General features: G+C 69.5%; 40 protein-coding genes and 1 pseudogene. 22 read left to right on the forward strand and 19 right to left on the reverse strand.

Annotated elements, in window-relative coordinates; translation table 11 throughout:
* Window positions 1–83: 83 nt before the first annotated feature.
* A complete protein-coding gene (fgd, locus tag GD1_RS12310) occupies window positions 84–1,106 on the reverse strand; it encodes a glucose-6-phosphate dehydrogenase (coenzyme-F420) (protein WP_059037237.1) in 1,023 nt (340 codons plus the stop codon).
* Between the two features lie 169 nt (window positions 1,107–1,275).
* On the opposite strand from fgd, the gene GD1_RS12315 reads away from it, so the two are divergent.
* Window positions 1,276–3,183, forward strand: a complete 1,908-nt coding sequence (locus GD1_RS12315) for an ABC transporter ATP-binding protein (RefSeq protein ID WP_059037238.1) — start codon at window positions 1,276–1,278, stop codon at window positions 3,181–3,183.
* A 56-nt stretch (window positions 3,184–3,239) separates the two neighbouring features.
* Here the strand turns inward: GD1_RS12315 and GD1_RS12320 are convergent, their stop codons facing one another.
* The 3 genes from GD1_RS12320 to GD1_RS12330 are packed head-to-tail and all read right to left on the reverse strand — an operon-like array spanning window position 3,240 to window position 4,874.
* Complete coding sequence (locus tag GD1_RS12320; protein ID WP_059037239.1) at window positions 3,240–3,491, reverse strand: hypothetical protein; 252 nt, start codon at window positions 3,489–3,491, stop codon at window positions 3,240–3,242.
* Window positions 3,492–3,547: 56 nt separating this feature from the next.
* Window positions 3,548–3,928 (reverse strand): YidH family protein, encoded by a 381-nt coding sequence (locus GD1_RS12325; RefSeq protein ID WP_053776355.1) that lies wholly within the window; start codon window positions 3,926–3,928, stop codon window positions 3,548–3,550.
* Window positions 3,900–4,874 carry an alpha/beta hydrolase gene (locus GD1_RS12330; protein ID WP_053776354.1) on the reverse strand — a complete coding sequence of 325 codons (975 nt, stop codon included), beginning with the start codon at window positions 4,872–4,874 and terminating at the stop codon, window positions 3,900–3,902. The genes GD1_RS12325 and GD1_RS12330 overlap by 29 nt, the downstream gene beginning before the upstream one ends.
* A 201-nt stretch (window positions 4,875–5,075) precedes the next feature.
* Here GD1_RS12330 and GD1_RS12335 point away from each other — a divergent pair, with 201 nt between their 5' ends.
* The gene (locus tag GD1_RS12335; protein WP_174519045.1) at window positions 5,076–8,993 is read left to right on the forward strand and encodes a Pls/PosA family non-ribosomal peptide synthetase; all 3,918 of its coding nucleotides are present in this window, start codon (window positions 5,076–5,078) and stop codon (window positions 8,991–8,993) included.
* 33 nt (window positions 8,994–9,026) lie between these two features.
* Here the strand turns inward: GD1_RS12335 and GD1_RS24725 are convergent, their stop codons facing one another.
* Window positions 9,027–9,581 carry a hypothetical protein gene (locus GD1_RS24725; protein WP_157079463.1) on the reverse strand — a complete coding sequence of 185 codons (555 nt, stop codon included), beginning with the start codon at window positions 9,579–9,581 and terminating at the stop codon, window positions 9,027–9,029.
* A gap of 49 nt (window positions 9,582–9,630) precedes the next feature.
* Window positions 9,631–10,203, reverse strand: a complete 573-nt coding sequence (locus tag GD1_RS12345; RefSeq protein WP_059037267.1) for an HdeD family acid-resistance protein — start codon at window positions 10,201–10,203, stop codon at window positions 9,631–9,633.
* Between the two features lie 100 nt (window positions 10,204–10,303).
* On the opposite strand from GD1_RS12345, the gene GD1_RS12350 reads away from it, so the two are divergent.
* On the forward strand, window positions 10,304–11,173 hold the full coding sequence (locus GD1_RS12350; protein WP_059037241.1) for an acyl-CoA thioesterase domain-containing protein: 870 nt from the start codon (window positions 10,304–10,306) through the stop codon (window positions 11,171–11,173).
* A gap of 69 nt (window positions 11,174–11,242) precedes the next feature.
* Window positions 11,243–12,319, forward strand: a complete 1,077-nt coding sequence (locus GD1_RS12355) for a glycoside hydrolase family 183 protein (protein WP_059037242.1) — start codon at window positions 11,243–11,245, stop codon at window positions 12,317–12,319.
* Window positions 12,320–12,394: 75 nt separating this feature from the next.
* On the opposite strand, the gene GD1_RS12360 is transcribed toward GD1_RS12355, so the two are convergent.
* The 3 genes from GD1_RS12360 to GD1_RS12370 all read right to left on the reverse strand — a co-directional run bounded on the left by GD1_RS12360 (window position 12,395) and on the right by GD1_RS12370 (window position 14,818).
* On the reverse strand, window positions 12,395–13,054 hold the full coding sequence (locus tag GD1_RS12360; RefSeq protein WP_238403552.1) for a DUF305 domain-containing protein: 660 nt from the start codon (window positions 13,052–13,054) through the stop codon (window positions 12,395–12,397).
* Window positions 13,055–13,116: 62 nt separating this feature from the next.
* Entirely contained in the window at window positions 13,117–13,524 is a 408-nt protein-coding gene (locus GD1_RS12365) for a DUF6153 family protein (protein WP_059037243.1), read from the reverse strand.
* Window positions 13,525–13,534: 10 nt separating this feature from the next.
* Window positions 13,535–14,818 (reverse strand): phosphatase PAP2 family protein, encoded by a 1,284-nt coding sequence (locus GD1_RS12370; protein ID WP_083534134.1) that lies wholly within the window; start codon window positions 14,816–14,818, stop codon window positions 13,535–13,537.
* A gap of 208 nt (window positions 14,819–15,026) precedes the next feature.
* Here GD1_RS12370 and GD1_RS12375 point away from each other — a divergent pair, with 208 nt between their 5' ends.
* The 5 genes from GD1_RS12375 to GD1_RS12395 all read left to right on the forward strand — a co-directional run bounded on the left by GD1_RS12375 (window position 15,027) and on the right by GD1_RS12395 (window position 19,960).
* Entirely contained in the window at window positions 15,027–15,233 is a 207-nt protein-coding gene (locus GD1_RS12375; protein WP_020791717.1) for a hypothetical protein, read from the forward strand.
* Between the two features lie 17 nt (window positions 15,234–15,250).
* Window positions 15,251–16,021: a deoxyribonuclease IV gene (locus GD1_RS12380; RefSeq protein ID WP_020791713.1), complete on the forward strand. Its 771-nt coding sequence runs from the start codon at window positions 15,251–15,253 to the stop codon at window positions 16,019–16,021.
* Window positions 16,022–16,311: 290 nt separating this feature from the next.
* Complete coding sequence (locus tag GD1_RS12385; protein WP_020791711.1) at window positions 16,312–18,144, forward strand: acyl-CoA dehydrogenase; 1,833 nt, start codon at window positions 16,312–16,314, stop codon at window positions 18,142–18,144.
* A gap of 161 nt (window positions 18,145–18,305) precedes the next feature.
* Complete coding sequence (locus tag GD1_RS12390; protein WP_020791710.1) at window positions 18,306–18,764, forward strand: SRPBCC family protein; 459 nt, start codon at window positions 18,306–18,308, stop codon at window positions 18,762–18,764.
* A gap of 140 nt (window positions 18,765–18,904) precedes the next feature.
* Window positions 18,905–19,960 carry a zinc-dependent alcohol dehydrogenase family protein gene (locus GD1_RS12395; RefSeq protein WP_059037244.1) on the forward strand — a complete coding sequence of 352 codons (1,056 nt, stop codon included), beginning with the start codon at window positions 18,905–18,907 and terminating at the stop codon, window positions 19,958–19,960.
* Between the two features lie 50 nt (window positions 19,961–20,010).
* Here the strand turns inward: GD1_RS12395 and GD1_RS12400 are convergent, their stop codons facing one another.
* Both GD1_RS12400 and GD1_RS12405 read right to left on the reverse strand, forming a co-directional pair.
* A complete protein-coding gene (locus tag GD1_RS12400) occupies window positions 20,011–22,113 on the reverse strand; it encodes a TerD family protein (protein WP_059037245.1) in 2,103 nt (700 codons plus the stop codon).
* A gap of 199 nt (window positions 22,114–22,312) precedes the next feature.
* The gene (locus tag GD1_RS12405) at window positions 22,313–23,089 is read right to left on the reverse strand and encodes an SDR family NAD(P)-dependent oxidoreductase (RefSeq protein WP_053776349.1); all 777 of its coding nucleotides are present in this window, start codon (window positions 23,087–23,089) and stop codon (window positions 22,313–22,315) included.
* A 224-nt stretch (window positions 23,090–23,313) separates the two neighbouring features.
* On the opposite strand from GD1_RS12405, the gene GD1_RS12410 reads away from it, so the two are divergent.
* A complete protein-coding gene (locus tag GD1_RS12410; RefSeq protein ID WP_059037246.1) occupies window positions 23,314–24,678 on the forward strand; it encodes an MFS transporter in 1,365 nt (454 codons plus the stop codon).
* A gap of 98 nt (window positions 24,679–24,776) precedes the next feature.
* On the opposite strand, the gene GD1_RS12415 is transcribed toward GD1_RS12410, so the two are convergent.
* A complete protein-coding gene (locus GD1_RS12415) occupies window positions 24,777–26,474 on the reverse strand; it encodes a VanW family protein (protein ID WP_059037247.1) in 1,698 nt (565 codons plus the stop codon).
* 415 nt (window positions 26,475–26,889) lie between these two features.
* A complete protein-coding gene (locus tag GD1_RS12420; protein WP_020791080.1) occupies window positions 26,890–28,185 on the reverse strand; it encodes an acetyl-CoA C-acetyltransferase in 1,296 nt (431 codons plus the stop codon).
* Between the two features lie 137 nt (window positions 28,186–28,322).
* Between GD1_RS12420 and GD1_RS12425 the strand changes: the two genes are divergently transcribed.
* Together GD1_RS12425 and GD1_RS12430 are read left to right on the forward strand one after the other, a co-directional pair.
* Entirely contained in the window at window positions 28,323–29,687 is a 1,365-nt protein-coding gene (locus tag GD1_RS12425) for a 3-oxoacyl-ACP reductase (RefSeq protein WP_059037248.1), read from the forward strand.
* The gene (locus GD1_RS12430; protein ID WP_059037249.1) at window positions 29,687–30,574 is read left to right on the forward strand and encodes a MaoC family dehydratase; all 888 of its coding nucleotides are present in this window, start codon (window positions 29,687–29,689) and stop codon (window positions 30,572–30,574) included. The genes GD1_RS12425 and GD1_RS12430 overlap by 1 nt, the downstream gene beginning before the upstream one ends.
* Window positions 30,575–30,840: 266 nt before the next feature.
* Here the strand turns inward: GD1_RS12430 and GD1_RS12435 are convergent, their stop codons facing one another.
* Window positions 30,841–31,446, reverse strand: coding sequence for a TetR/AcrR family transcriptional regulator (locus GD1_RS12435; RefSeq protein ID WP_059037250.1), 606 nt, complete (start codon window positions 31,444–31,446; stop codon window positions 30,841–30,843).
* Window positions 31,447–31,548: 102 nt separating this feature from the next.
* Window positions 31,549–32,781: a glycoside hydrolase family 3 N-terminal domain-containing protein gene (locus GD1_RS12440; RefSeq protein ID WP_238403551.1), complete on the reverse strand. Its 1,233-nt coding sequence runs from the start codon at window positions 32,779–32,781 to the stop codon at window positions 31,549–31,551.
* A 29-nt stretch (window positions 32,782–32,810) separates the two neighbouring features.
* On the opposite strand from GD1_RS12440, the gene GD1_RS12445 reads away from it, so the two are divergent.
* The 4 genes and pseudogenes from GD1_RS12445 to GD1_RS12460 all read left to right on the forward strand — a co-directional run.
* A complete protein-coding gene (locus tag GD1_RS12445) occupies window positions 32,811–33,368 on the forward strand; it encodes a universal stress protein (RefSeq protein WP_059037275.1) in 558 nt (185 codons plus the stop codon).
* A gap of 14 nt (window positions 33,369–33,382) precedes the next feature.
* Window positions 33,383–34,207: an FUSC family protein gene (locus GD1_RS12450; RefSeq protein ID WP_059037251.1), complete on the forward strand. Its 825-nt coding sequence runs from the start codon at window positions 33,383–33,385 to the stop codon at window positions 34,205–34,207.
* 40 nt (window positions 34,208–34,247) lie between these two features.
* A complete protein-coding gene (locus GD1_RS12455; RefSeq protein ID WP_059037252.1) occupies window positions 34,248–34,448 on the forward strand; it encodes a DUF2613 family protein in 201 nt (66 codons plus the stop codon).
* A 43-nt stretch (window positions 34,449–34,491) separates the two neighbouring features.
* A pseudogene (locus GD1_RS12460) lies at window positions 34,492–37,755 on the forward strand (alpha-(1->3)-arabinofuranosyltransferase domain-containing protein); the annotation flags it as partial.
* 911 nt (window positions 37,756–38,666) lie between these two features.
* On the opposite strand, the gene GD1_RS24290 reads toward GD1_RS12460, so the two are convergent.
* Window positions 38,667–39,989: an acyltransferase family protein gene (locus tag GD1_RS24290; RefSeq protein ID WP_202926781.1), complete on the reverse strand. Its 1,323-nt coding sequence runs from the start codon at window positions 39,987–39,989 to the stop codon at window positions 38,667–38,669.
* 52 nt (window positions 39,990–40,041) lie between these two features.
* On the opposite strand from GD1_RS24290, the gene pgfA reads away from it, so the two are divergent.
* Entirely contained in the window at window positions 40,042–41,322 is a 1,281-nt protein-coding gene (pgfA, locus tag GD1_RS12470; protein ID WP_083534135.1) for a cell envelope lipid trafficking protein PgfA, read from the forward strand.
* On the opposite strand, the gene GD1_RS12475 is transcribed toward pgfA, so the two are convergent.
* Entirely contained in the window at window positions 41,311–42,576 is a 1,266-nt protein-coding gene (locus GD1_RS12475) for a polysaccharide biosynthesis protein (protein ID WP_059037257.1), read from the reverse strand. The genes pgfA and GD1_RS12475 overlap by 12 nt on opposite strands.
* Window positions 42,577–42,698: 122 nt before the next feature.
* Here GD1_RS12475 and GD1_RS12480 point away from each other — a divergent pair, with 122 nt between their 5' ends.
* Entirely contained in the window at window positions 42,699–43,637 is a 939-nt protein-coding gene (locus GD1_RS12480; protein ID WP_020793533.1) for an HpcH/HpaI aldolase/citrate lyase family protein, read from the forward strand.
* Window positions 43,638–43,675: 38 nt separating this feature from the next.
* A complete protein-coding gene (locus GD1_RS12485) occupies window positions 43,676–45,502 on the forward strand; it encodes an MmpA family trehalose lipid delivery protein (RefSeq protein WP_157079464.1) in 1,827 nt (608 codons plus the stop codon).
* A 14-nt stretch (window positions 45,503–45,516) separates the two neighbouring features.
* Here GD1_RS12485 and GD1_RS12490 read toward each other — a convergent pair whose 3' ends face one another.
* Complete coding sequence (locus GD1_RS12490) at window positions 45,517–46,653, reverse strand: glycosyltransferase family 4 protein (RefSeq protein ID WP_053776342.1); 1,137 nt, start codon at window positions 46,651–46,653, stop codon at window positions 45,517–45,519.
* A gap of 164 nt (window positions 46,654–46,817) precedes the next feature.
* Between GD1_RS12490 and GD1_RS12495 the strand changes: the two genes are divergently transcribed.
* Both GD1_RS12495 and GD1_RS12500 read left to right on the forward strand, forming a co-directional pair.
* Window positions 46,818–47,105, forward strand: a complete 288-nt coding sequence (locus tag GD1_RS12495; protein ID WP_053776341.1) for a DUF1490 family protein — start codon at window positions 46,818–46,820, stop codon at window positions 47,103–47,105.
* Window positions 47,106–47,108: 3 nt separating this feature from the next.
* Window positions 47,109–49,316, forward strand: a complete 2,208-nt coding sequence (locus tag GD1_RS12500; protein WP_280513266.1) for a heavy metal translocating P-type ATPase — start codon at window positions 47,109–47,111, stop codon at window positions 49,314–49,316.
* A gap of 11 nt (window positions 49,317–49,327) precedes the next feature.
* Here GD1_RS12500 and GD1_RS12505 read toward each other — a convergent pair whose 3' ends face one another.
* Window positions 49,328–49,810 carry an Rv1443c family protein gene (locus tag GD1_RS12505; RefSeq protein WP_059037261.1) on the reverse strand — a complete coding sequence of 161 codons (483 nt, stop codon included), beginning with the start codon at window positions 49,808–49,810 and terminating at the stop codon, window positions 49,328–49,330.
* Window positions 49,811–49,928: 118 nt separating this feature from the next.
* Here GD1_RS12505 and GD1_RS12510 point away from each other — a divergent pair, with 118 nt between their 5' ends.
* Window positions 49,929–50,705, forward strand: coding sequence for a class I SAM-dependent methyltransferase (locus GD1_RS12510; RefSeq protein ID WP_059037263.1), 777 nt, complete (start codon window positions 49,929–49,931; stop codon window positions 50,703–50,705).
* Window positions 50,706–50,744 lie beyond the last annotated feature (39 nt).

Raw genomic sequence — 50,744 nt, forward strand, 5'->3', positions numbered from 1 at the left:
CCGGGACCGAGCTCGACACGCCTCGTCGCTACGCTCCTCATCGGCCCAATCATCAACTCATGGTTGATGATTGGGCCGGGAACTCACGAAGCCGGAGTCAGCTTGCGCAGGCGCGGCGCCAGATCCGACTCGAAATTCTCCAAGAACCGACGCTGATCATGCCCCGGCGCATGAAACACCAGATGATTCAAACCCGCATCCGTATAAAACTTCACCTTCTCCACCGCCTCATCCGGATCCGAAGCCACAATCCACCGCTTCGCCACCTGCTCGATCGGCAACTCATCAGCCAACCGCTCCATCTCCACCGAACTGTTCACCGAATGCTTCTGCTCCGGCGTCAACGACAACGGCGCCCAAAACCGCGTATTCTCCAACGCCAACTGCGGATCCGGATCATACGAGATCTTGATCTCGATCATCCGATCGATCGCACCGAAATCACGACCAACCTTCTCCGCACCCTCCTTCACCGCCGGAATCAACTTCTCCTGATACAACTCCGCACCCTTACCCGACGTACAGATGAACCCATCCCCCGCACGACCGGCATACCGCGCCACCACCGGACCACCCGCAGCCACATACACCGGAATCGCCTGCTCCGGAACGTCATACATATACGCACCCTGCGTGCGGTAATACTCACCGTCGAAGTTCACCTCCGCACCCGTCCACAACTCACGCATCAACGCAATCGACTCACGCAACCGCGCAAACCGCTCCTTGAACTCCGGCCACTCCCCCTGAAAACCCGTCGCATACTCGTTGAGCGCCTCACCGGTACCCACACCCAACATCACCCGCCCCGGATACAAACACCCCATCGTCGCGAACGCCTGCGCAATCACCGCCGGGTTGTACCGAAACGTCGGAGTCATCACCGACGTCCCCATCTGCACCCGCGACGTCCGCTCACCCACCGCAGCCATCCACGCCAACGAGAACGGCGCATGCCCACCGTTGTGCCGCCACGGCTGGAAATGATCACTCACCGCCACCGAATCCATGCCACGTTCCTCGGCCGCCACCGCGATCTCCACCAACTCACGCGGATCGAACTGCTCCGCCGACGCCTTGAAACCGAGCTTCAACTGCTGGGACATCTCGCCACCTCACTGCCGGGCCACCGGCCGTCACCGTTCACATTCCTGCTCATTGCATCTGGAAACCAACCTACTCACCGGTGCCGCACACGTCAGGCCCGGGATATGGCGGACGCCACCCCGAATCTCGACTAGACCTCAAGTTCACTTGAAGTCCTACGCTGGTCGCATGAGCATGGAATCGGTGGCCTGGGACGTCATGTACAAGTCGATGACCTCCCCGGATGGCACCGCGCACGGACAGCAGGACCGGCGCGTCACCCTGCGCAGGATCGCCGGATTCGCCCGCCCGCACGTGCGACGGATCGTCGTCTTCCTCGCCTTGTCGGTGACCACCGCGGTTCTCACGGTGGTCACCCCTCTGCTGGCCGGGCATGTGGTCAACCTGATCACCGAGCAGGATTCCGCGGCGGCCGGCGCGATCGCCGGGTTCGCCGCGCTGATCGCGGTGATCGCCGTCGCCGAGGCCGCGGCGTCCATCGTGACCCGATGGTTGTCGGCGAACATCGGCGAGGGCCTGATCCTCGATCTGCGGCGCGCGGTGTTCGACCATGTGCAGCGGATGCCGGTCGCGTTCTTCACCCGCACCCGCACCGGCGCACTGGTGAGCCGGCTCAACAACGACGTGATCGGCGCACAGCGCGCGTTCAGCGACACGTTGTCGGGAGTGGTGTCGAATGCGGTGACCCTGGCCCTGACCCTCGGCGTGATGATCGCGATCAGCTGGCAGATCACCATCCTCGCCCTGGTCCTGCTTCCGGTGTTCGTGCTGCCCGCGCGGCGGCTGGGTCATCGGATGGCCGCGCTGTCCCGGGAGGCCGCCGAACACAATGCGCGGATGTCGACGCAGATGACCGAACGGTTCTCCGCACCCGGCGCCACCCTGGTGAAACTGTTCGGCCGCCCCGAGGTCGAGTCGGCCGAGTTCACCTCGCGTGCGGACCGGGTGCGCGACATCGGCGTCCGCCGGGCGATGCTCGAGACGGTCTTCATGACCGCGCTGACCCTGGTGTCGGCGCTCGCGCTGGCACTGGTCTACGGCCTCGGCGGCTGGCTGGCCGTGCACCAGCATCTGTCCGCCGGCGCTGTCGTCTCGTTGGCCCTGTTGCTGACCCGGATGTATGCGCCGCTGACCGCGCTGGCCAACGCCCGCGTCGAGATCATGAGCGCGCTGGTGTCGTTCGAGCGGGTCTTCGAGGTGCTCGACCTCGAGCCCCTGATCGCCGACGCACCCGACGCCGTCGACGTCCCGAATCCCGAGGCCGGGGTGTCGGTGCGCTTCGACGACGTCGACTTCGCCTACCCGTCGGCCGACAAGGTCTCTCTGGCGTCACTGGAGGAGGTGGCACAGCTGGACAGCCGGGGCGGCCAACAGGTGCTGCACCACATCGACCTCGATGTCCCCGCCGGACACATGGTGGCCCTGGTCGGCAGTTCCGGTGCAGGCAAGTCGACGATCGCCTCGCTCGCCACCCGCCTCTACGACGTCGACTCCGGTGCGGTGCGGCTCAACGGGATCGACGTCCGCGACCTCACGTCGGCATCGGTGCACCGCACCGTCGGTCTGGTCACCCAGGACGGGCACCTCTTCCACGACACCGTGCGCGCCAATCTGGCCCTGGCCGCGCCGGATGCCACCGACGAGCAGGTCTGGGATGCGTTGCGCCGAGCGCGTCTGGCGGACCTGGTCGAATCCCTGCCGGACGGGCTCGACACCGTCGTCGGCGAGCGCGGTTACCGCCTGTCCGGCGGTGAACGCCAGCGCATGACGATCGCCCGCCTGCTGCTGGCCCGCCCGGCGGTGGTGATCCTGGACGAGGCCACCGCACATCTGGACTCGACGTCGGAGGCCGCCGTGCAGGAGGCCCTGGCCGAGGCATTGGCGGGGCGGACGTCGATCGTGATCGCACACCGTCTGTCGACGATCCGGGCGGCCGACGAGATCGCCGTGATCGAGGCCGGTCGCGTCGTCGAACGCGGTGACCACGCCACCCTGCTCGCCCATGGTGGACGGTATGCCCAGCTCTACCGCACCCAGTTCGGGGCCGACGACGATCCGGAGGCACTGACCGCGTGAGACGCCGCCGACGACGGCCACCCGCCCACCTGCCCGATCACCGACCGGACGGCGACCTACCGGTCGTCGTCGTCCTCGTCGTCGTCGAGCGGACGGGGCGGCGTGAGCTTGGCCTTGCGGTAGGTCATCACCAGCATCGCGATGTTGACCACGATGAGCGCGATACCGAGCGCAACCCACAGCCACCGGCCGTCGCGCCACCACGTATAGGTGAGGAATCCGACGCAGACCATCAGGATGATCGCGCCGACGGTCACCATCATCCGGGAGAACCCCTGGGCGGTGCGCTGGAAATCATGGCTGGTCATCGGATCACCTTTCGCCGGGCCCCCGGACCACTCGCCGCAAGCACTTCGCCACCGCCTCAGTTCTGGACAACGATCGAGATCGCCAACGCGATCGACACCATCACTATGGCAGCGACCACGAACAGCACCGGCGACGGCCCCGGCATCGGACCGCCCTCGCGCAGCACCCGGTCGGTCCGGCGCCACCGCACCACACCCAGAACGGCCACCGCACACCCCACCGCCACCATGATCAGGCCGAGGGTGCTCTCCAGCAGGGAACTGGTGATGTCGGGGGCGATGTAGACCACCGCGACGCCACCGGCGATGAAACCCAGAGCGGTACGAATCCAGGCCAGGAAGGTCCGCTCGTTGGCGAGTGTGAAGCGGGCATCCGGGGCGCCGGTCACCGTCGGGACGTGCTCGGGGTCAGCCGGCCCACTGGCTCTTTCGCTCATCGGCGTCCTTGGCCTCTCGTATCGCGCGACCGGCGAAGGCCGCCGACGCCTCGATCGCCTCCATCGTCTCGCGATGATGTGACCCGAAGACGGGGAACGCGTGGACCTGCCAAGAATAACTGTGGGCGACGGCCTCGACCCCCGCCTCGTCGAGTTCCTCGACCAGCGCGATCACGTCCGGTTCGAGCATCTCGTTCTCGGCGGTGATCAGGATGGTTGGCGGGAAGATCGCGGGCTCGAGGTCACCGATCCGGCGTACCCCGGCCAGCTGCAGCGGGCCACGGTCGAAGGCCGGTGCGAGCTCGGCCATCTTGGCCTTGGGCAGGTAGGCGTCGGAGCGGCTGCATCGGTCCGGATGCGATCCCAGGTCGAGATCGAGCAGCGGCGAGAACCCGACGAAGGCGACCGGCGCGGGCAGCCCCTGCGCGACGGCACCCTCGATCACCTTCGCGGCGAGGAACCCGCCGGCCGAATCCCCGGCGACCACCACGCGACGGTATCCGCGCTCGGTGATCAGTTCCCGGTACGCCGACAGCGCATCGGCCACCGAGGTGCCCACACCGGCGGCCGGGAGCTGCCGGTAGACCAGCGAGAACACCGGGACCTCGCACTTCTGCGACATCCGGGCGGCGATCGACCTGTGCGTACCGACCCCACCCACGACGAAGGCTCCGCCGTGCAGGTAGAGGATCGCGGTGTCGGGATCGCGACGCGACGGCCCGGTGGGCAGGATCAACTCGGCCGGACGGTCGCCGAGCTCGATCTGCTCGCGCACCACCCGGCGCGGTTTGGGACCGACCGCGAACATCCGGTCGATCAGGAACAGTCCGGCCATCCCGGACCGGTTGAGCGGCCACAACGACAGCAACGGCTTGAGGAACAGCCGGCTCCCGACCCAGATCGGGTACGAACCGAGGCTGGGCTTGCGGTGGTGAACGACGGGCATGATCGCCCCCTCCCTGATCTCGTCACCTCACACGAGCTTCCGGTGTAAGTGAACCTACACCGGACCCGCGGCCCCGACGGTCGATACCGAGATCGCCGCGCAGGATCTCACCGGACGGCGAAAACTAGACGAGTACGACACCTGACGTTCACCCGTGCCATGGCCGACAGTCGAGTACGGCGGGATATATTTCACGTTCCTATGTTCGAGAAAACGGTGGTGAGTGTGGAAATCCCAGCACAGTTCTTGCTGTCGGCGCACGCCAGTGCGCCACGCACGTTGTGTGACGTTCTCGATGACACTGCCGCCCGACATCCCGATGCCCCGGCCGTCGACGACGGCGAGGTGGTCCTGAGCTATGCGCAGCTGCTCGCGGTGATCCGCCGCGGCGCCGACCGCCTCAACGACATCGGGGTCCGCCGCGGCAGCCGCGTCGGCATCCGCATGCCGTCGGGGACGCGGCATCTCTACACCGCGATCCTGTCGACGATCTACGCCGGCGCCGCCTACGTCCCGGTGGACGCCGACGACCCCGACGAACGCGCCGAGCTGGTCTTCGGCGAGGCCGACATCGATGCCCTGATCGACGCCGACGGCATCCATCCGACCGGGCCGAAACCCACCGATCTCGAGGTATCCCAGGCCTCGTCGGATGAGGCGGCCACGCGTCCGACCATCGCCGAGGACGCGTGGATCATCTTCACCTCCGGGTCCACCGGCACCCCCAAGGGTGTGGCGGTGACCCACCGCAACGCCGCCGCATTCGTCGACGCCGAGGCCCTGCTGTTCCTGCAGGACGATCCGATCGGCCCCGGCGACCGGGTGCTGGCCGGGCTGTCGGTGGCCTTCGACGCCTCCTGTGAGGAGATGTGGCTGGCCTGGCGCAACGGCGCGTGCCTGGTCCCCGCCCCGCGCTCGCTGGTGCGCAGCGGTATGGACCTGGGGCCATGGCTGGTGCAGCGGGACATCTCGGTGGTGTCGACCGTCCCGACGCTGGCGTCGCTGTGGCCGTCGGAGGCCCTGGAGGCGGTCCGGCTGCTCATCTTCGGCGGCGAGGCCTGCCCGCCGGAACTCGCCGACCGTCTGGCCGTCGAGGACCGTGAGGTGTGGAACACCTATGGCCCCACCGAGGCCACCGTCGTCGCCTGTGCCGCCCCGCTGGGTGGTCCCGGACCGGTACGGATCGGTCTGCCGCTCGTCGGCTGGGACCTGGCCGTCGTCGACGGGGAGGGCCGGCCGGTCGCCGAGGGCGAGATCGGTGAACTGATCATCGGCGGCGTCGGCCTGGCGCACTACCTGGATCCGGCCAAGGACGCCGAGAAGTACGCCCCGATGCCCACCCTGGGCTGGGAGCGCGCCTACCGCAGCGGCGACCTGGTGCGGCTGGAGGCCGAGGGTCTGGTCTTCCAGGGTCGCGCCGACGACCAGGTGAAGGTCGGTGGCCGGCGGATCGAGCTCGGCGAGATCGACAACGCCCTGCAGAACCTGCCCGGGGTGTCCGGGGCGGCCGCCGCGGTCCGCAAATCGGCCGCAGGCAACAGTCTGCTGGTCGGCTATCTGGTGTCGGCCGACCCCGCCTTCGACGTCGACGCCGCCCACCGCAGCCTGACCCAGCAGCTGCCCGCACCGATGGTGCCGCGGTTGGCGCTGGTCGATGAGCTGCCCACCCGCACCTCCGGCAAGGTCGACCGCAATGCGCTGCCGTGGCCGCTGCCCGGCTCGGCGGCCACCGTCGAGGCCGCCGACGACCTGACCGGTACCGAGCAGTGGCTGGCGGAGCGCTGGACCGACGTCCTGGGCGTCACCGTCACCAGCGACGAGGCCGACTTCTTCACCGAGGGCGGCGGCTCGCTGGCCGCCGCACAGCTGGTCACCGCCCTGCGCGAGCGGTATCCGCAGATCACCGTCGCCGACCTCTACGACCATCCGCGCCTGGGATCGCTCGCCGAGATGCTCGACGCGGTGGCCCCGACGACGGTCGTCGAGGAACGCATCGTCACCCCCACCCCGGCCCGGACCGGGCTGATCCAGATCCTGCTGTCGGTGCCGCTGACCACGCTCACCGGCCTGCAGTGGGCCACCTGGCTCGGCGTGGCCAACAACGTCGGCGCCTGGATCGCCGACCGCCTCGACGTGTCGGTGCCGTGGCTGATCGAGGTCGACTGGTGGATCGTGCTGGTCGCATTCCTGGTGTTCATCACCCCGCCCGGCCGGATGGCGATCGCCGCGGTCGGCGCCCGCCTGCTGTTGCGTGGCGTGACACCCGGTGACCACCCGCGCGGCGGATCGGTGCATCTGCGGCTGTGGGTTGCCGAGCGTCTGCTCGACGCCTCCGGTGCGGCCAACATCTCCGGCGCACCCTGGATGATCTACCTGGCCCGCGCGCTGGGCGCCTCGATCGGCAAGGGTGTGGACCTGCACACCATCCCGCCGGTCACCGGCATGCTGACCGTCGGCGAGGGCGCCTCGGTGGAACCCGAGGTGGACCTGTCGGGCTGGTGGATCGACGGCGACGTCGTCCACATCGGCGAGGTCGTGATCAAACGTGGCGCGTCGGTGGGTGCCCGCTCGACCCTCGCGCCGGGCGCGGTGATCGGCCGCGACGCCGAGGTCTCCCCCGGATCGGCGGTCTTCGGACACGTCAAGAAGGAACAGCACTGGGCGGGGTCGCCGGCGGTCAAGGTCGGCAAAGCCGAACATCCCTGGCCCCAGCACCGTCCGGCCCGGCACAGCATGTGGGTGCCCATCTACGGACTGTCGTCGCTGCTGCTGGCCGCCATCCCGCTGATCTCGCTGGCCGTGGGCCTGGTGGTGATCGGGTCGTGGGCGTTGCGCGCCGACCGCCTGCGCGATGTCGGTCTGCGTGCGCTGGCCCTGATCCCCCCGGCCGCCATCGCCAGCCTGTTCGTGTTCGCGCTGATCACCGCGGTGCTGGTGCGGCTGCTGTCGTTGGGTCTGACCAAGGGCTATCACCCGGTGCGCTCGCGCGTCGGATGGCAGGTGTGGCTGACCGAACGCCTCCTCGACTCCGCCCGCACCTACCTGTTCCCGCTGTATGCCAGCCTGCTGACGCCGGTCTGGTTCCGCATCCTGGGCGCCAAGGTCGGCAAGGGCACCGAGATCTCCACCGCACTGATCCTGCCGAAGTTCACCACCATCGACGACGGGTCGTTCCTCGCCGACGACACCATGGTGGCCTCCTACGAACTCGGTGGCGGCTGGCTGCACATCGACGACGCCAAGATCGGCAAGCGCTCGTTCCTGGGCAACTCCGGTATCACCGGCCCGGGACGCAAGGTCCCGAAGAACGGTCTGGTGGCAGTGCTGTCGGCGGCCCCGAACCGGGCGAAGTCGGGATCGAGCTGGCTGGGCAGCCCGCCTGTCCGCCTGCGCCGCACCGCCGCCGAGACCGACACCTCCCGCACCTTCGACCCGCCCACCGGGCTGAAGGTGGCGCGCGCGGTCATCGAGACGCTGCGCCTGATCCCGGTGATGGTGTCGTTCGGGCTGGGTATCTTCATGCTGCTGGGCCTGCAGTACATCGCCTCGCAGTCGGACTTCGTCGTCGCCGGGCTGGTCAGTGGCCTGCTGCTGCTGGTCGCCGGTGCTGCCGCCTGCTGTATCGCGGCCGCCGCGAAATGGCTGGTCGTCGGCCCGATCCGGGTCTCCGAGCATCCGCTGTGGAGTTCGTTCGTGTGGCGCAACGAGCTGTCGGATGCGTTCGTGGAGACCGTCGCCGCCCCCTGGTTCGCCAACGCGGCCACCGGTACCCCGATCCTCAACCTGTGGTTGCGCATGTTGGGCGCGACGATCGGCCGCGGTGTCTGGTGTGAGACCTACTGGCTGCCCGAGGCCGACCTGGTGACCCTCGGCGACGGCGCCAACGTACAGCGTGGCTGCGTGGTCCAGACCCACCTGTTCCACGATCGCGTGATGGCCATCGATCGGGTGACCCTCGGCGCCGGTGCCACCCTCGGTCCGCACTGTGTGGCCTTGCCGGCGTCGGGTCTGGGCGAGTCGGCGACCGTCGGGCCGGCCTCGCTGGTGATGCGCGGTGACGTGGTGCCTGCGCACACCCGGTGGCAGGGCAACCCGATCGCCCCCTGGACGAAGCGCTGACGCGACGCGCGCAGGTGACGCCGACCGGGGCGGTCACCGCCGCGCGTCGTCGGTGATCCAGCGGACCGGGTCGCCGAGCGGCGTGTACTCGCACGTCGTGCCGGTGTGTACCGCGGCAGGTGTCTGCCGAGTTCCGGCTGGACCTCGGTGATGTGGGCGAGCGCGCGCACCGTCGACACCGCATCGGGCGCCCACCTCCCACACCTGGTCGCCCACCGGACGCAGCACGAAAGTGGTTGTGGTGAAGCCGGTTTCAGGCCGATCCGACCGTCGCCGATACCACCGGTGCGCCCCGATCCGACGGTAGGTGGCCAGGGCGCCGGCGATCACCGCCGGACAGGCGGTCATCGCTCGCGAGATCGCGAAGGCATCGGCGATGAACACCTCGGTCGCCGCGGCCGCCCGCGCAGGCAGGCGAACCAGGGTGCGGCGTCGACGTCGACCGGAAAGGTCTCGAACGCCACGGTGAGGTGGTCGAGTTCGGCGTAACGCCGCTCGATGATCGGCGGCGTCGACCGAGACGGGCGTGGTGGCCTTGTCGGCGCCGGGAATGATGATCGCCTCCTGGTGTCGGGACGGTCCCGACACCAGGAGGCGTGAGTTCGCAGATCCCGGATGTGACCCCGGACGGAACAGCTCAGACGGCGGGGGTGTCGACCTTCTTCGGCAGGGTGAACAGGGTGGCGATGCTCAGCACGATCAGCATGATGCCGCCGACCCACACGAAGACGGTGAGTGCGAACTGTCCGGCGATGATCATCACGATGCCGGCGAGTACCGAGATGATGCCGGAGAAGACCAGATACCAGGTGGGCACGTGGGCCGACTTGCTGGCCGCGGCGAACAGGTCGTTGACGCCCTGGAAGATCCAGCCGATACCGATGAACAGGGCGAGCAGCCACACCGCGTCACTGGCCGGGCTGAACAGGGCGAACACGCCGACGATGATGGTCAGGACACCGAGCAGACCGAGCAGGGTGCGGATACCGCCGGACAGATACGACGCCGCGAACGCCTGGGAGACACGGAAGATGCCGCCGACGATCAGGGCGATACCGAACAGGACGCCCAGGATCATGACGGTGATGCCGGGCCAGATGACCGCGATCAGGCCCAGGACGATTCCGGCGATCGCGGAGGCGATGAGTGCGGTGCGCACCGCGCCGATGAGCTCATCGGGGAACTGCTTGTTGTACACGGCGAAAGTCATGGTCGAAGCGTATCCCGCCGATCGCCGTTCGGCGCAGGCGTCATGCGGTTTCACCCCTCCCGGATGAGAACACGTCGACCCCGGCCGGTAGACAGGAACGATGACCGAGCTCGCCTTCTTCCGTCCGGAATCCGACGGACGCGTGATGCCGACGCACTTCTCCCGCAGCCTGTGGGCGCCCGGCACGCTCAACGGACCGGCCGTGTGCGCCATCGCGGCCCACCACACCGAGGACGAGTTCGCCGAGACCGGCTTCCGCCCCGCACGATTCACCGTCGACATGTTCAAGGCGGCCCGCGACCTGCCCACGTCGATGCGGTCCCGGCTGGTCCGCTCGGGTGGACGTATCCGCGTCGCCGAGGTGGACGTGTTCCAGCATCCGGCCGACGGCGAGGAGGTACTGGCAGCCCGGGCCACCACCGTGTACCTGCGCGAATCGCAGAATCCTCCGGGGCAGCGGTGGACCCGGCCGGACTCCGCCGTCAGCTTCGTCCCGCCGGCGGAGACGACCGACGATCTGATGCCCTTCTTCGCGACCGATCCCGCCGACGCCCCGTTCGGTGGCGTCCCGGCGGGTGAGTGGACGCGGGAGATCGGCAGCCACCAGACCGCCACCCGCAAGCGGCTGTGGGCCGCGGCCGCACCCGCCGTGGCCGGGGAGCCGCTGACGCCGTTCGTGCAGGCCGCGATCAGCGCGGAATCGACCAGCCTGGTCTGCAATTGGGGTTCCACCGGCATCGGCTTCATCAATTGCGATCTGACCATGGCACTTTCACGCCTGCCGCGTGGAACCCGGATCGGCATCGAGGCCGATTCGCACACCGAACACGACGGGATCTCGGTGTCGACCGCCGGGTTGTACGACGCCGACGGCATGTTCGGCACCGGGATGGTGACCGCGGTCAACAACGCCGCCGCCCAGATCGACTTCACCACCGTCGATTCCGGCGCACGCTACCGCGAGGCGTGACGACCGCCACATCGCGGATATGTGTTCTCGGCCACACGGCGGGTGCCGGGGTTTGCTAGGGTCCACCGCATGCGCCGATCGTTCGCACGATTCCGCACCGCCCTCGCCGTCGCCGCCACCACTGCTGCGCTGACCGCCGGAGTGGTGGTGCAGGCACCGGTGGCCGCGGCCCCGGCCGCATCCGGGATGGGGTCGATCGTGGCCCGCCTCACCGGTCCGGGCGCGATCAACGACACCGTCGGCCGGCACGACATCATCGGCACCGATCTCGGCGTCATGTGGGACAACGGCCGTGGCGAGATCCTCACCGCCTTCGGCGACACGCAGTCGTTCAACGGCTGGTCGTTGCTGTACGGGCAGCTGTTCTACTGGCGCTCGAATGTGCTGTTGCGCAGCACCGATCGCAACCTTGCCGACGGCATGACCTTCACCGGCCACGCCGGTCCGCCGGGGCATGCCAAACGCCTGCTCAAGCCGAATCTGCGACGTGAGGTGACGATCATCCCGACCGCGGGGATCGCTGCCAACGGCAAGCAGTACATGAGCGTCATGTCGGTCAAGCACTGGGGCAATCCGAGCAGTTGGATCACCAACTGGTCGGGGCTGGTGGCCTCCACCGACAACGGTGCGAACTGGCACTCGGTCAACGCATTCCGGCCCAACGGCGGTGGCAACAAGAAGTTCCAGATGTCGGCGTTGCTGAAGGTCGGCGACACCGTCTACACCTACGGCACCCCCGACGGCCGATACGGCGCGGTGTATCTCGCCCGCGTCCCCGAGCACGCGATCGAGAATCTCGGTGCCTACGAGTACTTCTCGTACGGCCGGTGGGTCCGCAACGATCCCGGGGCCGCCACCCCGGTGATGCCCGCCCCGACCGGAGAACTGTCGGTGGCGTGGAATTCCTATCTGGGCAAGTTCATCTCGCTGTCGACCACCGGAGAGGGCGTGAAGCTCCGGACCGCCGACAACCCGGCCGGACCCTGGAGCCGGGGCCAGCTGGTGGTGTCGAAGAACGACCCGTACTCCGGCTACGCGCCGTACATCCATCCGTGGTCGACGTCGGGACCGATGCTGTACTTCACGTATTCGATCTCCTACGGCTATCAGGTGTACCTGATGCGGCTACCCCTGCAACGCAGCTGATCACCGCCGGAACGCGACCGCCGGAGGCCTCCGGGCAACCCAGAAACCTCCGGCGGCACGCGAGTCACCGGCCGGTCACTGCCCGAGCATCGTCTTCATCTGATCGATCTCGGCCTGCTGGCTGGTCTTGATCTGCGTTGCCATGGCCCGGGATTCGGGGTTGACGCCGTCGGCGAGCTCGGGCTCGGCCATGCTGACCGCGCCCTCGTGGTGGGCGATCATCCCGGTGAGCCACAGCTTGTCGAACTCGGCGCCGCTCGCCTGCTCGAGGGCGGTCATCTGCGCCGGTGTCATCATGCCGTCCATCGAGTGGCCCATGTCGCCGTGACCGGAGTGGTCGTCACCGGAGTCGACGTCGACCCCCCACGACTTCAACCGCGCGGTCATCTGATCGATCTCCGGCTGCTGGGCGTCACGGATCTGCGTTGCGAGCGCACGCAATTGCGCGTTCTGGGTCCGCGACGGCACCAGATCGGCCATCTCCACGGCCTGCTCGTGATGCGGGATCATCATCTGGTTGAACATCACGTCGGCCTCGTTGTGCGCCCCCTGGGTCGCGGTCGAGCCGGCCGACGCTGCCGTCGACGACATCGGGACCGTCGTCGTGTGCGTGTGATCGGTGTGTCCGTCACCGGAGGCGGCGGTGTCGTCGGAGGAACATCCGGCGACGAGTGCGGCGGCGGCGACGGCACCGGCGGCGGCAACGAGGGCACGGGTGGCGAGACGGTTCATCATGAACTCCTGTATGTGAGGTGGATTCGGTTGTGCGGATCGAGGGTTCGGTACGAACCGGTCGGTCAGCAGCGAATCACCGCGAGTTCCAGATGGGTGGGCACCGCCCACGGTGGCGGTCGGCCCAGCCGCTGTACGACGGCCGGCCACAGATCCCGGAGCACCAACGGCGCCACCAGGATCCAGATCAGGACCACCAGGATCACCGGCGGCAGCGGCACGTCGTCGCCCCGCACGAAGGTGCAGTGGTGGCCGAGGTCGCAATGGTCCCCGTCACCCATCTGGGTATCGGGATCCTGGGTCTGCGATGCCATCGCCGGGGGCACGGTCTGCCCATCGTGCATCGCGTGCGCGGGCATCGTGGTCGCCGGTCCGGCGACCACCGTGTGCATCAGCGCCACCCCGGCCACCAGCAGCAGGGCTCCGACGACGCGAGCCCACCACGGCAGGTGGTGGGCTCGGCGCAGCTGCATGCCGACCAGGTTAGCGACCCGCCGGCGGCGCGATCGCGGCGCCGGTGCCGCTGCCGGTCTCCGTGCCGCTGTCGGTCTGGGCACCACCGTCGGTCTCGGTGCCGCTGCCGGTCTGGGCACCACCGTCGGTCTCGGTGCCGCCGTCGATCTCGGTGCCGGTGCCGGCCTCGGCGAGCTGTTGCTCCTCCCGACGCCGGTTGCGCGGCTGGATGATCTTGCGGTCGATGATCTGATAGACGACGATCACCGCCGCGGCCAGTCCCCAGCCGAGGATGATGTCGAAGACATAGTGCTCGGCGGTGTAGACGAGGGTGAAGGCCATCGCGACCGCGTACCCCATGAACAGTGTCTTGCCCAGCGCTTTGACGCGTGGCCACATGAACAGGGCCAGCAGCATGGTCAGTCCGGCGTGCAGGGACGGGATCGCGGCGACGAGATTGGACTTGCCCTGCCCGATCTCGATCAGGTTGGACGCGACGTGGATGTGCAGGTACTCCCAGCCGCGGGCGGAGATCCGCTCCACATAGGGTGCGGCGTCGGGATGCACCGGGTCGATCGGACCGAGGATGCCGCCGGGGCTGGAGGCCTCCGGGGTGGTCATGCAGATCGCCTCGCGCGGACCGTCGGCCACCTCGGCCGCCGTGCAGCGCGCCGCCGCCCAGGGCGGGGCGGCCGGCACCAGGGTGTAGCCGACCAGGCCGAGGAACGTGGTGGCCACGAAGCAGGCGGCGAACCGGCGCCAGGCACCACGATCGCGCAGCCACAGCACCGCGGCGACCGCATACGGGACGACGAAGTAGGACATGTAGACCAGGCTGGTGATGACCTCCCACCACGGGGCCTGCGCCTGCTTGAGGTGTTCCTGCAGCCAGGTCGTGGGGACCACCCCGAACATCGCCTGGTCGGCATCGGGGGCGAGATGCCACGCCACCGGGACCTGGATGATCTGGGCGACGTTGCGGGTCCAGTCGTAGAGGATGAGGATCAGCGCGAACGGCGCCCAGTCGAGGAAGACCGTGATCACCTTGCGGCGGCCGATGCTCGCGGCGATCAGGCCCAGACACAGCAGCAGGATCAGGCGGGTGCGGTCGAAGGCGAGTCCGTGCTGCCAGAACTCCAGGCCCATGAAGACGACCCACGCGAGGACCGCCACCCGGCGGACCATGGTGAGATCGCGACGTTTCTCCGGTTCGGCCTCCATCTCGGCGGCCGCCGCGACGTCGTCGAGGATGGGCTCCAGGCCAGGCGGATCCGCCTCGGAGGAGCGGCCGGACGTCGTCTCGTCAACGCTCAACGCTCACCCCTCACCGTGGCTTGCGTCCTGCCGTCAAGCCGCAACCAGAAGTCAGCCTAATGAACATCACTCGTTGGTGTTCCGTTCGGGATGCCTCGCGTGTGTCAGATCATCCCGAACTCCCCCAACTCGGTAGTGCTCTCGGTCACACTGTGGAGGTACCGAGAAACCGGCCGTATGGGCCGGAGTACGGCGCCCGGAGGTCACGATGCCCAACAGATTCCTGCGCTACGGCGATCAGCGCTACATCATCAGCAAGGAGGCCGAGGCACGTCTCGATCGCGCGCTCGACGCCGTCTATGCGAAAGGCGCCGGGCACCAGTGGCTGAACCTCTATCACGGCACCGAGGCGCCGTGCCGCCTGCTGATCGCCTCCGGGGTGCCGATCACCATCGAAACCGAGCCCAACGACTGACCTCTAAGGTGTGAGGCATGCGCATCGGAGCACACCTGCGCGAGGACGCCGATCCCCTCGCCTCCGCCGACGAACTCGGTATCGACGTCTTCCAGATGTTCGTCACCGATCCGCAGAAGTGGACCAAGCCCAAACCCAATCCGCATGCGGCGGCGATCCGCGAGTCGCCGGTCGACGTGGTGGTGCATTCGAGCTATCAGATCAACGTCGCGAGCCTGAACAACCGGTTGCGCATGCCCTCCCGCAAGGCGGTCGTGGAGCAGGCCGACGCGGCCGCCGAACTCGGCGCCTTCGGCCTCGTCGTCCACGGTGGCCATCTGCGCGACGGCGAGGATTCCGCGGAAGGATTCGCCAACTGGCGCAAGCTCTTCGATCGTCAGGCCGACAAGGGCGGATTCGGTGTGCCGATCCTGATCGAGAACACCGCGGGCGGCGATCACGCGATGGCCCGCACCCTCGAGTCGATCGACCGGCTGTGGGAGGCCGTCGGCGACTTCGAGCAGGCCGGGTTCTGCCTCGACACCTGCCATGCCTGGGCCGGCGGCGAGGACCTGGTCGGCCTGGTCGAGCGGGTCAAGGAGATCACCGGACGGATCGATCTGGTGCACCTGAACAACTCGCGCGACGAGTTCGACTCGGGTCGCGATCGCCACGCGAACCTCGCGTCCGGACACATCGACCCCGAGGTGCTGGCCGCGGTGGCCAAGGCCGCCGACGCCCCGGTGATCCTGGAGACCCCGGCCGAGGGAATCCCGGCCGATCTGGAGTACCTGCGCTCGGCGCTCTGAGGTATCGACCCACTCCCGACGTCCGAGAACGGGCGCACCCCGTGCCGCGGGGTGCGCCCGTTCTCCCGTCTGTGTGGGCCGAATCCGTTCCGGGGGAGGTTGCCCGATCTCACATCCCTCCGCGGGTTGTCCGTTACGCGCAGGCACGGTATTCTGGAGGTTACCGGCGAGTAACTTACGCGTACCGAACGTTGCCACCACCGGCCGCCTCGGGCGCACGCCATTCGCCACCGACGTTTTCCGGCGACGCCAACCGCAGGGACCAGCCCGCAGTCAGATAGGAACTCCAGATGGGCCACTACAAGAGCAATATGCGCGACCTCCAGTTCAACCTCTTCGAGGTCTTCGAACTGGACAAGGTTCTCGAGTCGGGCGAGTTCGGCGATCTCGATCACGAGACCGCCGTCGACATGCTCCGTGAGGTCAAGAACCTCGCCGAGGGCGTCATCGCCGATTCCTTCGCCGACGCGGACCGCAATCCCCCGACCTTCGACCCGGACGAGCACAGCGTCACCATCCCGGAGGGCTTCAAGAAGTCCTACAACGCGCTCGTCGAGGGCGGCTGGGACAAGATCGGTGTCGCCGAGGAGCTCGGCGGCCTGCCCGCACCGCGGTCGCTGTACTGGGCCATCGGTGAGATGATCCTCGGTGCCAACCCGCCGGTGTTCATGTATGCCGCAGGCTCCGGCTTCGCGAACATCTTCTACGACAACGGCACCGACGAGCAGAAGAAGTGGGCGGCCCTCTGTTCGGAGCGCGGCTGGGGCGCCACCATGGTGCTCACCGAGCCCGACGCCGGTTCCGACGTCGGCGCCGGCCGCACCAAGGCCACCCTGCAGGAGGACGGCTCCTGGCACATCGACGGCGTGAAGCGCTTCATCACCTCCGCCGACCAGGACATGACCGAGAACATCTTCCACCTGGTGCTGGCCCGCCCCGAGGGCGCAGGCCCCGGCACCAAGGGACTCTCGCTGTTCTTCGTCCCCAAGTTCCACTTCGATCCCGAGACCGGTGAGCTGGGCGAGCGCAACGGCGCCTTCGTCACCAACGTCGAGCACAAGATGGGCATCAAGGCCTCCGCCACCTGTGAGGTCACCTTCGGCCAGCACGGCATCCCGGCCAAGGGCTGGCTCGTCGGCGAGGTCCACAAGGGCATCGCGCAGATGTTCGACGTCATCGAGCACGCCCGGATGATGGTGGGCACCAAGGCCATCTCCACCCTGTCAACCGGTTACCTGAACGCCCTCGAGTACGCCAAGGAGCGTGTGCAGGGTGCGGACATGACCCAGATGACCGACAAGGCCGCACCGCGCGTGACCATCACCCATCACCCGGACGTGCGTCGTTCGCTGCTCACCCAGAAGGCCTATGCCGAGGGTCTGCGTGCGGTGTACCTCTACACCGCCTCGCACCAGGATCCGATCGCCGCCCAGATCGTGTCGGGCGCCGATCCGGCGCTGGCACACCGGGTCAACGACCTGCTGCTCCCGATCGTCAAGGGTGTCGGTTCCGAGCGGGCGTACGCCAACCTCGGTCACGAGTCGCTGCAGACCCTCGGCGGGTCGGGCTTCCTGCAGGACTACCCGATCGAGCAGTACATCCGTGACTCGAAGATCGACTCGCTGTACGAGGGCACCACTGCCATCCAGGCGCAGGACTTCTTCTTCCGCAAGATCATCCGCGACAAGGGCCAGGCCCTCGCACACGTCGCCGGCCAGATCCAGTCGTTCATCGACTCCGAGGCGGGCAACGGTCGCCTCAAGACCGAGCGCGCCCTGCTGCAGACCGCGCTGCAGGACGTCCAGGCCATGGCCGCCGCCCTCACCGGCTTCCTGATGGGTGCGCAGGAGAACCCGAAGGAGCTCTACAAGGTCGGCACCGGCTCGGTGCGGTTCCTGATGTCGGTGGGCGACCTGCTCATCGGCTGGCTGCTGCTGCGTCAGGCCGAGATCGCCATCGCCAAACTCGACGAGGGCGCCGGCGACGACCAGTCGTTCTACGAGGGCAAGGTGGCCGTCGCAAGCTTCTTCGCCAAGAACATGCTGCCGCTGCTCACCTCGGTGCGCACCACCGTCGAGAACGTCGACAACGATCTGATGGAACTCGACGAGGCCGCGTTCTGATCTGACGATCAGCTCCACCTCCAGCACCGCCACCGGCCGGGGCCCCACGGGTCCCGGCCGGTGGTCTGTCTGCAGACCGGCCGGGCCGCTCGGCGCCACTTGCGCACACCCGAGGCGCCGGACGGCGCATACTGGGGTCCGTGGGCTCACGGAGCTTCCAGATGAGCAGTCGATGGCGGATCCCCTTCCGCCACGACGACGTGTTCGCGGTCCTCGCCGACGCCGACGGCTACGAGTCCTGGTGGCCGCAGGTCCACGACGCCCAGCGCATCGACGCCGACTCCGGCCGCGCCCGGTTCCGCTCGCTGTTGCCGGTCTCCCTCTCCGTCCGGTTGCGCCAGGACCTCGTCGACCCGGCTGCCGGGGTGCTGCGTGCCCGGCTCGACGGTGACCTGGTCGGCTGGAGCCAGTGGACCGTCCGCCCCGATGCGGATCCCGAGCGCACCGTCGTGCACTTCCTGCAGCAGGTGGACTTCACCAAACATGTTGCCGTGGCGCCACTCTGGCCGCTTCGTCCTTTTCTTCGCGCCAATCACGCCCACATGATGCGATCCGGGCGGCGCGGATTGATCCGGCGGCTCACCGAGATCGGTGCGCGTGATGCGAGCATGCCCCGCTGATCACCGCCGATGTCTCATGTTGAGACGGCCCGGCAGTGTCCCACCCCTTCCAGGCGACCGCGCCGGCGACGTAGCGTGGGAACGGATCGGCCATCCACCACCCTCTCGACCCACACGATGACGAAGACGTAGGTGTAGCGATGAAAGCTCTTGTATTCCATGGCCCCGGACAGAAGGCCTGGGAGGACGTCCCCGATCCCAAGCTCACCGAACCGACCGACATCATCGTCAAGATGGACACCACGACGATCTGTGGCACCGACCTGCACATCCTCAAGGGCGATGTCCCGGCCGTCACACCGGGGCGCATCCTCGGCCACGAGGGTGTCGGCACCATCACCGAGATCGGTGATGCCGTCACCACTCTCGCCGTCGGCGATCAGGTGATCCTGTCGTGTATCTCGGCGTGCGGCAAATGTGCCTACTGCAAACAGGGTGTGTTCTCCCATTGTCTGGGCAGCGAGGGCAGTTCGGGGATCGGCTGGATCTTCGGCCATCTCATCGACGGCACGCAGGCCGAGTACGTCCGTGTGCCCTATGCGGAGACCTCGGTGTACAAACTCCCGGCGACGGTGAGTCCGGAACAGGGCACCCTGCTGTCGGACATCCTGCCCACCGGCCATGAGATCGGGGTACGCCACGGTGCGGTGAAACCCGGTGATGTGGTGGCCGTGATCGGAACGGGCCCAGTGGGATTGGCGGCCATCGCAACCGCCGGCCTGTACGGCCCCAGTCGTGTCGTCGCCATCGACCTCGACGCCAACCGCGTCGAGCAGGCACGCCTCTTCGGCGCCACCGACGGCGTGGTGTCGTCGGCGAAGGACTGGCGCGACCAGGTGCTGGCGATGACCGACGGCCTCGGCGTGGACGTCGCCATCGAGGCGGTGGGCATCCCCGCGACCTTCCAGATGTGTCTCGACATCGTCCGCCCCGCAGGACATGTCGCGAATGTCGGGGTGCACGGCTCGTCGGTCGATCTACCACTACAGGATCTGTGGATCTCCAACATCGTGATGACGATGGGACTGGTCAACACCAACACCCTCGACACCCTGCTCAAGCTGGTCGCGCAGCGGCGGATCGACCCGGACCCGTTCATCAGTCATCGCTTCGCCCTCGGCGACATCATCGACGCCTACGATGTGTTCGGCCGGGCCGCAGAGACCAAGGCGCTCAAGGTGATCCTGAACTCCTGATCACCGGGCCGACAACACCCGGAGTACCCGAAAACGGTCGGGCCGCGACATCACACGTCGCGTCCCGACCGCACCCGCTCGACCACCTCGGCATAGAAGGCGGTGGCCAGTGCGACCATCGCCGTGACGAATCCGCCCTCGCTGCCGGACCGCTTGGACCCCATCGACGACTCCATCGTCACGGTGAACTCCCGGATGTCCCGACCGTCCGGTGGAACCAGCACACCGGAGTCCTCACGAACGTCCTTGAGCAGAGCCGACGTCGACTCGACGCGGCTGCCGGCATGGTGCGCGGTGATCCGCACGTCGTCCGGGGCGGTTGCGAGTTGCCGTACCAGCCAGTTGATCTTGGTCTGGGTCCTCCCGCTTCGGGGTGCCGCCGTCTTCATCGAGCAGCCGATGCGGCCGCGACCCAGATCGGCGTTGATGGCCACCGGCCCCGCGGCACCCGAGACCCGTAGGAGCGCGAACAGCTCTCCGGAATCGGCCAGCTGCCGGGCGCGACTGACCGCGTCCACCCGGCTGGCCGGCGCCTGCGCCGTCACCTTCTGACCGGTCAGAGCACTCAGGTTCAGCGACACGTGGCGGGCCAACCGGTCGAATCGATCGCATACCTCCGACGTCGATGCGTCCGAGGCCCCGACGGTCCGGTTCTTGACCGCTTCGCGGATCGTGACCCACTGCTTCCCCATGTCGTCGAACGGCCACATCCCGGACTGGTTGTCGGCACCGTAGAGGAGCATCTCTTCGAGAACCCGTGCGCGCACGGGGTCGTCGATGCCGACGTGCTCGTGCACGATGGTCGCCTCCGCGACGATCTCCTCCCACGAAAGGTGCTTGAGGGACACGCTTTTCAGCGACCGTGCATCGACCTTGCAAGGATGCTGATCCGGTGATGCCATCAGGTCCCGACTGACGGTGAGCACGGCGTCGATCGACTTGGCCCGGGCGAGCTTGAGATAGGTGGCGATCTGCTCATCGCTCAGCTCGGCACGGCCGGTCTTCACCTCGACCAGGGCCTGCCAGATGCGTGAGCCACGGCTGACCCTGATCAGCCCGTCGGGCCGGACCTCCTCTCCGGACACGGTGAATCGGACCTCGGTGAAGGTCTCGATCCGTCCGCGTGGCGCACCGATCTGGCTCACGATCGCCCGGCCGAACTCCGGGACCGTCTCCATCGTCGCCAGCAGGATCGAGGTGGTCCGCATCTCCTGCTCCGCATTCGACCTGACGCCCACCGACGGGAACAATCTGGCCCGTCTCCATTCCGATTCGCCGAGGCGGGGCAGATACGCGGCCGTCCGTTGCGCCCAGTCCTTGGGCAGCGGTGCGGGACGCCGTTTCCGGGCGATCGACACCTTGGTCTCCGGGGCGGGGGTGTCGCCGGTCGCGGATGCCCCCGCACCGGACACCTCTGCCTCGGGCGCCGGGGGAGGCGGGTCACCGGCCTCCTCGGCCGGCGGCGCCGGGTCGCCCGCGGAAGCGAGATGCACATCATCCGGGGCGAGATCCCCGATATCGGCCGGGTCGTCCTCAGATGAGCCGTCACCGGCGGTGTCGTCGTCGACCTCGATGCCGTGATCGGACACCAGCGCCTCGAGTCCGCCGTCATAGCCCTGGCCCACCGCCCGGATCTTCCAGGCATCACCACGCCGGTAGATCTCGCCGAAGATCACTGCCCGCTCGGTGACCAGGCCGTCGATGACATGGACGACCAAGGGCTCTTCGGGTCGCTCGGCGCACCCCACCGACATCCTGACCAGGGAGGTGTCGCCGAAACTCGCCTCGCTCCGGGGATCGGTGCTGGCCGTGATCACGATGCGCGACACCGAATCCGGAATACGTGCCAGATCGACCTCGACGGCATCACGGTGACCGGGCGAATCCGCGGTCGACTCGGCAGCATCCGGCGCCACCTGCCCCGACACCAACTGCACCGCCCCACCCACGCCGCTCGGCTGGTTGTAGAAGATCAGGTCGTCATTGGAGCGGACCCGTCCGTCGTCACCGAGGACCAGGATTCCGGCATCGATGTCGGTGTCGACACCGGCCGTCGACTCGGTCTCGATGACGACGACGAGTCGGGGATCGGATTCGCCTGCGACATCGCCGACGGCGACGTTCCCGCCTTTGGCCAGCACATGGGGCTCCATCCGCCCAAACTATGTGTCACACCACCACCGTGCAGGCAGTGCGGCCGGGATACCCGTCAGGTTCAACCGGTCAGATGACGGACCGGTCGATCGAACGTCAGACCCCCTGCGCCAGAAGAGGATCGACCACAACGCACAGCGGCCCTCCCGGAGATTCCGGGAGGGCCGCTGTGCTCGTCGAGAAGTGTTGGGCCGCCGACTACTTCGGTGGCATCCGGATGCCGCCGTCGACGCGCACGACCTCGGCGTTCATGTACGAGTTGGTGACCAGCTCGACGACCATCGAGGCGAGTTCGTCGGGTTCGCCGAGTCGGTGCGGGAACAGCACCGACTCACCCAGCTTCGCCTTGAACGCCTCGGACGCCTCACCCTCACCGTAGATCGGGGTGTCGATCAGGCCGGGGGCCACGGTGTTGACGCGAATCCCGGCGGCGGCCAGGTCACGTGCGACCGGCAGGGTCATACCGACGACGCCGCCCTTGGACGACGAGTAGGCGGCCTGGCCGATCTGGCCGTCGAATGCGGCGACGCTGGCCATGTTGACGATGGCGCCCTTCTCGCCCGACGCGGCGGCCTCGTTGCGGCTCATCGCGGTGGCGGCCAGGCGGATCGCGTCGAAGGTGCCGACCAGGTTGATCGCGATGACCTTCTTGTACACGTCCAGGTTGTGCGCCGAGGCGAACTCACCGTCGCGGCCGATGGTGCGCTGTGCCGAACCGATACCGGCCGAGTTGACCAGCACGCGCAGCGGGCCGAGTTCACCTGCGGCGTTGACCGCGGCCTCGATCGACGAGGTGTCGGTGACGTCGACCGGCACGAACTCGCCGCCCACCTCCTTGGCCAGCTCCGCACCCTTGTCGGCGTTGAGGTCGGCGATGACGACCTTCGCGCCCTTGGCCGCCAGCTGGCGGACCACCGCGGCGCCGATACCGGACGCCCCACCCGTCACGATTGCACTTGCTCCGTTGATATCCACGTCGACAGACTACGACGGGTGTGTCCTGCACAACACACCCACCCGAACTAGCGGTCGCTCAGTAGCACCGGCACGGGCGGGCGAACCCCTCGCCCCCGGGTCTCAATCACGCGATCCCGCTGATCAATCGCACCCTTGGCCAGAACCGGGCAAAGCTCCGATGTGATGCACGCCACCTCTCGCGAATCATCGTGTTCCACAGCACGTCTATCGAGAGGCAGCCCATGTCAGCCCCACCCACCGCCAGCTGGTCGAGCCCCGAACACCGCCGCAGCGTGATCTGGATCGTCACCCTGGCCACGATCGCGATCGTCTTCGACGGATACGACCTCGTCGTCTACGGCACCGTCCTGCCGACGCTGCTCGACGATCCCACCCAGATCGGGGAGCTGAGTCCGGCCACCGCAGGCGCACTCGGTTCCTATGCCCTGGTCGGCGTCATGATCGGGGCATTCATCGCCGGGGCACTCGGCGACCGGCTCGGCCGTCGGACCATGATGCTGGCCAACATCGTCTGGTTCTCCATCGGCATGGCCGCCACCGCCCTCGCCCACGACCTGGTGACCTTCGGGTTGCTGCGCTGCCTCACCGGCATCGGCATCGGCGGCCTGGTCGCCACCGTCGGCGCGATGGTCGCCGAGTTCGCCCCTCCGGCCAAACGCAACCTGTTCAACGCGATCGTCTACAGCGGCGTCCCGGCCGGCGGCGTACTCGCGGCCGTCCTGGCGATGCTGCTCGCCGACCACATCGGCTGGCGCGGACTGTTCCTGGTCGGTGCCCTGCCGATCGTCACCCTGCTCCCCCTCGCGGTGCTCCGGATGCCGGAGTCGCCGCAGTGGCTGGTCGCCCGCGACCGCACCGAGGACGCACGTCGGATCAGCGTGCGCACCGGCATCCCGGTGGACCTGGCACCGCCCTCCCCGACGCCGACCGAGCGCACCGAACGGATCGGGTTCTCCGCCCTGGCCCGCCGTCCGCTGCTCGCCCCGACCGCGCTGCTCGGCATGACGAGCTTCGCCGGACTGCTGCTGACCTATGGTCTCAACACCTGGCTGCCGCAGATCATGAAGTCGTCCGGCTTCGACACCAAGGGATCGCTGGGATTCCTGCTGGTGCTCAACGGCGGGGCGATCGTCGGCGGACTGATCGCCGCCCGGCTCGCCGACTCCCGCGGACCGCAGCGCATCGTGGCCACGTCGTTCTGCCTGGCCACCTTCGCCCTGATCGGCCTGACGCTGGGGCTGCCGCTGCCCATCCTGCTGATCGCGGTCGCGGTGGCCGGTACCGGCACCATCGGTACCCAGGTGCTGATCTACGGCTACGTGTCGAACTACTACCCGACCCGGGCGCGCGCGGCGGGTGTGGCGTGGTGCGCCGGATTCGGTCGGCTCGGCGGCATCGTCGGCCCGATGATCGGCGGCATGCTGATCGGTGCCGGGGTGTCGGCGGACTCGGCGTTCTACCTGTTCGCCGGGATCGCCCTGCTCGGCGCCGCCGCGACGCTGCTCGTGCCGCGCCGGGGCAGCACGCCCGCACCGGTCGCCGGCGACCACCGCCGTGACGCCGGATCGGCACTCGCCACCGGATGACCGATCCCGGCCGGTCATCGGTGCCGGTCCGGCGGCGGGCGCACATCCGGTGCACCCGCCGCCGCGGGCGTCGTGCAGCGGAGTCGCACCCGCACGACTCAGACGCAGCGAATCCTCGGTTCCGGCTCGTAGCGGACCGTTCGGGTGTGCCGGCTGATCTCGGCACCGGTCTTCGCATCGGTGATCACCCGGGTGTTCGACGTGGTGAATCCGCGCCCGCCACCACTGGCGATGCAGTCACTGCCGCGCGGGACCTTCTTGAGCTCCGGGGAGGTGTGCGCATAGCGCGCACCGGTGATCGACTCCACCTCGACGGTCTTGGTGCTCCACATCCGCACGGTCACCGCCGACGGGCTCCAGCTGGTCTCGATCAGGACGCCGTGCCGGGTGTCGTTGCCGATCACCAGGTCGATCGCGCCGTCGTACACCGTCGCCTCGCGCGCCTCCGGGTAGCGGGAGATGTAGTAGGAGTGCTCGGTGTGGTCGACGTCGGTGAGCCCGGCGAAGTAGGCGGCGTTGTACAGCGTGGTCGCGAACTGCGAGATGCCGCCGCCGACAGCGTTGGTGGCGCGGCCGTGGTCGATCACCGTGGAGGTCACATATCCCTGTGCCGAGCCGCGCGGGCCGGTGTGCCCGTTCAGGCTGAAGGTGCGTCCGGGCAGGATCAGCGCGCCGTCGACCGCCGCTGCGGTCAGGCGGATGTTCTCCCCCGACGCCGACGAGAAGCCGCCGGTGGTGAACTCCGAGACCAGTTCACGCACACCGAGCCCCCGGGCCTTCGCGGTGGTCAGTGTGGGGAGCAACGGGCGGTACACGGCCTCGGCGGACCGTGGGGCGGTGGCCGTGACGAGTACGTGCTCGATCGCGGCGAAGGTCTTCTCCCAGTCGATCGCCGCACCATCGCGCGACGGCACGACCTTCGGCGACCCGGAGGCGAGCGAGAACCGTGCGTTCACCGGCTTGGACTCCGAGCGCACCAGCCCGGCGAGCACCTTCTTGCCCCGGGTGCGGTCGATGTGCGGGACCAGGCCGCCGCGACCGTCGGGGACGAAGGTGAGAACCATGCCGATCTGTTCGGGGGTCAGCCGCACCGAGACGCGGTCACGGCCGGTGACGACGACGTCGGCGGAGACCGCGCGTTCGGCTGCGCCGTCGACGGTCGCGGCGACCACCGCGGCGCTCACCGTCGGCGAGAACGGTTCCATCGGGAGATCGACGGTGCTGCCGGTCAGCCACTCACGGGCCAGCACCGACGCCGCGGCGTCGCGGTCGACCCGTAGCCCGCCGCGAGGATTGTCGGCGACCGGCTCGGTCCCGTCGTAGTGCACGCCGCCCTCGACCGCGGCGCGTTCGAGATCGCCGCGCCGGGCGTCGATCGCCGACGACAGGGCCGTGGCGTCCACGCCGACCACCGGGTCGACGACGTGGGAACGCCCGAACAGCGCGAGTAACCGGCTGAACGGATTGCGGGGCTGGTCCCGGAGCCGGTCGGCGGTGGCCTCGGCGTCGAAGGTCAGACCCAGTTCATCCGGGCCGATCTGTGCCGAACCGGACGTGGTGCGCACCGAGACCGGCGCCTCGGTCCGGTCGGTCATCGCCGCGATCTGCGGCGACAGCTGCGCGGCCGACAGGTTTCCGGTGTCGCGACCGGCGGTCACCGCGCCGCGCGCGGTGTGTCCGTCGGTGACGAGCAGGTCGGCGGCGAGCAGCAGGGTTATGACGGAGGTCACACAGATCCCAACGCGGAGCACTGCCGTGATGCGGCGTCGCGGCGCGGATCTCACTGTGTCACTCATACCGAACAAATGTGGCAAATGCGACCCGGCCTCCTGATGCCGGATTGCGATCGAGGGCCTGGCGTGCGGACTATCCGCAGGCCAAGCCCTCGATATGGTTTGCGCCCCGGCTGAGCTGTCGGGTCGGGGGTCTGACAGCTCAACCGAAGCTAACCCGTATATCTACCCGCTCCTGCCGGGCGTTACAGCCCCCCACGCCCAACTGTTTGCAAATCGATATCCAACGATTGACGATCCTTCGACGACGACTGCCGGGCATCACGTTTGCGCAGGTCAGAGCGACCATACAGGTGCTGCCGTGTGTATATTGCGATCTACGTCACACCCAGCACCGGCGCCGGCAGACGAAACGGCCCCACCGCCGGAAACACCGGACGGTGGGGCCGCTCGAGCCACTGGTGAGGCCTACCGGAACTCAGCCCTCGATGATCGCGGTGACGCCCTGGCCACCGGCGGCACAGATCGAGATCAGCGCGCGACCGCCGCCGTTCTCCTTGATCTGCTTGGCGGCCTGCGCGACGATCCGGCCGCCGGTCGCGGCAAACGGGTGGCCGGCCGCCAGCGACGAGCCGTTGACGTTGAGCTTGGCGCGATCGATCGAGCCGAGCGCCTTGTCCAGGCCGAGGCGCTCCTTGCAGTACTCCTCGGACTCCCAGGCCTGCAGCGTCGCGAGCACGACCGATGCGAATGCCTCGTGGATCTCGTAGAAGTCGAAATCCTGCAGGGTGAGCCCGTTGCGGGCCAGCAGGCGCGGCACCGCGTAGGTCGGGGCCATCAGCAGACCGTCGGGGCCGTTGACGTAGTCGACGGCGGCGGTCTCGGAGTCGACGAAGTAGGCGAGCACCGGCAGCCCCTTCTCCTGCGCCCACTCGTCGGTCGACAGCAGCACCGTCGACGCGCCGTCGGTGAGCGGGGTGGAGTTGCCCGCGGTCATGGTGGCGTCGCCGAGGGAGACCCCGAAGACCGGCTTGAGCTTGGCCAGCTTCTCGGCGGTGGAGTCGCCGCGCAGGTTCTGGTCGCGGGTCAGCCCGAGGAACGGGGTGATCAGGTCGTCGAAGAAACCGGAATCGTAGGCGGCGGCCATCTTCTGGTGGCTGGCGGCGGCGAGCGCGTCCTGATCGGCCCGCTTGATGCCGAACTCCTTGGCGGTGATCGCGGCGTGGTCACCCATCGACATCCCGGTACGGGGCTCACCGTTGCGCGGGATCTCGATACCGAGCTGCGGCAGCACCTTCAGCACGCCGAGCAGCTGGTCCTTGGTGGAGCGGGCGCGGTTGACCTCGAGGAGCTGACGACGCATTCCCTCCGAGACACCGATCGGGGCGTCGGAGGTGGTGTCCACGCCACCGCCGACGGCGACGTCGTAACGCCCGCGTGCGATGCCGTCGGCGACCGCGGTGATCGCCTGCAGGCCGGTGCCGCAGGCCTGCTGGATGTCGAAGGCCGGGGTGTACGGCGAGAGTGCCGAGCCGAGGACACATTCGCGGATGAGATTGAAATCACGTGCATGCTTGAGCACCGCGCCACCGGCCACCATGCCGAGCTGCTCACCCTGCAGGCCGAAGCGCCCGACCAGCCCGTCGAGGGCCGCGGTGAACATGTCTTGGTTGCTGACCTTGGCGTATGCCTTGTCCTGCCGCGCGAACGGGATGCGGTTGCCGCCGAGGATCGCGACCGGACGCTCGGTACGGGTCTTGGGTGTGTTGGCCACGAGAGAACTCCCAGGGGTGTCGATTGGTGTCTATAGCGTATTCTTACTCCAGAGTAAGTTCGTTGTCGAACGGCGGCCACCCGGGTGGACGCCGACAATCCAGCACGAGACGTGCGAATCAGACAGAGGAGATCCACGTGGCTGCCAACGCCAACCCCGGCCTGTACTCGAGCTTCGTCCACTCCGGACCCGGTGCGTTCATCGCCAAGCAGGCCGGCCTGCCCGTGCCGCCGAGGCTGCGCCGCTACAAGCCGTCCGAGCCGCCGCTGCCCGGCCCCGTGCTGCTCGGCGGACAGGGCCGGCTGGTCGAGCCGTTGCGCGAGATCCTCGCCGACGACGACTACACCCTGATCCAGAACGCCACCACCGGCCGCAGCGCCGACAAGTACGGCGGCCTGGTCTTCGACGCCACCGGCATCACGAAGCCGGCCGAGCTGGAGCAGCTGTTCGAGTTCTTCCAGCCCGTCATGCGCTCCACCGCCGCCTGTGCGCGGTTCGTCGTCATCGGCACCACCCCGGAGCTGATCACCGACCCCGACGAGCACGTCGCCCAGCGCGCCCTCGAGGGCTTCACCCGCTCGCTCGGCAAGGAGCTGCTCAAGGGTTCCACCGTGCAGCTGGTGTACGTCTCCCCCGACGCCAAGACCGGTCTGACCGGCCTGGAGTCGACGCTGCGCTTCGTGCTGTCGGCGAAGTCGGCATTCGTCGACGCCCAGGTGATCCGGGTGGGCGCGGCCGACGCGACCGCCCCCGCGAGCTGGGATCGTCCGCTCGAGGGCAAGGTCGCCGTGGTCACCGGTGCCGCCCGCGGCATCGGCGCGACCATCGCCGAGGTCCTCTCCCGCGACGGCGCGCACGTCATCTGCGCCGACATCCCGGCCGCCGGTGAGGCGCTCGCCGAGACCGCCAACAAGGTCGGCGGCACCGCCTTCCCGCTGGACGTGTCCGCCCCCGACGCCGGGGACAAGCTCGCCGAGCACGCCCTGGAGCGTCACGGCGGCATCGACATCATCGTCAACAACGCCGGCATCACCCGCGACAAGCTGCTCGCGAACATGGACGACGCCCGCTGGAACTCGGTGATCTCGGTCAACCTGATCGCCCCGCAGCAGCTGGTCGGCGCACTCGTCGCCAAGGACGCCCTGCGCGCCGGCGGTGCCGTCGTGGACGTGTCGTCGATCGCCGGTATCGCGGGCAACCGCGGCCAGACCAACTACGGCGCCTCCAAGGCCGGCGTCATCGGTCTGGTGGACGCCTACGCCCCGATCCTCGCCGAGAAGGGCATCACCATCAACGCCGTCGCACCCGGCTTCATCGAGACCAAGATGACCGCGGCCATCCCGCTGGCCACCCGGGAGGCGGGCCGCCTGATGAGCTCGCTGCAGCAGGGCGGCCAGACCGTCGACGTCGCCGAGACCGTCGCCTACTTCGCCAACCCGGCCAGCAATGCGATCACCGGCAACGTGGTGCGCGTGTGCGGCCAGGGCTTCCTGGGGGCGTGATGAGCAAGACCATCGTCCTCGACGGCCCGCCGTCGACCGTCGAGGTCTACGGCAAGGCCGTGGCCGCCATGCTGCCGGTGATCGGCAAGTCGGGTCCGGTACGCCCGGACGCACCGCTGCCCGACACCCGCTACCGCCTCGAGAACGTCCGGGTGGACGCCGACGCCCTGTTGGCCTATACCCGGGCGACCGGTCAGCGGTTCGGCGCGACGCTACCGATCACCTATCCGTTCGTCCTGCAGTTCCCGCTCGCGATGAAGATCATGACCGACGACGACTTCCCTTTCGGTGCAGTCGGTTCGGTGCATCTGGAGAACACCGTCCATCGGCTGCGGCCGATCGGTGTGGACGAGCCGCTGACCATCGAGACACACGCGGAGAACCTGCGTGAGCACCGCAAGGGCATGTTGGTCGACATGATCAGCGAGTTCACCGTCGGCTCCGAGCTGGTGACCCGGCAGGTGGCCACCTTCCTCACCCAGCAGCGCACCAGCCTCTCGGATGCCCCGCGCGGCCCGCAACCGCGCGAGCAGGCCCCGCCGCCGCCGGATTCGGTTCTGGCCGTGGACCTGCACCGCATCCGTGAGTACGCGGCGGCATCGGGTGACCGCAATCCGATCCACATGGGCGACCTGCCGGCCAAGGCATTCGGCTTCCCGAAGGCCATCGCACACGGAATGTGGAGTGCCGCAGCGGCTGTGGCCAACGTCGAGGCCCAGCTGCCCGGCAACGTCGTCTACACCACCCGATGGGGCAAGCCGATCCTGTTGCCCGCCAAGGTGAACGTGTACACCCACCGCACCGGCGGACCCGGCGGCTTCGACATCTCGATCCTCAACCGGCGCAAGGGTTATCCGCACCTGACCGCGACCACCCGCGAGGGCTGAGTCCGGCTCCGCGCGTCACCGCACCACATATCCGCCCCACCACAGATCACCGTGGTGGGGCGGATCTGCGTTTGCGCGGCGAGGAGTGCGTCCGGTGCGGCGGAAGAACCGGTACCGGGGCGAGAGGGACCGGAGATCCCCACGCAGTACTCATCTGCGCGGTGAATCCACCACGCAGATGGGAGATGACCGCGCAGATGGGAGATGACCGCGCAGCGCGGAGATGCGCGCGCAGTTGCCCGGGCCGATGCCGTCGGGGCGCAGGGTCAGGGCGTGTGGACGCCGACACCCTTCAGGCCGCGCCAGGTGATACCGACCAGCAGGTCGGTGGCGGTGTCCAGGTCGACGTCGCCCTCGCTGATCCGGTCGGCGACGGCCTCACCGGCCCCGACCAGCGCGACGGCGGTCAGCTCGAAGTCGATGTCGCGGGCGCTCTCGACGGTGGTACCGCGGCGGATCAACCCGGCGACGGCCTCGACGACACGCTCACGGCTCTCGGTGACGATGCCGGCGAAGTTCGTGGTGCCGACGGCGACGCGGTAGAGCACCCGCCAGGACTCGCGGTGCTCGTGGACATAGCGGAGGAACTCGCGGACCACGGTGCGCGCCTGCTCGCTCTGGCGCAGGCCGGGGTCGAATCCCGTCGCCATCGCATCGATGAACCGGCCGGACTCACGGGCGATGCATGCGCTGAACAGCTCCTCCTTGGAGCCGTAGTACAGGTACAGCATCGGCTTGGAGATCTGCGCCTGCGCGGCGATGGAATCCATGGATGCGTCCCGGAAACCGTTCTCCGCGAACACCGTGACCGCGGCGTCGAGCATCTGCTGCTCGCGCACCGCGCGTGGCAGTCGCTTGGTTCCGCCGACCATCGTCGCCTCCAGACATTCTTGGCAGGGTATCGAGCTACCCTACCCGCAAACTTACCAGGCAGTAAGTTCATGCTTCGTCCGGAGGCCGATCGTCCGACTCTATCAGCAGGTCAGCTGCCCCTTGGCACGCAGGATGCGCACCACCGAGGCGTTGACCTTCTGCTCGCTCAGCTTCCCGGAGCGGACGGCGGCCTCGAGCCGGTCGAGCACCGCGGGCACCGCATCGGTGCTGATCCACAGCGCGATGTCGCCGCCGGCGACCAGGAACCGCTGCACCGCCTCGGGCAGCGGATACCGCTGGGTGATGGCCCCCATCCCGGACAGGTCGTCGGAGAACACGACGCCGTCGAACGCCGGGCCGCCGTAGGGCTGACCGGAGCGCAGCATCCCGATCGCCTTGGCGCTCAGGCTCGCCGGGGTGTCGCCGACGGTCAGCCCCGGCACGATGAGGTGACCGACCATCACCCCGGCGTTGCCCGGATCGCGCAGCAGCGTCTTGTACGGAACCAGGTCGGAACCGATCAGCTGACTCAGCGGCGGCGTGCGCACCACGCCCAGATGAGAGTCGCCCGACCCGTGACCGTGGCCCGGGAAGTGCTTGTACACCGGCATGATTCCGGCCGCCTGCAGCCCCTCGGCGAAGGCCTGCCCGTAGCGGGTGACGGTCTCCGGGTCGTCGGAGAACGAGCGGTCGCCGATCACCTCGTCGTCGGCCTCGTCGCTGACGTCGACGTCGGGGGCGAAGTCGACGGTGATGCCCTTGGCCTTCATCTGTTCGCCCAGCCGGGTGGCCAGGGCCCGCACCTGCTCGGGGGTCTGCGTACGGGCCAGCTCCCGCGCCGACGGGCTGTCGATACCGAGCGAGGACAGCCGCGACACCCGGCCGCCCTCCTGGTCGACGGTGACCATCAGCGGCACCGTCGACTTCGCCTGGACCTTCTTCAGGGCGGCGGGGTCGGTCAGGATCGACTTGTCGGTCCAGCTGCCGATGAAGATGCCGCCGACCGGCTCGGCCGAGACCAGCGAGAGCGCATCGGCGGTCCCGGTCACGCCGACCACGATCGACTGGCCGAGCTTCTGCCGCAGCGTCATCGACTCCAGTTCGTCGGCGCCGCAGCCCACCGGCACCACCGAGGCCGAGGCCGGACTGCTCGACGCGGCGCTCGACGGCGCCGACCGCGACGACGCGGTGGTCGTCGCCGACGAGGTCCCCCCGGCGGCCGGCGACGGGTCGGAGTCACACGCGGTGAAGATCGCCGTCACCGTGCCGAGTGCGGTGACCAGGCACAGCAGGTCGCGGACGGTGCGGGTTCGACGTCGTCGAGTTGAGCCCATGGCACGAGTCTGGCATGTACCCTCGGAACATGGATTCGCGGTCCATTTCCGCAGCTTCCCGGCCCGGCCCCGGTCGCGCCGACCCAGGGCGCGCCCAGGCCCTGATGATCGCCTTCGACGGCAGCCCCAACGCCGAACGTGCCGTCGTGTATGCCGGACAGTTCCTGCGCGCGCCGATCGCCCATGTGGTGACCGCATGGCAGCCCGGTGCCCTCAGCCCCACCCGGATGTCCACCCTCTCCGCCGGGATCCAGCCCTTCGTCGACACCGCGCCACTGGAGATCGAGGTCGACGACTCGCTGCGTGAGGAGGCCGCCGAGATCAACGCCCGCGGCGTGGCGATGGCCCGCGACGCCGGGCTCGAGGCCACCGGCACGCTGGTCGAGGTGGAGTCGACGGTGTGGGGTGCGCTGGTCGCCGCCGCCGACGCCCTCGACGTCGACCTGCTGGTGACCGGTACCCGCGGCGACACCGGCCTCAAGGCACTGCTGCACTCGAGCGTCGCCGAACGCGTCCTCCGGCACTGCCACCGCCCGGTGTTCATCGTCCCGGCCTCCTGCGACCAGCAACCCAGCGTCACGCCGTAGCGACGACGATTCCGGTGGGACCCGACGACGCTCCCGGTGCGACCCGACTCCGGATGATGCGCGGCCACCTCACCCCCCTCTGGCATGCCACCGTCTCGTTCGGTCCGCGCGGACGTCCCCTCGGCGCCGCCACCCGTGCGGCGATCGGCCTGGCCGTACCCCTCACGGTGCTCGTGGCGGCCGACCGGCTCGAGTGGGCGCTGTATGCCGGATTCGGCGCATTCGCCGCGGTCTACGGCCGCTACGACGATCACCGCAAGCGGATGTGGGTCCAGCTCGGCGCGGGGACGGCGATCGTCGTGTCGATGCTGCTGGGCACGCTGCTGTCCTGCCTGGACGCACCCCTGATCGTGCGTGCGGCGGTGATCGGCGTCGTCGCCGCCGTCGTCGCCCATCTCTCGTTCGGGCTCGCCGCGATCGTCGCCCTCTCCGGGCACTGGTACTGGGCATCGGTGGCCGCACTCACCGCCGTGACCGGCCAGAACACCTACTTCCGCCTGGCCCGTGGCGTGCAGCGCCTGGCCGGGACGGTGGTCGGGGTGCTGGTGGTGGGTGTGTTGTTCCTGGTCGGAACACCCACCGCGGTGCTGTTGGTCCTCGCCGTCATGTGCCAGGCCGCCGTGGAACTGTGCATCCAGTGGCATTACGCCATCGCATCGATGTTCATCACCCTGGCCGCCCTGATCATGGTGGATCTCGCCGGCCCCGCAGCCACCCGGCGGCCTGATCACCGACCGGCTGATGGAGACGCTGATCGGCGTCGGCGTGGGGTGTGCGGTCGCCCTCGCCTCGGCCGCCGCCACCCGGCTGCTCGGGCCGACCCACCGGTGATCGCGTGACCTGCCGGCCCTGCCGCGTCGCGATGGTAGTTTCTAGCCCATGCGCAACAACCGCCTGGTCGCCGGAGCCGTCGCCGGAGTCGCCGGCATCGTCGTCGGACTCGGTGCGGTGTTCCTCGGCGGCTTCCTGTCTGCGGAGAACAGCCCGTCCACCGACGTCAACAACATCAACCCCACCAACGGTTTCGTACAGGGTTCGGTCGACTACGGCTCACGGGGCGGCGCCGGCGACACCCAGTGACCGGCCCGACCTCCCCGGCATCACCGCGCCGTCCACTGCCGCGGTGACCCGCCGGTTGGGGCCGCGCGGCGTCGCGACCGCGGCCGTCGTCGCACTGCTGGTCTCCTTCCTGCAGTCACCCGGGCTGATCGCCGCCGACACCAAACTCGATCTCACCGCCGACCCGACCGGCTTCCTGGCCCGCGCGGCACACCTCTGGACACCGCAGGCCCCGCTCGGGCAGGTCCAGAACCAGGCCTACGGCTATTTCTTCCCGCACGGCGCGTTCTTCGCGCTCGGCGACCTCCTCGCGGTGCCGCCCTGGGTGACCCAGCGACTCTGGTGGGCGCTGCTGCTGACCGTCGGCTTCGTCGGTGTGGTGCGGCTGGCCGAGGCGCTGCGGATCGGGTCACCCGGCTCGCGGGTGCTGGCCGGCATCGTGTTCGTGCTCTCCCCGCGCGTCCTGACCACCCTGGGGTCGATCTCGTCGGAGACGCTGCCGATGATGCTCGCACCGTGGGTGCTGGCCCCGGTGGTCCGGGCACTCGACCATCCCGACGACGGCACGCCGCTGTGGCGCCATGCCGCGCGCTCGGGGGTGGCGGTGGCACTGATGGGTGCGGTCAACGCGGTCGCCACCCTCGCCGCGGTCGGGGTGTCGGTGGTGTGGTTCCTGCTGTGTGCGCGCGGCGACCTGCGCCGCTGGTGGCGGTTCGGCCTCGCCTGGACGGGTGTGGCCGTCCTGGCGTGCGCGTGGTGGGTGGTGCCGCTGCTGATCCTGTCGCGGGTGTCCCCGCCCTTCCTGGACTTCATCGAGTCGTCGCGGGTCACCACCCAGTGGGCGTCGCTGACCGAGGTGCTGCGCGGGACGTCGTCGTGGACACCGTTCGTCTCCCCCGAACGGGTCGCCGGTGCGGTGCTCGTCACCCAGCCGGCCGCCGTCCTGGCCACCGGCACCCTCGCCGCGGCCGGGCTGGCCGGACTGTGTATGCGGCACATGCCGTTCCGACGCCGCTGGGTGGTGATCCTCGGGGTCGGCCTGGTGCTCATGTGCAGCGGATACGCCGGCGGGCTGGGTTCGCCCGTCGCCGAACCGGTTCGGGTGTTCCTGGACGGCTCCGGCGCCTTCCTGCGCAACATCCACAAGTTCGAGCCGTTCCTGCGGCTGCCCCTGGTCCTCGGGCTGGCGCATCTGCTGGCGCGGGTCCCGTTCCCGGCCGCCGCGCCCCGACGGGAATGGCTGTCGGCGTTCGCACATCCGCAACGGTCCCGGCCGGTCGCCGCCGCGGTGGTCGTCGTGGTCGCCCTGGTGGGTGCCGGCTCGCTGATGTGGACCGGCCAGCTCACCCCCGACGGTGCCTACAAGGCGCTGCCGGGATACTGGCGGCAGACCGCGCAGTGGCTCGACGAGCATTCCGGCACCGACTCGGGTGCGCCGAGACGTGCTCTGGTGGTTCCCGGTTCGCCGTTCGCCGACCAGCTGTGGGGACTGACCCGCGACGAGGTCCTGCAGCCGTTGTCGTGGACGCCGTGGGCGGTGCGTGACGCGATCCCGCTGACCCCGCCGGGCGCGATCCGCGCGCTGGACGCGGTACAACGCGATCTCGCGAACGGCCGGCCGTCACCCGGCCTGGCTGCGACCCTGAGCGGGCAGGGCATCGGATTCGTGGTGCTGCGTGCCGATCTCGACCCGGAGACGTCACGATCGGCCCGCCCGCTGCTCGCCCAGCAGGCCCTCGACGGCTCGCCGGGCCTGCACCGGGTGGCGACCTTCGGCCCCGAGGTCAGCCAGACATCGGTCGACGGCGTGGTGCGCGACAACGGGTTACGGCCACCGATGCCCGCCGTCCAGATCTATGCGGTGGACGGCGACACCGGCACCGGACCGCGCCTGTCGGCGACCGCTCCGATGACCCGCATCGCCGGCGGACCGGAAGCCGTTGCCGCACTGAACGATGCACGGGCACGCCTGGGTGAGCCCGCGCTGGGTCCGGTACTGCTGGAATCCGATGCCCGGCGGGCCGGGCTGGCCGCCGGGCCGGTCGTGGTGACCGACACCCCCGCCGACCGCGAGGTGGACTTCGGCCGGGTCGACGACCACAGCTCGGCGATCCGCTCCCCCGACGATGCACGGCGAACCCAGAACGCCGCACCGGATTACCCGGTCGAGGACCAGCCGCTCACCGAGGGGCAGTGGCTGCTCGACAACCGGCCCGGCGAGGTGCGGGTGTCGACGTCGGGGTCGGCGGCCGACGCCACCCAGCCGGGCCAGACGTCACCGGCGAGCTCGGCGGCCGCGGCATTCGACGGCGATCCGTCCACGGCCTGGGCGAGCAGTGGCCTTTCCTCCGCCGTCGGCCGGTGGCTTCGACTCGACTTCGATTCTCCGCAAAGGGATCTGGCCCTACAGTTGACCACCGCCAAGGCCCTGGGGCCGGATGTGACGTCGGTGCTGGTGACCACCGAGGCGGGCACCACCGTCGCCTCCGGCCTGGAGCCGGGGAAACCGGTGACCGTCACCGCCCCCAGCGGGCCGACCCGCTGGGTGCAGATCACGGCCATCGCCACCGACGACGGCACGGCGGGAAATCAGTTCGCCCTCGCCGAGGTCGGCGTGGTGGACCTGGCCTCCGGGATGCCGCTGTCCATCCGCCACCGCGTGGTGCTGCCCGAGCTGCCCGCCGACACCCCGGTGTCGGGATGGCTGCTCACCCAGGAACTCTCGGGACGATCGGCATGTGTGACCGAACCGGCCGGCCAGGACCGCCGCGCCCGCGAGCACTGCGCCCCGGGCCTCGGACTGGCACCGGAGAACCCGGGAGTACTGACCCGCGCCTTGTCGGTGCCGTCGGCGACGGCGGTCGAGCCGACGATGGTGCTGCGCCCGACCCCCGGCGACGGACTCGACGCACTGCTGTCGGCGGCGGGCGGCATCCGCGCATCCGGTGCGTCGACGGTCAACGATCCGCGGGCATCGGCGTCGGCCGCGGTGGATGGCGATCCCGGAACCGTGTGGACCGCAGCCGAACCCGAGAAGAAGGGTGCATCACCGACGCTCACGCTGCGGCTGCCCGCACCGCAGACCGTCGAGTCGCTGCGGATCATCACCCCCGAGGGATATCCCGCGGCGCCGACCCGGGTGTCGGTGGACCTCGGCACCGGCCCGCAGAAACACACCCTCGGTGAGGACGGCGTGGTCACTCTGACCCCGGCGGTCACCGACACCATCAAGATCGGTCTGCTCGACCGTACCGACCTGCTCGACGTGAACAGCCTCGGATTCGCCAGTCCCGCACCGGTCGGCATCGCCGAGGTACAGATCACCCCGGCGCCGCCGGCCGCGCCCGCCGCCGACCGGCCGATCGACATCGGCTGCGACGCCGGGATCGGGATCACCGTGTCGGGCCAGGTGATCGGGATGTCGGTGCACACGACGGCCGCCGCGCTGCGCGCCGGCGAACCGGTGGTGGCCCGCCCCTGCTCGGCGGTGCCGGTGGGTCTCGGTGCGGGAGAACAGGAGTTGTCGGCGAACCCGGGATCGGCGTTCACCGTCGACGCCGTGTGGTTGCCCGTCGCCGGAACCGGCGCCGCTACGACCGGTGGCGACGCGGCCGGGACGCAGTATCCCGAGACCGGTACCTGGGCGGCCACCGCCCGCACCGTCACCGTGGATTCCGCTGCCGTGCAACGCATCCTGTCGGTCCCGGAGAGCACCAACCCGGGCTGGGTGGCCGAACTCGGCGGGCACACCCTGGAACCGGTGGTGGTCGACGGCTGGCAGCAGGGCTGGATCGTCGAGGCCGGCGAGTCCGGCACCGTGACCCTGTCGTTCCGCTACGACAGCCTCTACCGCTGGTCGCTGGTCGTCGGATTCGTGCTCCTGGCAGCACTGTTCGCACTCGCCTTCGGCCCCCGTCGATCACGGCACCACAGCGACGATCCCGAACCCGCCGGCGACACGCTCACCGCCGAGCACACCGTCGCGGACGATCAGTCACCCGCACCGGTCCCCGGCACCGCGTCAGCGGTCGTCGGCGCCGTCGGCTGGCTGGGTGCGTGCTGGTTGCTCGGCGGATGGTGGGGGCTCGGGGTCGGAATCGTCACCGGCGTCGGCGTACTCGTGCTCCGGCCGCCCGCGGTGGTGGTGACGGTGTTCGTCGCGATGATGCTCGCCACCGTCGGCCTGGCGTCGGGTCCGTGGCAGTCACCGACCGGCTATCACGGCTTCTCGTGGTGGGTTCAGTTGCCCGCTCTGGTCGCGGTGTCGTCGGTGATGGTCTCGGCACTGCTCGCCCCGGTCGTCGACGCGACGGCATCCGACGGACCCGCAACCGCCTGGCGGGACCGGATTCGCGCACTCTCGCGGCGCCGCAACCGGTCCCGGGCCGGTTCCTCGATGAAGGCATAGCTCGCCGCCGACACCCCGATGCTCAGTGCCAGGGTGAGACACCACACGAGCAGGGTGTCGCCGGCGAACGGGATGATCCCGAACAGCCCGAAGACCACCGCGAGGACGGCGACATGCCAGATGAAGATGCCGTACGACCAACGCCCCAGGGCCAGCATCCACGGCGAGGTGAGCACCCGGAACCGTCGTCGGGCGGCGGTCGAGCGGTGACCGGACGGGGCGTCGCACACCAGCGGGGCCAGCAAGGCGAATCCACACAGGGCGCCGAGCACCATCTTGATCGCGAACTGCCACGGCGCGAGGTCACCCAGGCCGGTCGGCCCGGCGATCGGGGTGCACGCCGCGGCATAGGCGACGACGAACAGCAGCCCCATCGCGCCGCGCCGGGCACCGGCCCGCTCGAGCATCCGGGTCAGGCGTGTCGACCCGCCGAGTTCGGCCGCACCGGACACCTCGGCGAGGAGCAGGCCTGCGATGAACCACGGCAGGTGCCCGAACACCCAGTTGGTGGGTTCGGTCCCGTCGGGCAGCGGCAGTGCGCGCCCCACCCACGCCCAGCCCAGGCTGATCACCCCGAGCCCGAGGAGCACCGGGACCCGCAGACCCACACGGGTGCCGCGCAGCCGGAACAGCCCGATCCCGAGAAACGGGAGCAGCAGATAGAAGCTGATCTCCACCGACAGACTCCACATCTGGGTCAGTCCGGCGGTCAGCGACAGCGGCACGTACACCTGGGTGAGGGTCAGGTTGGCGAGCCAGACGGTGAGGTCGGCGCCCCGCGCCTCCGGCAGCAGGGTGAGCACGGCCACCACCACGACCACATAGGCGGGCCAGATCCGGACCACGCGGTGACGCAGGTAGCGGCGCACCGCCGGACGCCGCGCCTGCCGGTGCGCCGCGGCCACCCAGTTACGCCACAGCAGGAACCCCGACAACGCGAAGAACACCGCCACCGCGAGATCGAGCCGGCCCAGGACGGGGCCGAGCACGGGGATGCCGACCGCCCCGGTCTGGAAGGCGACGTGGGTGGTGAGCACACCGATCGCGGCCACCGCACGCATCCCCTCGAGCTGCGGGAAGAACCTCCGGTACTCGGGGGTCTGCTCCTCGACGGTGTCGGCGGTTGCCGGGCTGGCGGTCTGTTCTGCGGTCATGCTGGGTCACAGGGTAGCGAGTGTCCGATTCACCTGCCGCTACCCTCGCCGTATGCCCGATTCCGGTGACCGCCCCGTTCCCGTGAGCGCACCACCCGCATCGAGCCGGTGGTCGACGCGCGATCTGATCGGCCCCACCCTGGTCTTCGTCGGCGGATTCCTGATCGCCGCCGCCCTCGCGCTGCCGACGCTGCTGGTCGGCCAGATGCGGCTGATCCCGCTGAGCACCGACGTCACGACGGTCGCCACGAGTGTCGGCGATCCCGAGCCGAATGCGACGATCCTCGACCGCTGCTCGCTGAACTCGCCGGCCGCCCGCACCGTGGGTGCCGAACTGGTGCGTCAGCAGCGGGTGGTGGCGGTGCAGCCGTCGGACAAGCGGGTGGTGACCCTGCAGGCGGGGACATCGGTGCAGGCCGAACGCATCTGGCTCGACGGGCGCGGCGTCGACGCCGACACCCCGCGCCCCGGGTCCGAGCAGCCCGCGGCCGACGGCGAGCCGGCGTGTACCGACGCGACGCTGTCGGCGATCAAGGACCGGGTGACCCTGGGCCGTCGGACCGCACTACCCGATCTGGGAGCGAATTCTTCTGGGGTGCGCGGTAATTCGGAGATCCAGTACGACAGCCACGCCGCTCCGGTGCAGGTTCCCGACCGCACCGGGTACACCTATGTGCTGCCGTTCGGCACCGACGCCGACGGCCTGCGGTTCTTCGACCCGGTCAGCAGGCGGTCGGTGCCGCTGGTCCACACCGGCACGACCCAGGTGGACGGACGTACGGCGCTGCGCTTCGTGGCCGACGTCCCCGACACCGACCTCGACGCGGTCGGCGCGGGCGCCGCCGACACCGGGGTGCCGGCCACCCGGATCACCCGGCCCGCGTCGTGGTTCGGCGTCGGCGGCGACCCGGCCCGTCCGCTCACCGCGACACTGCATCAGACCTCGCGCTGGGAGATCGCCGTCGACGAGGCGACCGGTGTGATCGTCGACGAGCGGATCGACGTCGACCAGGCCTATCGGATCGCCGATCCGACGCTGGACGGGTACCGGCTCACCAATCTCACCGCGACCTTCGCCTACGACCGGCAGACCCGTGCCGAACTCGCCGACCAGGCGCAACGGCTCGGGACGCCGCTGGTGATCTGGGGGCGTGTGGTGCCGATCGCCGCCGGGGTGCTGGGCGTGCTGGCCGTCGTCGGCGGGGCGGTGCTGACGGTGCGGGGCCGGGGCGATGCGCCCGACCATCAGACCGACCAGACCGAGACCGACGGGACCGAGACCGGCCAGGCCCGGACCGACGCCGACGGATCCCGGGCCGGATCAGACGTCTGACGTCTCCGGTTCAGACGGCGGTGCCGGTGTCGGGGACATGACCCGCAGGCAGTAGACCCCGGTGCCCACCGCCGCGACGGTCACGGTGATCGCCGCGGTCAGGGCCAGCGTGACGATGGAATGCACCACGGTCACGATGACGACGGCCTCGATCACCACCGCGACCCAGGTCCCGACGGCGACCCGGGTGCGGTCGGCGGCGATCGCCGCGAGCAGCACCACCTGCAGCACCGCCATCGCCGCGCCGGTGTAGGCGAACAGCCACAGGATGCCCACGAGCGGCCGGTACTCCTCCCCGATCACGATCGGCACCAGCGGTGCCGCCACCCCGGCACCCACGGTGACCAGCACCCCGATCACGGCGACCACCGCGACCGCCTGCCGCAGCGATGTGCGCGAGCGGGCCGGGTCGGCGAGCCGCGGATAGAGCACCACGCCGATCGCCTGCGGCAACCAGAACGCCGCCTTGGTGGCCACCGCACCCAGGCCGTAGATCCCGGCGTCGACCTCGTCGAGAGCGGTGCGTGAGAGCAGCAGGTCGATCGACACCGCGACGATCAGCACCAGCTGCACCTGGGACGCCCGCAGCACGCTGAGCGCCGACACCCGATCACGGGCACCGTCGCCGTCGGCGTCGCCATCCCGGCCGACCCGGCCGGGATGGAGCGGGCCGGTGCCGGTGGCCCGGACGGCCACGCCGACGATGCCCGCGGCCACCACCGCACCGAGCGTCCCGGCGGCCAGACCGCCGGCCGGCCCGGCACCCACGGCGAATGCCACCAGCATCGGCACCGAGCGCAGCGCACCGACGACGGCGAGCACCCAGGCGAGTGCCCGGAACTCCTGGCGGCCCTGCAGCACTCCCTGACCGGCCGCGATGATCACCAGCAGGGGTGCGGCGGCGAGCGCGGCGACGGTGGCGGGGATACCGGTGTCGGCGACCGCGGCGACGATCGGGACCGCGATCGCAGCGGTGACGAGAACCCCGAGGGTGGTGGTGATCGACACCCGGCGCAGGTTGCCTGCCCGGCCCCGGACGACCTCGCGCGCGATCACCGCCTGCAGCGCGAGGGCGGGCACGCCGAGGATCAGCATCGCCGACAGCAACCGCGCGAACTGCCCGTAGTCGCCGGGCAGCAGCCAGCGACCGGCCCCGACGTAGACGAGATAGGCCGCGATGTTGGCGACCATCGACCCCACGGCGACCCAGCCGAGGGCGCCGATCACGCCACGCACCCGCCCCGGACCGACCATGTGCTCAAGTCTGCCCGACCGCCGGTGGCGGGCGACCGGGTAGGGATCGTCGTGGGCGATGGGTGTGGAACCATGGAGAGTGGTTCATCGCCGCCAGGCGACGGTACGAGGTAAGGCCAGGGATGTACGACCAGAACGTCACCACTGACACCGATCCATCGGACATCGGATTCCGGATCGATCCGGTACTCGCACGAAGCTGGCTGCTGGTGAACGGCGCGCAGTATGCGCGATTCGCACCGGCTGCACGTTCGCGCGCCGACATCGTCGTCCTCGACATCGAGGACGCCGTCGCCCCCAAGGACAAGGAGGCCGCCCGCGACAACGTGGTGCGGTGGCTCGCCGAGAAGTCCGACGACCATCCCGGCGGCGCCGGGGACTGGGTGCGCGTCAACGGTTTCGGTACCCCGTGGTGGGCCGACGACCTCGAGGCGTTGTCGAAGACGTCGGTCGGCGGGGTCATGCTGGCGATGGTCGAGTCGATGGACCACGTCACCGAGACCGCCAAGCGGCTGCCGAACGTGCCGATCGTCGCACTGGTCGAGACCGCGCGCGGGCTGGAGCGGATCAGCGAGATCGCCACCGCCAAGGGCACCTTCCGGCTGGCATTCGGCATCGGCGACTTCCGCCGCGACACCGGCTTCGGCGACAACCCGATGACCCTGGCCTACGCGCGGTCCCGGTTCACCATCGCGGCCAAGGCGGCACACCTGCCGAGCGCGATCGACGGACCGACGGTCGGATCGGGTGCGCTGAAGCTGTCGGAGGCCACCGCGGTGAGCGTGGAGTTCGGGATGACCGGCAAGATCTGCCTCACCCCGGATCAGTGCCACCCGGTCAACGAGGGCCTCTCGCCGTCGCCGGACGACATCACCTGGGCGCGTGAGTTCTTCGCCGAGTTCGAGCGTGCCGGCGGCGAGATCCGCAACGGCTCGGATCTGCCGCGTATCGCCCGTGCCACCAAGATCCTGGATCTGGCCCGCGCCTACGCGGTGGTCGAGTCCGACTACGACGTCGACCCGGGCCATGTTCCGCCGCCGTCGGACACCTACCACTACTGACCGGTGAGTCGCGGTGCCACGGTGAGGGATCTACGACCGTGACCCGCATGCGCGTCCTGCCGGTGCTGTACCTGACCGGATTCGTGCTGGCCGCGGTGATCCTCGCGCCGCTCGCCACCCCCGGTCACCTGCTGTACCGGGATGCGGTGTCGACGCCGCGGTCGTTCGTGACCGACGCCGCGCTGGGTGTCGGCGACCTCGCTCCCCGTGCGGTGCCACAGGACTGGTTCGTCGCCCTCGCGAGTTCGGTGGTCGACGGCGGGATCGTGGTGGTCGTGATCCTGGCGGCCGCGCTGGTGTTCGCGGCGGTCGGGTTCGGCCGGTTGGCCTTTCGGCTGGTCCCGCAGGGCGGGCGCACCGGGGCGGTGGCCGCCGCGGTGGTGTCGGTGTGGAATCCGTATGTGGCCGAACGACTCCTCCAGGGACACTGGAGCCTGCTGGTCGGGTGGGCGACGCTCGGCTGGATCATCGTCGGGGTGGCCGATCTGGGGTCGTCCGGTCTGGGGTCGTCCGGTCTGGGGTCGTCCGGTCTGGGGTCGTCCGGTCTGGGGTCGTCCGGTCTGGGGCCGTCACCGCGGTGGGTGCGGTGGGTCCAGCTCGCCGGGCTGCTCGCGGTGGCCGGGCTGACCCCCACCGGGTCGGTGCTGGCGCTGATCGTGGCGGCGGTGACCGCGGCGGCGGTGGCACCCCGGCTCCTCCCGGGTTGTGCTGTGGTGTGGCTGTTCTCGGCGTCGCCCTGGCTGGTCGCCGCGGCGGCCGGGTCGGGGTCGGTGACCTCCGACGGCACCGCGGGGGCCCGCGCGTTCGGGCTGCGGTCGGAGCCCGGCCTCGGACCGCTGGGGACCGCGTTGGGATCGGGCGGGATCTGGAATGCCGACGCCGTCCCGGCCAGCCGCACCATGTGGTGGGCCGCGGTGGCCACCGCATGTCTGCTCGTGGTGATCGTGGTCGGGTTGGTCGGGGTGTGGCGCAGCCGGGCGTCGATGGCCGTGGCCGATCGCCGGATGCTGTGCGCCCTGGGCATTCTGGCAGCGGTGACGGTGGTCCTGGTGGCGCTGACCGCCACCGGTGCCGGCCGCACCGTACTGGGTGCGGTGATCGACGCGATCCCCGGTGCGGGCCTGCTCCGCGACGCACAGAAGTGGCTGGCGCTGGTCACCCCGCTGTTCGCGGTGGGTGCGGCCGGGGCGATCGCGGTGTTCCGACGCCATGTCCCTTCCGGTTTCGCGCTCGCGGTGGTCGGACTGCTGGTGGTCGCGCCGCTACCCGATCTGGCCTGGGGCGTCGGCGGGAAAGTGGCACCGGTGCACTATCCGGCGGACTGGCAGGCGGTTGCCGCGATGGTCCCCGCAGATCGGGGCGCGGTGGCGTTGTGGCCGTCGGATACGGTGCGCCGATACCGATTCGCCGACACCGTATCCCTCGACCCGGCGGCCCGGATGCTGGCCGCCCCGGTGATCGAGTCGGGCGAGCTCCGCGTCGACGGCGTGGTGGTCGACCCGGCCGCCCCCGATGCGCAACGGGTGGATGCGGTTCTGGCCACCGGTGGCGATCCCGCCGAGCTGGCCCGGCTCGGCGTCGGGTGGGTCCTGGTGGAACGCACGGGCTCCGAGGACATCGGCGTTCCGGACGATCTCGCCACGCGGGCACCGGTTTTCGCCGGGGACGATCTCGTCCTGTTCCAGATCGACGGCGTCCGGACCGAGCGCGCGTCGAGCACCGCACGTGCCGCCGCGTGGACAGCACACATCGTCTGGCTCACACTCATCGTGGCCGGTACAGGTGCGGTACTCGGAGCCGCACTGGGCCGATACCGTAAGAATCCTCAGCGCCGCAGCATCTTCTGGCGCCGCAGCATCTCCTAGCGCCGCAACATCTCCTAACGCCACAAGCGCGCGAACACCGACAGCATCTCGTCGGCGGTCGCACCCCACGAGTAGCGCTGCGACTTGCGGTGTGCGGCGTCACCGAGCCGGCTCGCCTCATCCGGGTTGTCGATGAGTTTTCTGGCGGCGCTGGTGAATTCGTCGATCCCGTCGACGAGCAGACCGGTCTTGCCGTCCTCGACGGAATCCATCAGACCCACCGAACTGCGGTAGCCGATGGTCGGGACACCGTGCTGGGCGGCCTCCATCACCGCGAGCCCCCAGCCTTCCTTGCGTGAGGGCATGAGGTGCACGCGCGCCCGGGCCAGGATCTGGTGTTTGACGGTCTCGGTGACGTGTCCATGGAAGTCCACCGCCTCGTCGACGCCGAGATCGCGTGCACGGGAGATCAATTCGTCCGACCACCATCCGCCACCGATCACGTCGAGTTCCACGTCGACACCGGCGCGGCGCAGGTCGGCCAGGGCGATCAGGGCGTGTTCGACCTGTTTGTGCGGCACCAGCCGCGACAGCACACACATCCGGACCGGGCCGTCGGGCCCGGCGGGTCGCGGGGGTATGCCCGCGGGAACGGGGTCGAGCCCGTTGCGGATCACGGTGATCCGGCCGTCGTCGACGCCGAGGTCGACGAGTTCGCGTTTGGACGGGGCCGACACGGTGACGTAGTGGTTGCGGCGATGCACCCACGGCGACACCCGGGATTCGAGGAACCAGCCGAGGTGCCCGAGCGCGCGGCCGGCGACCGGCCACTGTTCGCGATGGCAGTGGTGCACCAGCAGGATGGTCGGTGCGCGGGTGACGAGGGTGGCGAAGAACGGCATCCCGTTCTGGGTGTCGATCACGACGTCGGGGGCGTATCCGGCCAGCGGACCCCGGCCGAGACGTCCGGCGAGGATCGTCAACAGCGCACGCGGGTAGACGCCCAGGCGTCCGCCTGCGCGGAGGATGCGCACGCCGTCGCGGTGTTCGGTGCGTGGCGCCCCAGGGTACTGCGCGGTCACGAGGGTGACGTCGGAGCCGCGGGCGGCGAGCTCGCGGCCGACGCTCTCGAGGTAGCGCTCGCTGCCGCCACCCTGCGGGTGGCCGGTGTCGCGCCAGCACAGCAGCAGCACGCGGGACGGAGGAGTCATCGGGATACAGGGTAGCCACCCGGGTGGACCGCGCGGTGCAGACCTGGATGCCGGCGTCGTCCCGATCCATCCGAGGTGACCGGAAGGGTGCGTTCCGGCGGCGACCCGTAGTAGCGTGGAGAAGCGAGAACTCCGTTGTACGCCTTAAGGATTCGAGGAAACACATGGCAATTCACGCATGGATCGGCAGGGCGGGTACGGCGGTCGCGACCGGGTTGGTCGGCGCCGTCGCCTATGACGCGGTTCGCGCCGTCGTGCGCCGGGCACCGCTGCGCGAGGGGGCTGTGGTGGCCACGGCGTGGGGGCTGCGCGGAACGCGCAAGGCCGAGGAGGTCGCGGAGTCGGTGCGACTCAACACCGCCGACATCGTCGCCGAGGCCAAGGACCGGATCGGCGAGGAGTCCACCCCACCGGGAACCGCCGTCACCCATTCCCACGACCACGATCACTGACCCGTGCCCGCCCCATCAGCGGCAGTCGACATCGCCGAGCTGGGCATCACGGTCCGGTCCGCGGCCGCCGGACGGATACGCCTGACCGTCCCGTGGCTGCGCGTGACCAGCCGATTCGACGCCGACCGGCGTGCGGTGGCGATCGAGGAGAGCGTCGCGCACGTCGGCGGGGTGCGCGCCGTCCACGCCTATCCGCGCACCGCATCGGTGATCGTGTGGTTGCGGGCCGACACCGACCGGGATGCCATCGACCAGGCGATCGCCGCGGCCACCGTCGTCGACCGGGCCGGGCTGCCCGACCGCGCACCGCACTCGGCCGATGTCACCAACGCCGATCTGCTGCGCATGGGAATCGGCGCCGGCGCCCTGGTCCTGCTGGGTTTCCGCCGTTACGGCTTCCGCCGCCCGCCGCTGCTCGGTCCGGCCTCACGCACCGCCGCCACCGGGGTCACGATCTTCGCCGGGTATCCGTTCCTCCGCGGCGCGCTGCGCTCGTTGCGCGGTGGGCGGGCCGGCACCGACGCCCTGGTGTCGGCGGCCACCATCGCGAGCCTGCTGCTACGCGAGAACGTCGTCGCGCTGACCGTGTTGTGGCTGCTCAACATCGGTGAGTTCCTGCAGGACCTCACCCTGCGCCGCACCCGCCGCGCCATCTCCGACCTGTTGCGCGGCACCCAGGACACCGCGTGGATGCGACTCGACGACGGCACCGAGATCCAGGTCCCCGTCGACTCGCTGCGTGTCGGCGACGCGGTGATCGTGCACGAGCAGGTCGCCGTCGCCGTCGACGGGGTGGTGGTCGACGGTCAGGCGGTGGTCGACCAGTCCGCCCTCACCGGCGAGAACCTGCCGGTCACCAAGGATGTCGGCGACCGCGTCCAGGCCGGTTCGGTGGTGCTCACCGGACGGATCGTGATCACCGCCGACGCCGTCGGCGACGACACGTCGATCGGCCGCATCATCGGCCGGGTCGAGGAGGCGCAGCGCGACCGGGCACCCATCCAGACCGTCGGCGAGAACTTCTCCCGGCGCTTCGTCCCCGCCTCGTTCGCGTTGTCGGCGCTGACATTGCTGGTCACCCGGGATCTGCGTCGTGCGATGACGATGCTGCTCATCGCGTGCCCGTGCGCAGTGGGGCTGTCCACCCCGACCGCCATCAGCGGTGCGATCGGCAACGGCGCCCGCCGCGGCATCCTGATCAAGGGCGGGTCACACCTGGAGGCGTCGGGGCGGATCTCGGCGATGGTCTTCGACAAAACCGGCACGCTGACCGTGGGACGTCCGGTGGTCACCAACGTGGTGTCGTTCTCCGGCGACTGGCAGCCCGAGCAGGTCCTCGCGTATGCGGCGAGTTCGGAGATCCACTCGCGTCATCCGCTGGCCGAGGCGGTCATCCGGTCGACCGAGGAACGGCGGATCGAGATCCCCACCCACGCCGACTGCGAGGTCATCGTCGGGCTGGGTATGCGCACCCGGGCCGACGACGGCCGGGTGTTGCTGCTCGGCAATCCGTCCCTGCTCGACCGGCATGGTGTGGCGATCTCCGACGACGCCCTGGGCTGGGTGGAGCGGTTGCGACGCGCCGGTGAGACACCGCTGCTGCTCGCCGTGGACGGCACGCTGGTGGGGCTGGTCAGCCTGTCCGACGAGGTGCGGCCCGAGGCGCGGGAGGTGATCGATGCGCTGCGTGCGAGCGGTGTCACCGAGATCGCGATGCTGACCGGCGACCATCCGGTCACCGCCGCCACCATCGCCGCGCAACTGGGCATCGACCGGTGGGCGGCGGAGGTGACCCCCGACGACAAGCTGGCCGTGGTGCGCGAGCTCCAGTCGCTGGGGCACGTGGTGGCGATGGTCGGCGACGGCATCAACGACGCCCCCGCCCTGGCCGCCGCGGACATCGGCATCGCGATGGGTCTCGCCGGTACCGATGTCGCGGTGGAGACCGCCGACATCGCGCTGGCCGGCGACGATCTGCGCAAGCTGCTCGACATCCGGGACCTCGGTGCACACACCGTCGAGGTGATCCGGCAGAACTACGGCATGTCGATCGCGGTCAACGGGCTCGGGCTGGCAATCGGCGCGGGTGGTGCGTTGTCGCCGGTGCTGGCGGCGGTGCTGCACAATGCGTCGTCGGTCGCGGTGGTGCTCAACAGCTCTCGCCTCATCCGGTATCAGGTCGAGCCTGCCCGGCCCCCGCATCGCGGCTGACCGGCCGGGGGTCAGCCGGGATGCCCGGCCCCGGTGCGGTCGCGCTCGGCGGCCAGCACCGAGGCGAGCAGCCGCCACCGGCGATGGCGGTGCCGGAACATCAGCCGCACGAATATCGCGGCCACCAGACCCCGGGCCCCGGATTCCACCTCCACCTCGTCGGTGTAGCGGCAGGTGGTCGCCGATGTCGGTTCGAAGGTCAACCGGTGGTTCCACACATGGACCGGACCGCCGCGTTCGCGGGTGTAGATCTCGAGGTCGTCGAGGCGGACGATCTCGATCTGATGTGTCCAGGACGGGATCACCCCCAGCCAGCGCACCCGGCCGCGGGCCCGGAACCCCGGTGTGACGGCGACGTCGGGCGGCGGCGCCTGCTCCATCGAGAAGCTCAGCACGGGGGCCAGCACGAACTGCATGACCTCGGGGACGGCGGCGAGTTCACGCACGCGCGCGGCGGAGAGCGGAAGGTCGGTGGTCAGGGAAACGATCGTCATCGGTGACGCTCCTCTGGTCCGGGGGTGATCGGCCTGTTCGCAGCCTAACCTTTTCGACAACTGTTTTCGATAGTTCGGGGTGTCGGGCGGTCCCCGGCCACGCCCTAGACTCGACCGGGTGTCCAGAGCCCAGACCTCGACGCGACGGTTCGCGCAGATCGCCACCTTCCGCCGGGCCGTCGGCCTCCTCTCCGACTTCCGATTCGAGCAGACCGACCCGGCCCGGTTCTACGGCGCGCTCGCCGAGGACACCGCCCGGATGGTCGAGGCCTTCGCCGCCGACGACGCGACCGGCGGTCTCGATGGCGCGGTGATCCTCGACGTGGGTGGCGGGCCCGGCTACTTCGCCGACGCCTTCGATGCGCGGGGTGCCCACTATCTGGCGGCCGAGCCCGATCCCGCCGAGATGCACGCCGGTGGTCTCGAGCACCGCGGTACCGTGCGGGCGTCGGGTCAGCATCTGCCGTTCGCCGACGGGTCGATGGACATCACCCTGTCGTCCAACGTCGTCGAACACACCTCACGGCCATGGGAGATGGCCGACGAGATGATCCGTGTGACACGCCCGGGCGGGATCGTGATCGTCAGCTACACGTTGTGGTGGGGGCCGTTCGGTGGTCACGAGATGGGGCTGACCCACTACGCGGGCGGACATCGTGCGGCTCGCTGGTACACCCGACGCCACGGTCATCCGCCCAAGAACCTCTACGGCACTTCCCTGTTCAAGGTCACTGCCACCGAGGGACTCCGGTGGGCGAGGTCGCGCACCGATGTCGCCGACGTCGTCGCCACCTTCCCCCGGTACGTGCCCGCATGGGCATGGTGGGTGCTGCGAATCCCGGTGTTACGCGAAGTCGTTGCCACCAATCTCGTTGTGGTGCTGCAGAAGAGTTAGTACCACCACCCGGTCGAGCAGCGCGACCGGCGGCGATGT

Origin of the sequence: Gordonia desulfuricans NBRC 100010, from assembly GCF_001485495.1 — a bacterium.
Classification (GTDB): Bacteria; Actinomycetota; Actinomycetes; order Mycobacteriales; family Mycobacteriaceae; genus Gordonia; species Gordonia desulfuricans.

Excerpts from the sequence above, each read along its gene's own strand:
- fgd (WP_059037237.1), bottom strand. The coding sequence starts at position 1,106 with ATGTCCCAGCAGTTGAAGCTCGGTTTCAAGGCGTCGGCGGAGCAGTTC.
- GD1_RS12315 (WP_059037238.1), top strand. The coding sequence starts at position 1,276 with ATGAGCATGGAATCGGTGGCCTGGGACGTCATGTACAAGTCGATGACC.
- GD1_RS12320 (WP_059037239.1), bottom strand. The coding sequence starts at position 3,491 with ATGACCAGCCATGATTTCCAGCGCACCGCCCAGGGGTTCTCCCGGATG.
- GD1_RS12325 (WP_053776355.1), bottom strand. The coding sequence starts at position 3,928 with ATGAGCGAAAGAGCCAGTGGGCCGGCTGACCCCGAGCACGTCCCGACG.
- GD1_RS12330 (WP_053776354.1), bottom strand. The coding sequence starts at position 4,874 with ATGCCCGTCGTTCACCACCGCAAGCCCAGCCTCGGTTCGTACCCGATC.
- GD1_RS12335 (WP_174519045.1), top strand. The coding sequence starts at position 5,076 with ATGTTCGAGAAAACGGTGGTGAGTGTGGAAATCCCAGCACAGTTCTTG.
- GD1_RS12345 (WP_059037267.1), bottom strand. The coding sequence starts at position 10,203 with ATGACTTTCGCCGTGTACAACAAGCAGTTCCCCGATGAGCTCATCGGC.
- GD1_RS12350 (WP_059037241.1), top strand. The coding sequence starts at position 10,304 with ATGACCGAGCTCGCCTTCTTCCGTCCGGAATCCGACGGACGCGTGATG.
- GD1_RS12355 (WP_059037242.1), top strand. The coding sequence starts at position 11,243 with ATGCGCCGATCGTTCGCACGATTCCGCACCGCCCTCGCCGTCGCCGCC.
- GD1_RS12360 (WP_238403552.1), bottom strand. The coding sequence starts at position 13,054 with ATGATGAACCGTCTCGCCACCCGTGCCCTCGTTGCCGCCGCCGGTGCC.
- GD1_RS12365 (WP_059037243.1), bottom strand. The coding sequence starts at position 13,524 with ATGCAGCTGCGCCGAGCCCACCACCTGCCGTGGTGGGCTCGCGTCGTC.
- GD1_RS12375 (WP_020791717.1), top strand. The coding sequence starts at position 15,027 with ATGCCCAACAGATTCCTGCGCTACGGCGATCAGCGCTACATCATCAGC.
- GD1_RS12380 (WP_020791713.1), top strand. The coding sequence starts at position 15,251 with ATGCGCATCGGAGCACACCTGCGCGAGGACGCCGATCCCCTCGCCTCC.
- GD1_RS12385 (WP_020791711.1), top strand. The coding sequence starts at position 16,312 with ATGGGCCACTACAAGAGCAATATGCGCGACCTCCAGTTCAACCTCTTC.
- GD1_RS12390 (WP_020791710.1), top strand. The coding sequence starts at position 18,306 with ATGAGCAGTCGATGGCGGATCCCCTTCCGCCACGACGACGTGTTCGCG.
- GD1_RS12395 (WP_059037244.1), top strand. The coding sequence starts at position 18,905 with ATGAAAGCTCTTGTATTCCATGGCCCCGGACAGAAGGCCTGGGAGGAC.
- GD1_RS12400 (WP_059037245.1), bottom strand. The coding sequence starts at position 22,113 with ATGGAGCCCCATGTGCTGGCCAAAGGCGGGAACGTCGCCGTCGGCGAT.
- GD1_RS12410 (WP_059037246.1), top strand. The coding sequence starts at position 23,314 with ATGTCAGCCCCACCCACCGCCAGCTGGTCGAGCCCCGAACACCGCCGC.
- GD1_RS12415 (WP_059037247.1), bottom strand. The coding sequence starts at position 26,474 with ATGAGTGACACAGTGAGATCCGCGCCGCGACGCCGCATCACGGCAGTG.
- GD1_RS12430 (WP_059037249.1), top strand. The coding sequence starts at position 29,687 with ATGAGCAAGACCATCGTCCTCGACGGCCCGCCGTCGACCGTCGAGGTC.
- GD1_RS12435 (WP_059037250.1), bottom strand. The coding sequence starts at position 31,446 with ATGGTCGGCGGAACCAAGCGACTGCCACGCGCGGTGCGCGAGCAGCAG.
- GD1_RS12440 (WP_238403551.1), bottom strand. The coding sequence starts at position 32,781 with ATGGGCTCAACTCGACGACGTCGAACCCGCACCGTCCGCGACCTGCTG.
- GD1_RS12445 (WP_059037275.1), top strand. The coding sequence starts at position 32,811 with ATGGATTCGCGGTCCATTTCCGCAGCTTCCCGGCCCGGCCCCGGTCGC.
- GD1_RS12455 (WP_059037252.1), top strand. The coding sequence starts at position 34,248 with ATGCGCAACAACCGCCTGGTCGCCGGAGCCGTCGCCGGAGTCGCCGGC.
- GD1_RS24290 (WP_202926781.1), bottom strand. The coding sequence starts at position 39,989 with ATGACCGCAGAACAGACCGCCAGCCCGGCAACCGCCGACACCGTCGAG.
- pgfA (WP_083534135.1), top strand. The coding sequence starts at position 40,042 with ATGCCCGATTCCGGTGACCGCCCCGTTCCCGTGAGCGCACCACCCGCA.
- GD1_RS12475 (WP_059037257.1), bottom strand. The coding sequence starts at position 42,576 with ATGGTCGGTCCGGGGCGGGTGCGTGGCGTGATCGGCGCCCTCGGCTGG.
- GD1_RS12480 (WP_020793533.1), top strand. The coding sequence starts at position 42,699 with ATGTACGACCAGAACGTCACCACTGACACCGATCCATCGGACATCGGA.
- GD1_RS12490 (WP_053776342.1), bottom strand. The coding sequence starts at position 46,653 with ATGACTCCTCCGTCCCGCGTGCTGCTGCTGTGCTGGCGCGACACCGGC.
- GD1_RS12495 (WP_053776341.1), top strand. The coding sequence starts at position 46,818 with ATGGCAATTCACGCATGGATCGGCAGGGCGGGTACGGCGGTCGCGACC.
- GD1_RS12505 (WP_059037261.1), bottom strand. The coding sequence starts at position 49,810 with ATGACGATCGTTTCCCTGACCACCGACCTTCCGCTCTCCGCCGCGCGC.